General features: G+C 72.8%; 44 protein-coding genes. 20 read left to right on the plus strand and 24 right to left on the minus strand.

The features are described from left to right. Positions 1 to 252 precede the first annotated feature (252 nt). The 7 genes from IG62_RS0129105 (at position 253) to IG62_RS0129135 (ending at position 8754) form a co-directional block, all read left to right on the plus strand. Positions 253 to 1077: an SGNH/GDSL hydrolase family protein gene (locus IG62_RS0129105; RefSeq protein ID WP_030809699.1), complete on the plus strand. Its 825-nt coding sequence runs from the start codon at positions 253 to 255 to the stop codon at positions 1075 to 1077. Between the two features lie 94 nt (positions 1078 to 1171). Next, on the plus strand, positions 1172 to 3154 hold the full coding sequence (locus IG62_RS43460) for a bifunctional serine/threonine-protein kinase/transporter substrate-binding domain-containing protein (RefSeq protein WP_158795139.1): 1983 nt from the start codon (positions 1172 to 1174) through the stop codon (positions 3152 to 3154). Positions 3155 to 3244: 90 nt separating this feature from the next. Continuing rightward, the gene (gene purB / locus IG62_RS0129115) at positions 3245 to 4678 is read left to right on the plus strand and encodes an adenylosuccinate lyase (protein WP_030809705.1); all 1434 of its coding nucleotides are present in this window, start codon (positions 3245 to 3247) and stop codon (positions 4676 to 4678) included. A 15-nt stretch (positions 4679 to 4693) separates the two neighbouring features. After that, a complete protein-coding gene (mug, locus tag IG62_RS0129120; protein ID WP_030809708.1) occupies positions 4694 to 5251 on the plus strand; it encodes a G/U mismatch-specific DNA glycosylase in 558 nt (185 codons plus the stop codon). Positions 5252 to 5394: 143 nt separating this feature from the next. After that, positions 5395 to 6339 (plus strand): alkaline phosphatase family protein, encoded by a 945-nt coding sequence (locus IG62_RS0129125; RefSeq protein ID WP_030809711.1) that lies wholly within the window; start codon positions 5395 to 5397, stop codon positions 6337 to 6339. 1 nt (position 6340) lies between these two features. Further along, on the plus strand, positions 6341 to 7741 hold the full coding sequence (locus IG62_RS0129130) for an MFS transporter (protein ID WP_030809714.1): 1401 nt from the start codon (positions 6341 to 6343) through the stop codon (positions 7739 to 7741). Then, positions 7738 to 8754 carry a TolB family protein gene (locus IG62_RS0129135; protein WP_030809716.1) on the plus strand — a complete coding sequence of 339 codons (1017 nt, stop codon included), beginning with the start codon at positions 7738 to 7740 and terminating at the stop codon, positions 8752 to 8754. Before IG62_RS0129130 ends, IG62_RS0129135 begins: the two co-directional genes overlap by 4 nt. Here the strand turns inward: IG62_RS0129135 and IG62_RS0129140 are convergent. Further along, complete coding sequence (locus IG62_RS0129140; protein WP_030809718.1) at positions 8748 to 9203, minus strand: hypothetical protein; 456 nt, start codon at positions 9201 to 9203, stop codon at positions 8748 to 8750. The genes IG62_RS0129135 and IG62_RS0129140 overlap by 7 nt on opposite strands. A 379-nt stretch (positions 9204 to 9582) precedes the next feature. On the opposite strand from IG62_RS0129140, the gene IG62_RS0129145 reads away from it, so the two are divergent. Then, the gene (locus tag IG62_RS0129145; protein WP_030809720.1) at positions 9583 to 10740 is read left to right on the plus strand and encodes an ROK family protein; all 1158 of its coding nucleotides are present in this window, start codon (positions 9583 to 9585) and stop codon (positions 10738 to 10740) included. A gap of 25 nt (positions 10741 to 10765) precedes the next feature. On the opposite strand, the gene IG62_RS0129150 is transcribed toward IG62_RS0129145, so the two are convergent. Both IG62_RS0129150 and IG62_RS0129155 read right to left on the minus strand, forming a co-directional pair. Further along, positions 10766 to 11512 carry a GntR family transcriptional regulator gene (locus IG62_RS0129150; RefSeq protein ID WP_030809722.1) on the minus strand — a complete coding sequence of 249 codons (747 nt, stop codon included), beginning with the start codon at positions 11510 to 11512 and terminating at the stop codon, positions 10766 to 10768. Positions 11513 to 11761: 249 nt separating this feature from the next. Then, entirely contained in the window at positions 11762 to 12646 is an 885-nt protein-coding gene (locus IG62_RS0129155) for an RNA polymerase sigma-70 factor (protein WP_030809724.1), read from the minus strand. A 264-nt stretch (positions 12647 to 12910) separates the two neighbouring features. Between IG62_RS0129155 and IG62_RS0129160 the strand changes: the two genes are divergently transcribed. From IG62_RS0129160 to IG62_RS0129170, 3 genes are all read left to right on the plus strand, one after another. Next, positions 12911 to 14521: an alkaline phosphatase D family protein gene (locus tag IG62_RS0129160; protein WP_030809726.1), complete on the plus strand. Its 1611-nt coding sequence runs from the start codon at positions 12911 to 12913 to the stop codon at positions 14519 to 14521. A gap of 84 nt (positions 14522 to 14605) precedes the next feature. After that, complete coding sequence (locus IG62_RS0129165; protein ID WP_030809727.1) at positions 14606 to 16003, plus strand: GNAT family N-acetyltransferase; 1398 nt, start codon at positions 14606 to 14608, stop codon at positions 16001 to 16003. 154 nt (positions 16004 to 16157) lie between these two features. After that, positions 16158 to 17852: a DUF885 domain-containing protein gene (locus IG62_RS0129170; RefSeq protein WP_030809728.1), complete on the plus strand. Its 1695-nt coding sequence runs from the start codon at positions 16158 to 16160 to the stop codon at positions 17850 to 17852. A gap of 117 nt (positions 17853 to 17969) precedes the next feature. On the opposite strand, the gene IG62_RS0129175 is transcribed toward IG62_RS0129170, so the two are convergent. Then, positions 17970 to 18476, minus strand: a complete 507-nt coding sequence (locus tag IG62_RS0129175) for a rhodanese-like domain-containing protein (RefSeq protein ID WP_030809730.1) — start codon at positions 18474 to 18476, stop codon at positions 17970 to 17972. A 94-nt stretch (positions 18477 to 18570) separates the two neighbouring features. Between IG62_RS0129175 and IG62_RS0129180 the strand changes: the two genes are divergently transcribed. Further along, entirely contained in the window at positions 18571 to 19017 is a 447-nt protein-coding gene (locus tag IG62_RS0129180; RefSeq protein ID WP_030809732.1) for an Lrp/AsnC family transcriptional regulator, read from the plus strand. A 27-nt stretch (positions 19018 to 19044) separates the two neighbouring features. Here the strand turns inward: IG62_RS0129180 and IG62_RS0129185 are convergent, their stop codons facing one another. The 5 genes from IG62_RS0129185 to IG62_RS0129205 all read right to left on the minus strand — a co-directional run bounded on the left by IG62_RS0129185 (position 19045) and on the right by IG62_RS0129205 (position 27449). Further along, positions 19045 to 22224: an AAA family ATPase gene (locus tag IG62_RS0129185; protein WP_030809739.1), complete on the minus strand. Its 3180-nt coding sequence runs from the start codon at positions 22222 to 22224 to the stop codon at positions 19045 to 19047. Further along, positions 22221 to 23387: an exonuclease SbcCD subunit D gene (locus IG62_RS0129190; protein ID WP_030809742.1), complete on the minus strand. Its 1167-nt coding sequence runs from the start codon at positions 23385 to 23387 to the stop codon at positions 22221 to 22223. The genes IG62_RS0129185 and IG62_RS0129190 overlap by 4 nt, the downstream gene beginning before the upstream one ends. 105 nt (positions 23388 to 23492) lie before the next feature. Further along, on the minus strand, positions 23493 to 25025 hold the full coding sequence (locus tag IG62_RS0129195) for an alpha/beta hydrolase (protein WP_030809745.1): 1533 nt from the start codon (positions 25023 to 25025) through the stop codon (positions 23493 to 23495). A gap of 63 nt (positions 25026 to 25088) precedes the next feature. After that, complete coding sequence (locus tag IG62_RS0129200) at positions 25089 to 26624, minus strand: APC family permease (RefSeq protein ID WP_030809748.1); 1536 nt, start codon at positions 26622 to 26624, stop codon at positions 25089 to 25091. 198 nt (positions 26625 to 26822) lie between these two features. Next, positions 26823 to 27449 carry a YigZ family protein gene (locus IG62_RS0129205; RefSeq protein ID WP_030809751.1) on the minus strand — a complete coding sequence of 209 codons (627 nt, stop codon included), beginning with the start codon at positions 27447 to 27449 and terminating at the stop codon, positions 26823 to 26825. Positions 27450 to 27712: 263 nt separating this feature from the next. Here IG62_RS0129205 and IG62_RS0129210 point away from each other — a divergent pair, with 263 nt between their 5' ends. The 3 genes from IG62_RS0129210 to IG62_RS0129220 all read left to right on the plus strand — a co-directional run bounded on the left by IG62_RS0129210 (position 27713) and on the right by IG62_RS0129220 (position 29599). Continuing rightward, positions 27713 to 28504 (plus strand): type VII secretion system-associated protein, encoded by a 792-nt coding sequence (locus IG62_RS0129210; protein ID WP_051798755.1) that lies wholly within the window; start codon positions 27713 to 27715, stop codon positions 28502 to 28504. Between the two features lie 161 nt (positions 28505 to 28665). Next, positions 28666 to 29073 carry a CoA-binding protein gene (locus IG62_RS0129215; protein WP_030809756.1) on the plus strand — a complete coding sequence of 136 codons (408 nt, stop codon included), beginning with the start codon at positions 28666 to 28668 and terminating at the stop codon, positions 29071 to 29073. Between the two features lie 25 nt (positions 29074 to 29098). Beyond that, positions 29099 to 29599 carry a GNAT family N-acetyltransferase gene (locus IG62_RS0129220; protein ID WP_030809759.1) on the plus strand — a complete coding sequence of 167 codons (501 nt, stop codon included), beginning with the start codon at positions 29099 to 29101 and terminating at the stop codon, positions 29597 to 29599. 55 nt (positions 29600 to 29654) lie between these two features. On the opposite strand, the gene IG62_RS0129225 is transcribed toward IG62_RS0129220, so the two are convergent. From IG62_RS0129225 to IG62_RS0129235, 3 genes are all read right to left on the minus strand, one after another. Beyond that, entirely contained in the window at positions 29655 to 30377 is a 723-nt protein-coding gene (locus tag IG62_RS0129225) for a hypothetical protein (RefSeq protein WP_030809762.1), read from the minus strand. An 82-nt stretch (positions 30378 to 30459) separates the two neighbouring features. Beyond that, complete coding sequence (locus IG62_RS0129230; protein WP_030809765.1) at positions 30460 to 31017, minus strand: YbaK/EbsC family protein; 558 nt, start codon at positions 31015 to 31017, stop codon at positions 30460 to 30462. A 42-nt stretch (positions 31018 to 31059) separates the two neighbouring features. Continuing rightward, positions 31060 to 31632, minus strand: coding sequence for a helix-turn-helix domain-containing protein (locus IG62_RS0129235; protein WP_030809768.1), 573 nt, complete (start codon positions 31630 to 31632; stop codon positions 31060 to 31062). Between the two features lie 105 nt (positions 31633 to 31737). Here IG62_RS0129235 and IG62_RS0129240 point away from each other — a divergent pair, with 105 nt between their 5' ends. Next, complete coding sequence (locus IG62_RS0129240; protein ID WP_030809771.1) at positions 31738 to 32607, plus strand: DMT family transporter; 870 nt, start codon at positions 31738 to 31740, stop codon at positions 32605 to 32607. Between the two features lie 21 nt (positions 32608 to 32628). Here IG62_RS0129240 and IG62_RS0129245 read toward each other — a convergent pair whose 3' ends face one another. Further along, entirely contained in the window at positions 32629 to 33393 is a 765-nt protein-coding gene (locus tag IG62_RS0129245; protein WP_030809774.1) for an acyltransferase, read from the minus strand. 142 nt (positions 33394 to 33535) lie between these two features. On the opposite strand from IG62_RS0129245, the gene IG62_RS0129250 reads away from it, so the two are divergent. Continuing rightward, positions 33536 to 34069 carry a gamma carbonic anhydrase family protein gene (locus IG62_RS0129250; protein ID WP_030809776.1) on the plus strand — a complete coding sequence of 178 codons (534 nt, stop codon included), beginning with the start codon at positions 33536 to 33538 and terminating at the stop codon, positions 34067 to 34069. A gap of 104 nt (positions 34070 to 34173) precedes the next feature. On the opposite strand, the gene IG62_RS0129255 is transcribed toward IG62_RS0129250, so the two are convergent. Both IG62_RS0129255 and IG62_RS0129260 read right to left on the minus strand, forming a co-directional pair. After that, positions 34174 to 34938, minus strand: coding sequence for an enoyl-CoA hydratase/isomerase family protein (locus tag IG62_RS0129255; protein ID WP_030809779.1), 765 nt, complete (start codon positions 34936 to 34938; stop codon positions 34174 to 34176). A gap of 55 nt (positions 34939 to 34993) precedes the next feature. Further along, positions 34994 to 35875, minus strand: coding sequence for a cytochrome P450 (locus IG62_RS0129260; RefSeq protein ID WP_324604655.1), 882 nt, complete (start codon positions 35873 to 35875; stop codon positions 34994 to 34996). Between IG62_RS0129260 and IG62_RS49945 the strand changes: the two genes are divergently transcribed. Next, positions 35862 to 36080, plus strand: a complete 219-nt coding sequence (locus tag IG62_RS49945; RefSeq protein WP_324604656.1) for a hypothetical protein — start codon at positions 35862 to 35864, stop codon at positions 36078 to 36080. The two genes, IG62_RS0129260 and IG62_RS49945, sit on opposite strands and share 14 nt — an antisense overlap. Before the next feature lie 269 nt (positions 36081 to 36349). Here IG62_RS49945 and IG62_RS0129265 read toward each other — a convergent pair whose 3' ends face one another. The 7 genes from IG62_RS0129265 to IG62_RS0129295 all read right to left on the minus strand — a co-directional run bounded on the left by IG62_RS0129265 (position 36350) and on the right by IG62_RS0129295 (position 42464). Continuing rightward, positions 36350 to 37717 carry a cytochrome P450 gene (locus IG62_RS0129265; protein WP_030809786.1) on the minus strand — a complete coding sequence of 456 codons (1368 nt, stop codon included), beginning with the start codon at positions 37715 to 37717 and terminating at the stop codon, positions 36350 to 36352. Positions 37718 to 37727: 10 nt separating this feature from the next. Then, positions 37728 to 38318 carry a GTP-binding protein gene (locus IG62_RS0129270; protein ID WP_030413585.1) on the minus strand — a complete coding sequence of 197 codons (591 nt, stop codon included), beginning with the start codon at positions 38316 to 38318 and terminating at the stop codon, positions 37728 to 37730. Beyond that, the gene (locus IG62_RS0129275) at positions 38293 to 38673 is read right to left on the minus strand and encodes a DUF742 domain-containing protein (protein WP_030413584.1); all 381 of its coding nucleotides are present in this window, start codon (positions 38671 to 38673) and stop codon (positions 38293 to 38295) included. The genes IG62_RS0129270 and IG62_RS0129275 overlap by 26 nt, the downstream gene beginning before the upstream one ends. Then, entirely contained in the window at positions 38670 to 39083 is a 414-nt protein-coding gene (locus tag IG62_RS0129280; protein WP_030809789.1) for a roadblock/LC7 domain-containing protein, read from the minus strand. Before IG62_RS0129280 ends, IG62_RS0129275 begins: the two co-directional genes overlap by 4 nt. Beyond that, positions 39080 to 40294: an ATP-binding protein gene (locus tag IG62_RS0129285; RefSeq protein WP_030809793.1), complete on the minus strand. Its 1215-nt coding sequence runs from the start codon at positions 40292 to 40294 to the stop codon at positions 39080 to 39082. Before IG62_RS0129285 ends, IG62_RS0129280 begins: the two co-directional genes overlap by 4 nt. Positions 40295 to 40874: 580 nt before the next feature. After that, the gene (locus IG62_RS0129290) at positions 40875 to 41231 is read right to left on the minus strand and encodes a DUF4333 domain-containing protein (protein WP_030809795.1); all 357 of its coding nucleotides are present in this window, start codon (positions 41229 to 41231) and stop codon (positions 40875 to 40877) included. Positions 41232 to 41468: 237 nt separating this feature from the next. After that, entirely contained in the window at positions 41469 to 42464 is a 996-nt protein-coding gene (locus IG62_RS0129295) for an alpha/beta hydrolase (RefSeq protein WP_030809797.1), read from the minus strand. Positions 42465 to 42795: 331 nt separating this feature from the next. Here IG62_RS0129295 and IG62_RS0129300 point away from each other — a divergent pair, with 331 nt between their 5' ends. Together IG62_RS0129300 and IG62_RS0129305 are read left to right on the plus strand one after the other, a co-directional pair. After that, a complete protein-coding gene (locus tag IG62_RS0129300) occupies positions 42796 to 44952 on the plus strand; it encodes an ATP-binding protein (protein WP_078872313.1) in 2157 nt (718 codons plus the stop codon). A gap of 100 nt (positions 44953 to 45052) precedes the next feature. Further along, the gene (locus IG62_RS0129305; protein WP_030809802.1) at positions 45053 to 45262 is read left to right on the plus strand and encodes a hypothetical protein; all 210 of its coding nucleotides are present in this window, start codon (positions 45053 to 45055) and stop codon (positions 45260 to 45262) included. 109 nt (positions 45263 to 45371) lie between these two features. On the opposite strand, the gene IG62_RS0129310 is transcribed toward IG62_RS0129305, so the two are convergent. Then, positions 45372 to 46022 carry a DedA family protein gene (locus IG62_RS0129310; RefSeq protein WP_030809805.1) on the minus strand — a complete coding sequence of 217 codons (651 nt, stop codon included), beginning with the start codon at positions 46020 to 46022 and terminating at the stop codon, positions 45372 to 45374. Between the two features lie 332 nt (positions 46023 to 46354). Then, positions 46355 to 46810 carry a DUF4442 domain-containing protein gene (locus IG62_RS0129315; RefSeq protein ID WP_030809807.1) on the minus strand — a complete coding sequence of 152 codons (456 nt, stop codon included), beginning with the start codon at positions 46808 to 46810 and terminating at the stop codon, positions 46355 to 46357. Positions 46811 to 46943 lie beyond the last annotated feature (133 nt).

The following is a 46943-nucleotide window of genomic DNA, read 5'->3' on the forward strand; positions in this document are numbered from 1 at the left end:
ACCCGCACACTCCCCCAACCGGGAGGGGACGGGCCGGAGGGGCCTTGTTCGTGGACGTAAAGCGACAGCAGTCCACGAACAAGGCCCCGGAGGACCGTCCCCGCACCCACAACAAAACCCAGCCCGCCGCAGGCGCAACGGCGACCAAGCCCCGCGGCGCCGCAGACAGCTACGTACGCGGCGCCGCAAAGTGCACAACGGCGAGCCCCGCGGCGGGACAGACAGGTACGTGGGGCCATATAGCATCCGCATGTGTCGTACACGAGTTTCGTAGCCATAGGTGACAGCTTCACCGAGGGAATGTCCGACGGGCTTCCCGACGGCTCCTACCGGGGGTGGGCCGACCTGCTCGCCGCGCGGCTCGCGGCGCGGACGCCGGGCTTCCGGTATGCCAACCTCGCGGTGCGCGGCAAGCTGATCGGGCAGATCCTGGACGACCAGTGCGGACCGGCCGCGTCGATGGGCGCGGACCTCGTGACGCTGGTGGGCGGGCTCAACGACGTGCTGCGCCCGAAGTGCGACGTCGCGCGGGTGTGCGCGCAGCTGGAGACCGCGGCCGAGCTGCTGGTGAAGGGCGGCGGCCGGCTCGTGCTGATGCGCAGCCCGGGGCGCCAGGGGCCCGTACTGGAGCGCTTCCGGCCGCGGATGGAGCAGCTCTTCGCGCGGATCGACGAGATCGCCGCGCGGCACGGCGCGCTGGTCGTGGACCTGTACGCGTCGAAGGCGCTGACCGACCCGCGGATGTGGGCGGACGACCGGCTGCATCTGAACGCCGAGGGGCACCGCCGGGTGGCCGAGGCGGTCTGGCAGGCGCTCGGGCTGCCCGCCGAGTCGGACTGGGACGCCCCGCTGCCGGCGGCCGCACCGCCGGGCTGGCGGGCCCGGCGGGCCGCGGACCTGCGGTTCGCGCGCGAGCACCTCGTGCCATGGATGGGCCGGCGGCTGACCGGCCGCTCCTCGGGGGACGGCCGGCTGGGCGCCCATGTGAGTCCTGAGCTGGGCACGGCCTTCTGGGTCGGCCCGGCGGACCACACGGACCCCGGGCCGGTGACCGCCTGGGGTCAGGTCGGGGCGTAACGGAGGCGCAGTCACCGGCCACCGCACGGGCCGGCGGCGGGCCGGCGTGCGGAATACTGCCGGCACAAGTGCGGGCACGGGGTGGGGGTAGTGGGTGCGACCGTTGACGAAGGGCGATCCGCAGCAGATCGGGCCGTTCCGGATCGTCGGGCTGCTCGGGGGCGGGGGTATGGGCCGGGTGTATCTCGGCCGTGCGGCGGACGGGCGGACGGTGGCGGTGAAGACCGCGCGGTCCGAACTCGCCGACGACCGGGGTTTCCGGACCCGTTTCGCCCGTGAGGTGGCCGCCGCCCGGCGGGTGGGCGGGCCGTTCGTGGCGCCGGTGGTCGACGCCGCGCCGCATGACGACGTGCCGTGGATGGCGACCGACTACGTGCCGGGTGTCTCGCTGACCGATGCCGTGCACGACGGCGGGCCGCTGCCGGAGCCGGCGGTGCGGCTGCTGACGGCGGGTCTGCTGCAGGCCCTGGCGGCGGTGCACGCGCACGGCCTGGTGCACCGCGACCTCAAACCGTCGAACATCCTGCTCACGGCCGAGGGGCCGCGGGTGATCGACTTCGGCATCGCGTACTCGGCCGCGGACACCGCTCTGACGATGACCGGCACCGCCCTCGGCACACCGGGGTTCATGGCGCCCGAGCAGCTCGTCATGACGGGCCCGACCGTCACGGGCGCGGCGGACCTGTTCGCGCTCGGCGGGGTGATCGTGTTCGCGGCGACCGGCTGCGGCCCGTACGGGAGCGCCGAGCCGCAGATCCTGATGTACCGCACGGTGCACGAGGAACCGCGGCTGGACAGTCTCCCGGGCGGGCTGAGGGAGGTGGCGGCGGCCTGCCTGGCCAAGGAGCCGGAGCAGCGGCCCGCGCTGCCCGCCCTGGTGGCACGGGTGGGCCCGCCCGGCCCGTACGGCGACTGGCTGCCCGCCCCCGTCGCCGTCCAGCTCCGCCGTCTGTCCGCGCAGCTCACCGACCCCAGGTCCCCGGCCGCCCCCGTCCCGCGGCCTGGGGCCCAGGCGCCGGCCGGCGTCCCGTTCGAGCAACTGCCGACCCGTACGGGTCCGGACGGCCCGCCGCTCCCGCCGTCGCCCGGCGCGACGCCGGCCTGGCCCGCGCACAGCGCCACGCCCCCGCTGCCCGCCTCCCCGGGGCCGAGCCGGCGCCGGGTGCTCGCCGCGCTGTCCGTGGTGGGGGGCCTGGCCGGCACCGGGGCGCTGGGCTGGGCACTGTGGCCGCAGGACGGGGAGCGCGCCAGGGGTGAGAACGCCGGGGACCGGCTCACCGCCTCCCCGGACCCCTCCGGCCGGTTGCCGCAGGAGATCCTTGACAAGGGCGGGGTCACCATCGGCTCGGACATCGCCTACGCGCCCATGGAGTTCGTCAGGGACGGCAGGCCCGCCGGGGTCGACGTCGAGATCGCGAACGCCCTCGGACGCGCACTGGGTGTGCGCGTCACCTTCGAGAACGCCGTCTTCGACACCCTGCTCGCCGGCCTGTCCGCGGGCCGTTTCGACCTGGTCATGTCGGCGCTGGCCGACACCAAGGACCGGCAGCAGGGGATCGCGGACGGAACGAAGACCGGCAGCGGCGTCGACCTGGTCGACTACTTCAGGGCCGGGCTCGTGCTCGTCGTGCGCAAGGGCGACCCGGAGGGCATCCGGAAGCCCGCGGACCTGGCCGGCAGGACGGTCGCCGTCCAGCGTGGTTCCCTCGCCCGGGACTACGTGGACGAGCTCGGCCGGAAGGTCGCCAAGGGCCCGAGGATCCGGGAGTTCGACTCACAGGCGGAGGTCTACGACGACGTCGCCAAGGGCCGTTCCTCGGCCTGTCTGGACGACTTCCCGGTGGCGGCGCACACCGCCGCCACCCTCTCGGGCGGCGGCGTCCTCGAACTCGTCGGCGGGCAGATCGACCCCCTGCCCTACGGCATCGCGGTGGCCAAGAACCGCCCGGCGCTGCGGGACGCGGTGCGCGGGGCTCTCGACCGCCTGATCAGGAGCGGCGAGTACGCGAAGATCCTCAAGAAGTGGTACGTCGAGGACGGCGCGGTGCGGCGGGCGGCCGTCAACGGGGGCGGATAGTGGGGCCCGTCCGCGCCTGTAGGAACGCACAGCCGGGACCGGGGCGCTGGCCTGCGCGAATCGCCAGTAGACTCTGACCACGTGACTGCTGTGTCTGCGAAGCCTCGCATCCCCAATGTTCTGGCCGGCCGCTACGCCTCCGCGGAGCTGGCCGTGCTCTGGTCCCCCGAGTACAAGGTCAAGCTGGAGCGGAAGCTGTGGCTCGCCGTGCTGCGTGCGCAGAAGGACCTGGGGGTGGCGGTCCCCGAGGAGGCGCTGGCCGACTACGAGCGGGTCCTGGAGGACGTCGACCTGGCGTCGATCGCCGAGCGCGAGAAGGTCACCCGGCACGACGTGAAGGCGCGGATCGAGGAGTTCAACGCGCTGGCCGGGCACGAGCAGGTCCACAAGGGCATGACCTCCCGCGACCTGACCGAGAACGTCGAGCAGCTCCAGGTGCGGCTGTCGCTGGAGCTGGTGCGGGACCGCACGGTCGCCGTGCTGGCGCGCCTGGGTTCGCTGGCCGCCCAGCACGCCGAGCTGGTGATGGCGGGCCGCTCGCACAATGTCGCCGCGCAGAGCACGACGCTGGGCAAGCGGTTCGCGACCGCGGCGGACGAGCTGCTGGTGGCGTACGCGCGGCTGGAAGACCTGCTCTCCCGTTACCCGCTGCGCGGCATCAAGGGCCCCGTGGGGACCGCGCAGGACATGCTGGACCTGTTGGGCGGGGACGCGGCGAAGCTGGCCGAGCTGGAGCAGCGGATCGCCGCGCACCTCGGCTTCGGGCAGGCCTTCACGTCCGTCGGCCAGGTCTACCCGCGCTCGCTGGACTACGACGTGGTCACCTCGCTGGTGCAGCTGGCCGCCGCGCCCTCGTCGCTGGCGAAGACGATCCGGCTGATGGCCGGGCACGAGCTGGTCACCGAGGGCTTCAAGCCCGGTCAGGTCGGCTCGTCGGCGATGCCCCACAAGATGAACACCCGCTCCTGCGAGCGCGTCAACGGCCTGATGGTGATCCTGCGGGGCTACGCCTCGATGGCCGGTGAGCTCTCCGGTGACCAGTGGAACGAGGGCGACGTGTCCTGCTCCGTGGTGCGCCGGGTTGCCCTGCCGGACTCGTTCTTCGCGCTGGACGGCCTGCTGGAGACGTTCCTGACGGTGCTCGACGAGTTCGGTGCGTTCCCCGCCGTCGTCGCCCGTGAGCTGGACCGTTACCTGCCGTTCCTCGCCACGACGAAGGTGCTGATGGGGGCGGTCCGCGCCGGGGTGGGCCGCGAGGAGGCCCACGAGGCGATCAAGGAGAACGCGGTGGCGTCGGCGCTGGCCATGCGCGAGCAGGGCGCCGAGCGCAACGAGCTGCTGGACAAGCTGGCGGCGGACGCCCGGATCCCGCTGGACCGGGCGCAGCTGGACGCGCTGATGGCGGACAAGCTGTCGTTCACGGGTGCGGCCGCCGACCAGGTCGCGTCGGTCGTCGCCCGGATCGAGGAGATCGCCAAGCAGCACCCGGAGGCCGCCGGCTACACCCCGGGCGCGATCCTCTGACCCGGGAGTCCTGAGGTGCGCTTCACCCCGGAGGAACTGCAGGCCGCTCGTGACCGCCTCGTCCCGGACGTGGCGGCGAGCGGTCTGCGGGTCCTCTTCTGCGGGATCAACCCCGGGCTGATGTCGGCGGCGACCGGCCACCACTTCGCCCGGCCCGGCAACCGCTTCTGGCCGGTGCTGCACGCCGCCGGCTTCACACCGCGGCGTCTGCACCCCCATGAGCAGGAGGAGCTGCTGACGCACGGTGTCGGGATCACCAATGTCGTCGCGCGGGCGACCGCCCGGGCGGACGAGCTGACCGCGGAGGAGTTCCGCGAGGGCGGCCGGCTGCTGGCGGAGAAGGTGGCCCGGCTGCGGCCGCGCTGGCTCGCCGTCGCCGGGGTCACGGCCTACCGCGTCGCCTTCGACGACAAGCGCGCGACAGTCGGACCGCAGGCTCGTACGCTGGGGGAGACGCGGATCTGGGCGCTGCCCAACCCCAGTGGGCTGAACGCCCATTGGACGCCGGCGACGATGGCGGAGGAGTACGGGCGGCTGCGCGCCGCGGCGTTCGCGGAGGACGGGGACGCGTAGCGGGTCCCGCCTTTCGGGACGGGGTGGCGGGCGGACTGCGGGCGTTCGGCCAACCGTCATCTTGAAGGCGTGTACATGTCACCTTGGTGGCTCTACTCTGTCGCCGCCCGTGCACGCCCCCACTCTTCCGTACGGAGGCAGTCGTGCCCACTCCGTCCCCCTCGCCTTCCCCCTCCCCCTCCGCCGCCGGGTCCCCGGCGGACCACCGCGGCCGCCGCTCGCGCCGCCACAAGCTCACCGCGCTCGCCGGGGCGTTCGGCCTCGCCGCCGCCGGACTCGGCATCTGGGCCGGCGATGGCTTCGGTGCCGAGGCCGCCGCGGCCGGTGTGCCCAGCCCCGACCACGTGGTCGTGGTGGTCTTCGAGAACCACGCCTACAATCAGGTGCTCGGCAGCTCCAGCGCCCCGTACATCAACTCGCTGGCCTCCGGCGGCGCCAGCCTCACCGCCTCGTACGCCGAGACCCACCCCAGCCAGCCCAACTACTACGCGATGTTCTCCGGCGACACCCAGGGCGTCACCGACGACAGCTGCGTCACCCCCGGTTTCAGCTCCGCCGCCAACCTCGCCTCCGAGGTGACCGCGGCCGGCAAGTCCTGGGCGAGCTACAACGAGTCGCTGCCGTCCGAGGGCTCCACCACCTGCCGGAGCGGCAAGTACGCGCAGAAGCACAACCCCTGGTTCGGCTTCAGCAACGTGCCCACCAACACGGCGCACACCTTCGACGCGTTCCCCACCGACTTCAGCACCCTGCCGACCGTGTCGTTCGTCGTGCCCAACCTGTGCGGCGACATGCACGACTGCTCGGTCTCCACCGGTGACACCTGGCTGAAGAACCACCTCAAGAGCTACGCGGACTGGGCCAAGACCCACAACAGCCTGCTGCTGCTCACCTTCGACGAGGACAACCGCCTCAGCGGCAACCGCATCCCGACCGTCCTGTACGGCCAGCCGGTGCAGCCCGGCTCCACCTCGGGCACCACCTACAACCACTACGACGTGCTGCGCACCCTTGAGGACATGTACGGCACCTCGCACGCCGGGAAGGCCGCCGACGCCAAGGACATCACCGGCGTCTGGGCGAGCTGAGGTGTACCTCGCGGACAGCCGCGCCACCCCCACGACGGCCGGCCCGGGCACCCGCCCGGGCCGGCCGGTCCGGGCCGCGGTCCCCGGCACCGTGCTCGTCCTGGGCACCGTCAGCCTGATCACCGATGTCTCCTCGGAGATGGTCACCGCCGTCCTGCCGCTGTACCTCGTCGCCGAACTCGGCCTGTCCCCGCTCGGGTTCGGGCTGCTGGACGGGGTGTACAACGGTGTCAGCGCGCTCGTCCGGCTGATCGGCGGGCGGATCTCGGACCGCGGCGGGGGCCGCGGCCACAAGAGCGTCGCGGTGGTCGGATACGGCCTCTCGGCGCTGTGCAAACCGCTGTTGCTGCTCGTGCACACGCTGCCGCTGATCGGTGCCGTGCTGGCCGTCGACCGCACCGGCAAGGGGCTGCGCACCGCACCACGCGACGCGATGATCTCGCTCGCCGGTGAACCGGCGGTCCGCGGCCGGGCGTTCGGCGTGCACCGGGCGATGGACACCGCGGGCGCGCTGCTCGGCCCGCTGGTCGCCTTCCTCGTGCTGCGCGCCGCGGCCGGGGGGTACGACGCGGTGTTCACGGTCAGCGGCTGTGTGGCCGCGCTCGGCGTGGCCGTCCTGGTGCTCTTCGTCCCCGCCCGGATCCGGCCCCCCGCACCGGTCGCCGCCGAGGCCGCCGGCCGGCTCCGGTCGCCGGTGCGCGACCCGCTCCCGTCGCCGGTGCGCGGCCCGGCGTCGCCCACCCCGCCGCGCGACCCGGCGTCCGCCCCTCCGCTGCAGCCGTTGCTGCGGCTGCCCGCGCTGCGCCGGCTCACCTGCTGCGCCGTGCTGCTCGGCCTGACCACGGTCAGCGACTCGTTCCTCTACCTCACCCTCCAGCGCCGGCTCGGGCTGTCCGAGGCGTGGTTCCCGCTGCTGCCGCTGGGCACCGCCGCGGCCTTCCTGCTGCTGGCCGTGCCGCTGGGCGCGGTCGCGGACCGGTGGGGCCGCCGCCGGCTGTTCCTGCTCGGCCATCTCGCGCTGCTCGGCGCCTACGGGGTGCTGCTCGCGCCGTTCGCCGCCTCGCCGGTGCTGACGGGCCTGGTCCTCGTCCTGCACGGGGGCTTCTACGCGTCCACCGACGGTGTGCTCGCCGCGGCCACCGCCGACGCGGTGCCGGACGCCTGGCGCGGCAGCGGGCTGGCGGTGGTGCAGACCGGCCAGGCTGCGGCCCGCTTCGGCTGCTCGCTGGCCTTCGGCGCGGCCTGGACCGTCTGGGGCGACCGCGGGGCGCTCGGCCTCGCCGCGGCCGGTCTGGCGCTCGCCGCCGCGATCAGCGCCCGGCTGTTGCGCGCCACCCCCGGCACCGACACCGCCCCCACCCGGACCGACGCCGCCCCCACCCCTTCGGAGCCCGCCCCGTGACCCGCACCGCCCGCCTCCTGGTCCTGCTCGTCACCGTCCTCGTCCTCGGCGGGATCGCTGTCGGTGCCACCCTGCACGCCGCCGGCCGGGCCGCCGAGAAGGACCGCGCCCAGGCCGGTGGGCCCGCGGTCGCCTCCGGGCCGGTACGGCTGAGCGATCCGCACCGCGTGCTCTTCCGCAACATGGCCTGGGGCCCGCACCGCGACGAGATCACCGCCGTCCCGGCCGGCCGGCTCGCCGGCCCGCGCACCGCCTCCGGCGTCCGCTGCCTGCGCTTCCACGCGGCCGCCGGCACCGGCCTCTGCCTGCAGGCCGTGCACGGCGAACTCCGCGACACCTACCGGGCGGTGGTCCTCGACGACCGGCTGCGCGAGCGGCGCCACTACGACCTGGCCGGCACCCCAACCCGGGCCCGGGTCTCCCCCGGCGGCCACACCGTCGGCTGGACCGTCTTCGTCAGCGGCGACTCCTACGCGGGCACCGCCTTCTCCACCCGGACCTCGGTCCTCGACACCCGCACCGGACACCTGGACGCCAACCTGGAGACCTACGCACTGTCCGTCGGCGGACACCGGGTGCACGCGGCCGACGTCAACATCTGGGGCGTCACCTTCGCCGACGACGACCACTTCTACGCCACCGCCGCCACCGGCGGGCAGACCTACCTCGTCCGCGGTGACCGCACCACCCGTACCCTGCGCGCGCTGCACGGCAACGTCGAATGCCCCTCGCTGTCACCCGACGGCACCCGCGTCGCGTACAAGAAGCGGGTCGCCGGCGCCGATCCGGACGCCCCCTGGCGGCTGTACGTACTCGATCTGCGCACGCTGCACGAGACCGCGACCGGCGAGCACCGCAACATCGACGACCAGGCGGTCTGGCGGGACCGCCACACCTTGGTCTACGCGCTGCCGGGCGACTACGGCGCCGATCTGTGGACCGTCCCCGCCGGCGGCTCGGGCACCCCGCACCGGCTCGCCACCGCCGCGCTCGCCCCGGTCTTCCCTCACTGACCTTCGGCCACCCGCGCCACCTCCTCCTCCCCCACCGCCACCAGCAGCTGCAACGGCAGCTCCCGGTCGCCCTGTCCGACGCCCACGCCTATCCACCGGCCCGCCACCCGCCAGCCGTACATCTGCGGCACGAAGCCGCACAGGGTGTCCAGCGGCGGCCGCACCGGCAATCCCTGCGCCGTCCGCTCCAACGCGCCCTCCAGGTCGAGGACTTGGGGCTCGCCCCACCGTAAGGACAGCGCCTGCACCAGCGCGGTCAGCGCGGCCTCGAACTCCTCCTCGGCCTCCGCCAGCTCGGTGAGGTCCGCGTCCCAGAAGTCCTGACTGACCCGCAGGTCCGCCATGTGGAAGCCCGGCCCGCTCTCGGCCGTCGCGGAGCGGACCCGCTGCGCCGGGAACTCCCGCAGGCGCAGCCGGTCGATGGTCGTCAGCTGCTCGTCAAGCGTCATACCGTCAGTAAAGCGCGAGGGTCTGACAATTGGCCGTGCGCCCGGCGGCGGTCGGCCCCGACCGGCCCTTGACCTCCTCGTCCGGCCTTCCCCCGCCGCGTGACCGCCCCGCTCGCCTCCGTCGTCCGCCGGCTCGGCCGGCCCGTCACCTACACCCCGCTGGCTGCACCTGCTCATGGCCACGGTCGCCGGGGTGCCGGCCACGCTGGGTGCCCGGAACCGCACCCAGGCCGTGATCGCCGCCTACGGGTCCGGGTTCATGGCACCGGGGACGGTCGGCCAGCGGGGGCCGGCGCCCGCCGCGGCCCCGGGCGGGGCTCGCCGCACACCGTCTGACCGGCTACGATCCGCCACACACGGAAAGCTAGGGAGACGGACGTTGGGGCGGCTCACCGGCGGGGACCCCTCGCTGCTGCGACGGATCAACTCCGCGGTGGTGCTCGACGCGCTGCGCGCCGCGGACGCCGCCACGCTCACCCATCTCGTCCAGGTGACGGGCCTGTCGCGGCCCACGGTCGAGGGCGTGATCGAGGGGCTCATCGAGAGCGGCCTGGTCGTCGAGGTGCCCGCCGAGGAGGGTGAGGCACGCCGCCAGGGCCGCCCGGCCCGCCGTTTCCGGTTCCGTACCGAGGCCGGTCATCTGCTGGGCATCGAGATCGGGCCGCACCGCATCGTGGCGCTGCTGTCCGATCTGAGCGGCCGGGTGCTGGACACCGCGCAGCGCACCGTCGAGGAGGGCGCCCCGGCCGATGAGCGGCTGGACCGGGTGCGGGCCGTGGTGGCCGATCTGCTGCGGCGCACCGGCGTGCCGCGCCGGGGCCTGCGGGCCGTCGGCGTGGCCAGCCCGGGCATCGTGGAGGCGGACGGCACGGTACGGCTGGGCACCGCGCTGCCCGGGTGGACGGGTCTGCCGCTGGGTGACCGGCTGCGGCGGTCGTTCCGCTGTCCGGTGCTGGTCGAGAACGACGCCAACGCGGCGGCGGTGGCCGAGCACTGGCAGGGCGCGGCGGCCGGCTCGGACGACCTCGTCTTCGTGCTGGCGGGGCTCAGTCCGGGCGCCGGTTCGCTGATCGGCGGGCGGCTGCACCGCGGGTTCGGCGGCGCGGCCGGGGAGATCGGCGCGCTGCATCTGCTCGGGCGGGAGGCGACCCCGGAGGCGCTGCTGTCGACGACCGGGAAGCCGCTGCATCCGCTGGACGAGGCGCAGGTCGCGGCGGTGTTCGCGGCGGCCGGGCGGGGGGATGCGCGGGCCCGGGACGCGGTGGACCGGTTCATCCGGCGGCTGGTGCACGACGTCGCCGCGCTGGTGCTGGCGCTCGATCCCGAGCTGGTGGTGATCGGTGGCTGGGCGACCGGGCTGGCCGGCGTACTGGGGCCACTGCGCGACGAGTTGGCGCGTTACTGCCTGCGGCCGCCGCGGGTCGTCCTGTCCCAGCTGGGCGAGGCGGCCGTGGCGACCGGCGCGCTGCGGCTGGCGCTCGACCACGTCGAGGGGGAACTCTTCGCCGTGGAGGGGACCGTGACGGCCCGTCGGTGAGCCGTCACCCTCCCCCGGCGTACGGTCAGCCCGCGAGCAGAGCCATCGCGTCGCGCTCGCCGAACGTCAGCCGGCAGGTGTCCGCGCGGTACGTGGACACCGCGACCGCGGTCGGGCGTCCCCCGGAGACATAGCGGGTGGTGACGACCAGAACGGGCGCGCCCGGGAGCCGGTCGAGCTGCTTGGCGTCCTCGGCCCGGGCCGAGCCCAGCTCCACGGTGCGGTCCTGGCCCTCCAGCTCGCGCTCCTGGAGGGCGCGCAGCACGGCACGGGCACGGCCGGGGGCGCTGAGCGCGGCCTCCGCGTCGTATCCGGGGACCGCGGCGGCGGGGACGTACAGCAGCTCGGCGGCGACCGGGCGGCCGTCGGTGACCCGGCTGCGGCGCACGACGTGGACCTGCTCGCCGGGGGCGGTCTCCAGCAGTCGCGCCACGTCGGCCGGGACGGTGTCGCTCTCGGCGGCGTCGACCGGCTGCCAGTCGTCGCCGGGGGCGCCGGGCCAGGTGTGCCGGACGGAGTCGACGGCGACGTCGGCGCGCGGCGGGGCGACGGTGGTGCCGACGCCGCGGCGGCGCTGGAGCCGGCCCTCCAGCTCCAGCTGTTCGAGCGCCTGCCGGAGCGTGGCCCGGGCGACCCCGAACCGGGCCGCCAGATCACGCTCGTTCGGCAGCACCTCACCGACCGCGAACTCCGAGTCCAGCGCCTGACTGAGCACGGTCTTGAGGTGCCAGTACTTCGGCTCCGGCACCGTGTCGAGCTGCGTGGTCCCCACCCTGTCCTCCGCACTGGCGGCTGCCCGCGGGGCAGCGCCCCCTGGGATCCGGGCCCGCACACGGGGCCCTGCACGACGGCCCGTCCGCGCACCCTTTATGAGCGCTTCTTTATTAAAGGTTGTTGCAGTATCCCGACGATATGGCCGCCCCCACCCTTGGTCAAGACCAATCCCGCCACCGATTGGCGCGGCGCCGCACGAGGAGAAGGCCCCCGAGATGCCCGGTCCACGGGCCACGGGGGCCCCGGCTCAATTGGTGGCCAGTGCCCCGAGCTTGTCCGGGTTGCGCACGATGTACACGGTCCGGATCCGGCCGTCCTGGATACCGAGCTGGACGACGGTGTCCGGTACGCCGTCCAGGTGCAGCAGCACCGCGAGCCCGCCGTTGAGGTCGCACAGGCGGAAATCCAGGCCGGCCGGCTGCGACTTGGCGACGCCGAGGAGGAAGCGGGCGACCTTGTCGGCGGACTCGATGATCCGCAGCGGCGCCTTGGCCTTGCCGCCGCTGTCGCCGACCAGCCGGGCGTCCGCCGTGAGCAGGCTCAGCAGCCCGGCCAGGTCGTCACCGGCCGCCGCGGCCAGGAACCGCTCGGTCAGATCGCGCTGCTGCTCCGGGTCGACCTCGTAGCGGGGCCTGCCCTCCTCGACGTGGCGCCGGGCCCGGCCCGCCAGTTGGCGCACCGCGGCCTCGCTGCGGTCGAGGACCGCGCCGATCTCCGCGTAGGGGTAGCCGAACGCCTCGCGCAGGACGAACACCGCGCGTTCCAGGGGGGAGAGCGCTTCCATGACGACGAGCACCGCGAGGGTGACGGTCTCGGCGAACACCGCCCGCTCCGCGCCGTCCGGCGGGCTCCCGGTGGCGTCCGTCGCCAGCGGCTCGGGCAGCCAGGGCCCCACGTAGGACTCGCGCCGGGACTGGACCTGGCGCAGCCGGTCGATGGCCAGCCGGGTGGTGATCCGTACGAGGAAGGCGCGCGGCTCGCGGACCTCCGCGTGGTCCGCGCCGGCCCAGCGCAGCCAGGCGTCCTGCACCACGTCCTCGGCGTCGGCCACCCGGCCGAGCATCCGGTAGGCCACCCCGAACAGAACGGGCCGGTGTTCCTCGAAGACCTCGGTCGCGGTATCGCTTCGCACCCGCCCATCCCACCCGGCGATCCGGCCGTTGTCCAGCGGAAACGGCCCGGTGCGAGGCACACCACTGCCCCGGCGCGGGCCGGCGGAGTCCTGGCCATCGCCCCGCCGGCTTGCGACCATGACCCGGTCCGGCCGCTCCCGTGGGCCGGGATGCCCGCGCACCACCCGTGAAACGCCGTGCGTTCACCGGGAGTTCGCCTGCGGGGCATCGAACAGCGATACGAACGGGTCGTCAGTGGATCGGTCGAGGCGTGGAGGTTGGAGATGGCGCAGGGATCCGGCGGGGGCTGGGGGCGGCGCGCGGTGCTGCGGGGTGCGGCGGCGGGTTCCGCGGCGCTGGCGCTGCCCGCGCTCACCGGGGCCGCGCCCGCGCTGGCCCGCGGCGGCCGGCCGAGTGCCGACTGGGGCGTACAGGTCGGCGATGTGACCACCTCCTCGGGCCTGGTGTGGGTGCGGTCCGACCGGCCGGCCCGGATGGTGGTGCAGACCGCGGCGACCGAGTCGTTCCGCAACGCCCGTACCTGGCGCGGCCCGGTCCTCGGTGCGGGTACGGACTTCACCGGCGTCACCGGGCTGCACGGCCTGCCGCCCGGCGAGCAGATCCACTACCGGGTGCTGCTGGCCGACCCGGACGACCCGCGGCGCACCGGCGAGCCGGTGACCGGCACCTTCCGTACCGCCCCCGAGGGACGCCGCTCCGACGTGCGGTTCCTCTGGTCGGGCGATCTGGCCGGCCAGGGCTGGGGCATCAATCCGGACCGCGGCGGCTACCGCATCTACGAGGACATGCGGCGCCGGAACCCGGACTTCTTCCTGTGCAGCGGCGACAACATCTACGCCGACAACCCGATCACCGAGCGGGTGACGCTGCCGGACGGCCGGATCTGGCGGAACATCACGACCGAGGAGAAGTCGAAGGTCGCCGAGACGCTCCAGGAGTTCCGCGGCGCGTTCCGCTACAACCTGCTGGACGAGAACCTGCGCCGCTTCAACGCCCAGGTCCCGACGATCACGCAGTGGGACGACCACGAGGTGCACAACAACTGGTACCCGGGGCAACTGCTCGACGACGACCGGTACACCGAGAAGCGCACCGACGTGCTCTCCGCGCGGTCGCTGCGGGCCTTCGCCGAGTACTTCCCGATCCGTACGCTGCGGCCGGACGAGGGGGGTACCTCCCGCTCGAACGGGGCCGGGAGTGGGGGAGGGCGGGTCTACCGGGTGGTGCACCACGGCCCGCTGCTGGACGTCTTCGTGCTGGACATGCGGCGCTACCGCAACGCCAATTCGGCGGACCGGCAGACCGACGACCCGCAAGGCATCCTCGGGGCGGAGCAGCTGCGCTGGCTCAAGCGTGAGCTGTCCCGCTCGCGTGCGGTGTGGAAGGTGATCGCCTCGGACATGCCGCTGGGGCTGGTCGTCCCGGACGGCAAGACGAACTTCGAGGCGGTGGCGCAGGGCGATCCGGGCGCTCCGCTGGGGCGGGAGCTGCAGCTGGCGGAGCTGCTGCGGCACATCAAGCACGCCCGGGTGACCGGCACGGTGTGGATCACCACGGACGTGCATTACACCTCGGCGCAGCACTACGCGCCGGAGCGGGCGGCGTTCCAGGATTTCGCGCCGTTCTGGGAGTTCGTGTCGGGGCCGTTGAACGCGGGCGGTTTCCAGGCCGTGAAGCTTGATGGAACGTTCGGGCCGGAGCAGGCGTTCATCAAGGCACCGGACCGGGCGAACGTCTCCCCGGCGGAGAGTCCGCAGTACTTCGGCGAGATCGACATCGACGGGGGAAGCGGGGAGCTGACGGTGCGGCTGCGCCAGGAGGGCGGGGACGTGTTGTTCAGCAAGGTGCTCCAACCCGGACAGGTAGGACAGTAGGGACCAATGCCCCGATTGCGTCTTTTACTCGTCGGACACAAGGTGTTGGCGACGAGGCAACACCTGTCGGCAAGGCTTGTGTGCATGACTGAAGCAACCTCTGCCAAATCGTCCCGCCGTCACCATTGGCGGCGGGAGCTCGTCGAGCTGGCGGCCCTGTTCACGGCCGTCGCGGTGGCCGACGCGGTCGCCAACACCGTCGCGCACCGCCCGTCCGGCCCGGGGCTGCTGTGCGCCTTCGCGGTGGCCCTGCTCGCCACGACGGGCTTCCACGTCTGGTGGTCACGGCGCCACGACCACGCCCCGCCGCCGACCGATACCGGCGCCACCGCGCCGTCCCCGGCCGGCGGCGCCCCCCGGGCCGCCGGCCGGGACACGACGCTGTGGCGGATGCGGACCACGGTCCGCGACGAACCGGGCAGCCTGGCCGCGCTGTGCACGGCACTGGCCGCCCGGCAGGTGGACATCCTCAGCCTGCAGACCCACCCGCTGTCCGAGGGCACCGTCGACGAGTTCCTGCTGCGCGCCCCGGCCCCGCTGACGCCCGAGGAGCTCACCCGTACGGTGACCGGCGCCGGCGGCGCCCACAGCTGGCTGGAGCGGGCCGACGCGCACGACCTCGTCGACGCACCGACCCGGATGCTCGGGCTGGCGACCCGTACGGCCCTGGATTCCGCCGAACTCCCCTTGGCGCTGCGGCAGTTGCTGGGGCGCTGCACGATCCACTCGGTGCCCGCCCGGTCGCTGACCGGGCAGCCGCTCGCCGAGCAGGTGCCCGCGGAGGGCGTGCTGGAGGACCATGTGATGAAGTTCCGTGACCCCTGGGGGGGTTCACTCACGATCGAAAGGCCGCAGTTGGCGTTCACCCCCACCGAGTTCGCCCGGGTGCGGGCCCTGGTCGAGCTGGACGCCCGGCTGGGCCAGCGGGTGCCGCCGCGGCGGGACGTGCTGACCCTGCCCGAGGGCAACGAGATCACCGTCCGCCGTGCCGGCACCGCCGATCTGGTCGCGGCCCGGGAGATGCACGACCGCTGCTCGACGCGGACCCTCGCGCTGCGCTACCACGGCCCGGTCGGGGACGCGGACCGCTACCTCGCCCATCTGCTCAGCCCGCGGTTCGGCCGCACCCTGGCGGTGGAGACCGCGTCCGGCCGGCTGGTGGCGCTCGGCCATCTGCTCTGGGACGGCGACGAGACCGAGGTGGCCCTGCTGGTCGAGGACGCCTGGCAGCAGCGCGGCATCGGCGCCGAGCTGCTGCGCCGGCTGGTGGCGATGGCGGCCGAGACCGGTTGCGAGAGCGTGTACGCGATCACCCAGGCGTCCAACACCGGCATGGTGGCCGCGATGCGCGGCCTCGGCCTGCCGCTGGACTATCAGATCGAGGAGGGCACCCTGGTGATCACGGCCCGCCCGGCCGGGCCGCCCGCCCGGCGCGAGCCCCGCGAGACCGTGCACATCCAGGACGCGACCGGCCGCCGCTGAGGCAGGGACCACGGCCCGCGGTTCGGCCGGGTGGCGCGCACCACCCGGCCGACCGCCGACCGGGACCGGCGAAGGCAATGACGCCGTAAAGTGACAGGAACGTATGGGCTGTTGATGGTGACGCGGCGGGCCGATCCGTACGAGGATGGTCCGCATGCCCCACACCACTACTCCCGCGAGCGGTCCACTGCCCCGCCAGGTCGCCGACGCCTATGTCGACGCGCTCGTCGAGCTGGACCCCATCATCGGCACCTACCTCGGCGTTCCCGAGAGTTCCTCGAAGCTCCCCGACTTCTCCCCGACGGGCCAGGAAGCGGTCGCCCAGCTCGCCCGTACGACGCTGGAGAAGCTCAGCGAGGCGGAGGCCCGGCCGGGCGCGGAGCACCCCACCGAGAAGGTCTGCGCGCGGCTGCTGCGCGAGCGGCTGACCGCCGAGCTGGCGGTGCACGAGGCGGGCGAGGGCCTGCGGGCGGTCAGCAACCTCAGCTCGCCGCTGCACCACGTCCGCGAGGCGTTCACGCTCACGCCCGCCGAGACCGAGGAGGACTGGGCGGCGATCGCCCAGCGGCTGCGGGCGGTACCGGCCGCCCTGGAGGGCTACCGCGCCGCCCTGGACGCCGGCCGCAAGCGCGATCTGCCCGCCGGCCCGCTGCAAGTCGCCACGGTCATCGGCCAGTTGGGCGAATGGATCGGCACCGACCGCAGCTGGTTCGCCGAGTTCACCGACCCGGGCCCGAAGACCCTGCGCGCCGAGCTGACCGAGGCCGCCGAGGTGGCCACCGGCGCGCTGGTGGAGCTGCGCGACTGGTTCCGTGACGTCTACGCCCCGGCCATCGCCGGCGCACCGGACGTGGTGGGCCGGGAACGCTACGCCCGTCTCGCCCGCTACTACAACGGCGCCGACGTCGACCCGGACGAGGCGTACGCGTACGGCTGGTCGGAGTTCCACCGGCTGCTGGCCGAGATGAACACCGAGGCGGAGCGGGTACTCCCCGGCGCGAAGACCCCGTGGGAGGCGCTGGCCTGGTGCGACGAGCACGGCGAGGCGATCGAGGGGGTCGAGGAGACCCGGCAGTGGCTGCAGTCGCTGATGGACGAGGCGATCGACGCCCTGGACGGCACGCACTTCGAGCTCGCCGAGCGGGTGCGCCGGGTGGAGTCCCGGATCGCCCCGCCCGGCAGCGCCGCCGCCCCGTACTACACCCAGCCGTCGCTGGACTTCTCCCGCCCCGGCCGCACCTGGCTCCCGACCATGGGCGAGACCCGCTTCCCGGCGTACGACCTGGTCTCGACGTGGTACCACGAGGGCGTGCCCGGCCATCACCTCCAGCTGGCGCAGTGGGCGCACGTCGCCGATTCGCTCTCCCGCTACCAGACGACGGTGGGCATCGTCAGCGCCAACGCCGAAGGCTGGGCGCTGTACGCCGAACGCCTCATGGACGAGCTGGGCTTCCTGACCACGCCGGAGCGCCGGCTGGGCTATCTGGACGCGCAGATGATGCGGGCCATCCGCGTCATCATCGACATCGGCATGCATCTGGAGCTGGCGATCCCGGCGGATTCGCCGTTCCACCCGGGCGAGCGGTGGACGCCGCAGCTGGCCCACGAGTTCCTGGCGAGCCACTGCAGCCGCCCGGCCGATTTCGTGGAGAGCGAGATCATCCGCTACCAGGGCATGGCCGGCCAGGCGATCGGCTACAAGCTCGGCGAACGCATCTGGCTCCAGGGCCGCGAGGCCGCCCGCGCCCGCCACGGTGCCGACTTCGACCTGAAGTCCTGGCACATGGCCGCCCTCTCCCAGGGCTCCCTGGGCCTGGACGACCTCCTGAGCGAACTCTCGGCACTCTGAGGGGAGTTCGTGCGGCGCCGGGGGCCGGGGGCCGGTGCGCGACCACCTGGTCCGGTACGGGAGTGCCGGGCCCGTACCGGACCGCCCGTCCCGGTGCCCGGCTCGCGCCCGGCCCGCTCAGCAGCCGCACTCCCCCGCGCCGACCGGGGCCGTCAGCGGGTCGGCGGGCCGGGTTTCCGTGCCCTGCCAGGTCTCGGTCGGGTAGCCCTCGCGGATCCAGTACTCGATGCCGCCGAGCATCTCCTTGACGCGGTGGCCGAGCCGGGCCAGGGCGAGGGCGGCGCGGGTGGCGCCGTCGCAGCCCGGGCCCCAGCAGTACACGACGACCGGCACCTCCGGGTCGAGCAGCTGCGGGGCATCCGCGGGGATCCGGGCGGTGGGCAGGTGGACGGCACCGGGGACGTGGCCCTGGTCCCAGGCGGCGGTGCTGCGGGAGTCGACCACGACGAAGTCCGGGGCGCCGGCCGTGAGGGCGGCGTGCACATCGGCGACGTCGGTGTGGAAGGCGAGCCGCGCGGCGAAGTAGGCGGCGGCGTCCGCCGGGGCGGCCGGCGGGGTGGCGAGGACGGGGCTGGTGGCGGCGGCCGGGGACTGCCCGGCGGGGCGGGGCTGCTGAGTGATCATGGCGGTAAATTTATGGTCCGCCGCGGCGGCCGAGAAGCGACGATCCCCGGCGGAAACCTTGCCGAGCCGGGGATTCCACTGCTAGACAGCGCAGATGACCGGATATTCACCCGACGCCACCGACTGGCGCATCCTCGACGTCCTGCAGCGCAACGGCCGCGCGGGCTACGCCGAGCTGGCCCGCGCCGTGAACATGTCCGCCAGTGCCGTCACCGAGCGGGTCCGGCGGCTGGAGGAGGCCGGGGTGATCTCCGGGTACGCGGCGGTGGTCGACCCGGAGCGGATCGGGCTGCCGGTGCTGGCCTTCGTTCGGCTCCGCTACCCGAACGGCAATTACAAGCCGTTCCATGATCTGCTGGAGACGACGCCGGAAATCCTGGAGGCGCACCACGTCACGGGCGACGACTGCTTCGTGATCAAGGTCGCGGCCCGTTCCATGAAGCATCTGGAAGAGGTGTCCGGGCGGATCGGCGCGCTCGGCTCGGTGACCACCAGCGTGGTGTATTCGTCGCCGCTGCTGCGCCGGCCGGTCGGCCACTGACCGAGCCGCCCCGCCCTCCCTCGGGGCTCAGTGCCGCACGTGGTGCCGCACCACCGAGCCGGTGCGGGCCTTGACGACCTCCAGCTGGGCGGGGATGCGGGCCTTGAGATCCGCGACATGGCTGACGATGCCGACGCTGCGGTCGCGTTCGCGCAGCGAGTCCAGGACGTCCAGCACCTCGTCGAGGGTCTGCTCGTCGAGGCTGCCGAAGCCCTCGTCGATGAAGAGGGTGTCCAGCCGGGTGCCGCCGGCTTCGTCGGTGACGACGTCGGCGAGCCCGAGGGCCAGCGCGAGCGAGGCGAAGAAGGTCTCGCCGCCGGAGAGACTGGCGGTGTCCCGCTCACGGCCGGTCCAGCCGTCGATGACGTGCAGCCCGAGCCCGGAGCGGCGGGTGCCGCCGGCCCGCTCGTCGGAGTGGACGAGGGTGTAGCGGCCGGCCGACATCCTGTGCAGCCGGGCGCTGGCCGCGGCCGCGACCTGTTCGAGCCGGGCGGCGAGGACGTACGACTCCAGCCGCATCCGCCGCTCGTTCTCGCCGGATGTGCCGGCGGCCAGGGCGGCGAGCCGGGCGATGCGGTCGTGCGCGGCGCGCAGCGGGGCCAGCGCCCGGGCGTCGGCCCCGGCGCGCGCGGAGAGCCGGTCGAGTGCGGCGGCGCGGTCCTCGGCGGTGGCGTGGGCCGTGGCGGCGGTCCGCAGCCGCGCCGCCGCCTGCTGGTGGGCGGCCTGGGCGGCGTCCGGGTCCGCGGGCGGCAGGGCGGCCGCGGCGGACACCTCCGGGTCGGCCAGTTCCGCCTCGGTCGCGGCGGATTCCCGCTGCCAGTCGTCGAGCCGCTGTTGCAGGGCCCGCCACTCCTCGTCCCGCAGCAGTGCCCCGGCGACCTCTCGCGGGGTGTCGAACCCGGCCCGGTAGGCGGCGTCGGAGAGCGCGGCGTCGGCTTCCTTGAGCCGCTCGGCGCAGGAGTGCGCCGTACGGGACGCCTCGGCCGCGGCGGCCAGCCCGGCCACCTGCCGCTCCAGGTGCCCGGCCCGCTCGGCCACGCTCGTGCAGTCCGCGCGGGCCCGGCTCAACTCCTCCTCCAGGGCGGCCCGTTCGGCGTCCAGTGCCTCGCGGCGGGAGGTGCGGGCGGCGGCCCTGCGCTCGGCCTGCTGCTGCTCGGTGCGGCGCCGTTCGTGCTCCCGCTCGGCGCGTCCGAGGGCCTCGCGGGCGGCGTGCAGATCGGCGCCGCGGGCGTGCTCGCGGGCCAGCTCGGCCCGCAACTCCTCGACCTGCGCGGTGAGTTCGGCCACCGGGGAGTCCCCGGCGGTGGCGGCGGCGCCGGCCAGCTCCTCCTTGGCCGACTGGCAGCGCTGCTCCGCCTGCCGGCGGGCGTCCTCGGCGCGGCGGTAGGCGGCCAGTGCCGCTTCCTCGGTGGCGCGGTCGACGTGGCCGGCGCCGGCCCGGGCAGGCGCCGGGTGCTCGGTGGCACCGCACACCACGCAGGCCGTGCCGTCCGTCAGCCCCTCCGCGAGCTCGGCGGCGATCCCGCGCAGCCGCCGGTCCTTGAGGTCGAGCCAGTGCTCGTGGGCGGCCGCGGACCGCTCCCGTGCGGTCAGCAACTCCCGTTCCGCGGCGCGTACTTCTTCGGTGGAACGGTCGCGCCGGCGGGCCGCGGCGAGCCGTTCGGCGGCCGGTTCCACGCGGGCGGCGAGCTGCTCGGCGCGGGTCGCGGCCTCCTGGGCGGCCTCGATGCGCTGCTGGTGGGCGCGGCGGGCCCGGTCCCACTGCGCGAGCCACTCGTCGGCGTCCAGCAGGGTCTGCTCGTCGGCGCGGGCCTCGCGGTCCAGCGCGACCCGTTCCGCGCCGATCTCGGCGGCCCGCCGCTCGGCCCGCCGGGCCGCCCCGAGCGAGCCCAGCTCCTCCCGCAACTCCCGCTCCCGGCCGGCGAGTTGGTCGCCGGCGGCGGCGGCGAGTTCCGGCGGCAGCAGGCCGCGGCATTCCGCGTCGGCGCGCCGGGCGGCGTCCAGATCGCGTCCGGCGGCGTCGCGCAGGGCCAGCGCGGGCGCCACCTCCGCGGCGGCCCGGGCCCGGGCCAGCCTCGCGCGGGTCTCCTCCCGTTCCGCGGCCCGGGCGTCCAACGCATCGGCCCGGCGGCGGGCGTCCGCGTACCGCTGCTGGAGCCGGTGTCGTTCGCGGGCCTCCGCCAGCCGGCCGGCCGCGGTCCGTTCGGTCTCCTCGGCCCGGTGCAGCGCACAGCGGGCGATGTCCAGCCGCTCCCGTGCGGTCACCCGGGCAACGGCGGCGCCGGCCAGCACCGCGTCCGCGAATCCCGGCTCGCCCGGCCCGGGTACGTCCGACTCCGCGGGGGCGGCCCCGGTGCCGCGTCCGGCGCGCCCGGCCGTGCCCGCGGTACGACGCCCGGCGGCACCGCCCTGCGCCGGGACCGAGGCCGCCGTACGCCGGCCGGGGTCCGCGGCAGGCAGCAGCCCCGCGAAGACGGCGGCGTCGCCGGTTTCCGCGTCCGCGGTCCCGCCGGCCGCCTGTGCCATCCGGTGCGCCAGCGCCAGCAGCCGTTCGTCGCCCGCCGCGACCTCGTCGGCGGCGGCCCGGCGGCGCGCGGTCAGCTGCTCCTCCAGCGCGGCGAACCGGCGGGTGTCGAAGAGCCGCCCCAGCAGCCGGGCGCGGGCCTCGGCGTCGGCCCGCAGGAAACGCGCGAACTCCCCCTGCGGCAACAGCACGACCTGGCAGAACTGCTCCTTGCTCATGCCGAGGAGCTGCCCGATCTCCTCCCCGATCTCCTGGTGGGAGCGGCTCAGCGCCTTCCAGTGCCCGTCGCCGCCGGCCGCCCGCTCCCGCGGTCCGCCCGGTACGAACTCCCGCAGCCGGCTCTGCGCCTTCTCCCTCGTCGTGCCGCTGCCGCGCTTCTTGGGCCGCGGCTGCTCGGGCAGCCGGGTGATCTCCAACCGCCTTTCCCCGACGGTGAGTTCGAGGACGACCTCGGTGAGGGTCAGCGGGTCGGCCAGGTCGCTGCGCAGTGCCTGGCCGCTCTGCCGCGCCCCGGGGACCGACCCGTACAGCGCGAAGCAGACCGCGTCGAGGACGGAGGTCTTGCCGGCGCCGGTCGGCCCGTGCAGCAGGAACAGGCCGTCCCGGGTGAGCCGGTCGAAGTCGATGGTCTGGGTGTCGCCGAACGGCCCGAATGCGGTGACGGCCAGCCGGTGCAGCCTCATCGTGCCCCCTCGGCCGCCATCTCCTGGGCGCGCACCTCGTCGATCGCGCAGCGCAGTTCGGCCCGCTCGTGCGCGTCGGCCGCGCGACCGGACCGTACATGTGCCACGAAGTCCTCGGCGATCTCCTGGTCGCTACGGCCGCGCAGCCGCTGGGCGTACGAGGCCAGCGAGCGGGCCGGCCCCTCGTCGGGGTCGAAGACCAGGCTGACGAGGTGCGGGAAGCGGCGGGCCAGTCGGGCCATGGGTTCGTGCGGGCGGGCGCTGTCGGTGAGCGTCGCCTCGACCCAGGAGTCCTCGTGCCCGGCCAGTGCCGGGTCGTCGAGCAGGTGCTCCAGCGGCCCCCGGATCCGGGCCAGCGCCCGCGGGACCGGGCAGTCCACCCGCTCCGCGTGCACCGCCCCGTCCGCGTCGAGCTCGACCAGCCACATCGATTTGCGGTGGGTGGCCTCGGAGAACGAGTACGCCAGCGGGGATCCCGAGTAGCGGACCCGTTCGGTGAGGGTCTGGCAGCCGTGCAGATGGCCGAGCGCGGCGTAGTCCACGCCGTCGAACACGGCCGCGGGGACGGAGGCGACGCCACCGACGGTGATGTCGCGTTCGCTGTCGCTGACCGCGCCGCCGGTGACGAAGGCGTGCGCCAGCACCACCGAACGGGTCCCCGGCGGCCGGCCGGCGAGGTCGGCGCGCACCGCGTCCATCGCCGCGCCCAGCACCGCCGCGTGGTCGGCCCGGGGCGCGCCGAGGGTGTCGCGGACCATGGCGGGTTCGAGGTAGGGCAGGCCGTAGAGGGCTACCGGGCCGTGCGCGTCGTGCAGCAGCACGGGGGTGCCGCAGCCGGCCGGGTCGGTGCGCAGGTGCATGCCGGCCCGTGCCATGAGTCCCGAGCCGACGCCCAGCCGGCGGGCGGAGTCGTGGTTGCCGGAGATCATCACGGTCGGGACGCCCAGCTCCGCGAGCCGGTGCAGCGCCTCGTCGAAGAGCTCGACGGCGGCGAGCGGCGGCACGGCCCGGTCGTAGATGTCGCCCGCGACGAGTACGGCGTCGATCTCCCGGTCGCGCACCGTCGCGACGAGGTGATCGAGGAAGGCGCTCTGGGCGGTGAGCAGGCTGACCCGGTGGAAGGACCGGCCCAGGTGCCAGTCGGAGGTGTGCAGAAATCTCAACCGACCGCTCCGACCTGCACGTTTCCCCTCCCGGTCCGTCCCTGGCGCCGTCCGGGGTCCGCCGGCCGGCCGTGCCCAGGGTAGCCGCCGGCGGCCCGCCGTCGGCTACCGGGCTCCGGCCGCGGGCGGCGTGGCGCGGTCCGCGCAGCGGACGTCGTGGGCCGGGCGGCGGCCGGTGGTGAGGAAGGTGGTGACCGTGCGGTCGCCGCAGGCGGTGCCGTTGGCGAGGTAGGCGCCGTGGCCGCCGTGGTCGAGCGTGACCAGGCGGGCGCGGTCACCGAAGGCCTGCCGCATCTTCAGGGCACCGAAGTACGGGGTGGAGGGGTCCCGGAGGTTCTGGAGCATCAGGACGTTGGACGGGCCGTCGTCGGTGATCCGGGTGGGCCGGGTGTCCGGCGCGTCCTTCCAGAAGGAGCAGGGCGTGATGTTCACCGGCATGCCGGCGGTGAGCGGGTGGCGGGCCCGGTCGGCGGCGACCGCGCGCCGGTGGGCGGGGACCGACGCCGGCCAGCGCACGTCGTTGCAGAGGGTCGCCATGATGCCGGTGGCGCCGGTGTCGGGCAGCGGCCGGGCGAGGTCGGCGGGCAGGTCCGGGCGGGCGGCCGGGTCCTGGGCCTGCTGGACGAGCCGGGCCAGCGGCGCGAAGAAGGTGTCGCTGTAGAGGGCGTTCTGCAGTGCCTGCCGCAGCATGTTGCCGGTCAGCGGCACGGTGGGGGTGCTGGATTCCTTGGCCGCGCGGTCCAGCTTCGCGGCCAGTGCGAGGAAGCGCGGGCGGACGTCCTCGGGGCGGGCGGCCAGCCGCAGGCCGTCCTTGTCGCGGGCCGGGTCGGCGGCCCAGGCCGCGAAGTCGGGGAACCGGTCGTCCGCGGCGGCCGACATGTTCGCCAGCCAGCCCCGCTCGACCCGCGCCGGATCGGGGTCGCCGCTGCTGTCCAGCACCCAACGGTCGGTGTGCTGCGGGTCCTTCTGGGCGTAGACGGCGCCCACGTATGTGCCGTAGGAGACGCCCCAGGCCGAGAGTTTCCGCTCGCCGAGCGCCTGCCGGAAGCGGTCGATGTCGCGGACCTCGTTGGCGGTGGAGATGCTGCGCAGGACGGCGCCGCCGTTGCGGTGGCAGGCGTCGGCGACGCGCCGGGCGCGGGCGACGTTGCCGGTGATGTCGCCGTCCGGGGAGGGCCAGGAGCGCAGGGTCACCAGATAGCGGTCGGCGGGCGCCAGGCCGCAGCTCGCCGTGGTGCTGCCGCCCACCCCGCGCGGGTCCAGACCGACCAGGTCGTACGCCCCCGCCGTGGCCTTGCGCAGCGCCTCCCCCTTCTGCGCGAGCCGCTGCACCCCCGAGCCGCCGGGGCCGCCCGGGATCAGCAGCAGGGTGCCGCGCCGGGCCGCGGGCCGGTCGCTGCGGAGCCGGGACACCGCGACGGTCAACTGCGGGCCGTCCGGATGCCGGTAGTCCACCGGGACGGCCAGGTCGGCGCACTCCTGCCCGGCGGGGCCGCCGGGCTGGGCACAGGGCCGCCAGGCGAGGGGTGTGGGCGCGCCGGTCGCGGCCGGGGCGGGCGGGGCGAAGCCGGTCAGGGTGGCCGCGACCGCCGTGGCGGAGAGGCTGAGGAGGAGGGCACGTCGTGCGTAACTGGTCATGGGACAAGGGTGGTTGGGACGCGCCCGGAGACCCATCCGGCAGCCATGAGACCCGACGTGGGGTTATCCCCCGGCACCGGCGGTGCCGGCCGCGCCCCCGGCCGGGCGGTCGGCCTCTTCTCCATGCCCGTCCCGGTGCCCGTCGCCGGGCCCGTCCGCTTCCGGGGAGCGCTCGTCCCCTTCCAGGTACCGTTCGTCGATCCGCTTCGGGCCGAACGGCCACTCCTTCTCGCGGCGGGCCCAGCAGAGGAACGCCACGACGCCCGCCGCGACCCAGGCCAGCGACCATTCGATGGGGTGCCGGCCGGGCGCGTTGCGGTCCGCGTAGCCGTAGATCACCAGCCAGCCGACGAGCGCGACGAGCCCGGGGAGCGGGTAGAGCCACATCCGGTAGGGGCGGCGCAGGGCCGGCTGGCGGCGGCGCAGCACGGTGACCGCGGCGACCTGGGCCAGCGACTGCACGATCACCATGACGGTGGTGAGCAGTTGGATGATGGTGGCGAGGTCGGTGTGCCGGCCCAGGAGGAAGCCGGCCGCCATCACCGTCCCCATGGTGAGCAGGCCGAGCACCGGGAACCGGTGGCGCGGGTGGAGGGTGCCGTACGGGCGGAAGAAGACCCGGTCGCGGGCGGCGTCGTAGGGGACCCGGGAGCCGCCGAGGAGCCCGGTGAGCACGGAGGCGACGGCGGTGACGAGGATGAGCACGGTGACGGTGCCGGCCGCGCCCCTGCCCCAGGCCCGCTCCAGCACGGCGGAGGCGACGGAGGAGGACGCCGTGGAGTGCGGGTCGAGCATCTCCCGCCAGTCGACGACGCCGAGCGTGCCGATCTGCAGCAGCAGGTAGATGGCCATGATGCCGAGGATGGCGGCGATGATCGCGCGCGGGACGGTGCGCCCGGGCTCGCGGATCTCGGCGCCCATGTAGGTGATGGTGTTGTAGCCGAGGTAGTCGTAGATGCCGATGGTCAGCCCGGCCGCGAAGCCCACCCAGAAGTGACCGGCCGTCAGCTCGAAGGCGTGCGCGGGGTAGGTGAAGGCGCGCTGGGGGCTGAAGTGGGTGAACGCGGCGACGATGACGAGGACGACGGCGGCGATCATCACCACCCAGAGGACGACGGTGAGCCGGGCGATACGCTCCACCCGCCGCCACAGCAGCACCACGATGCCCACGGTGACCACGAGTCCGACGGCATCGCCCTGGCCCTGGCTCATCCCCGGCCACAGGTAGCCGAGGTACTGCACGAAGCCGATCACGCCGGTGGACATCCCCAGCGGGATGAAGAGCATGGCCGTCCAGACGAACAGGAACGGCATCAGCTTGCCGGTGCGGTACTGGAACGCCTGCCGAAGGTAGACGTAGCTGCCGCCGGCGCCGGGCAGCGAGGCGCCCAATTCGGCCCAGACCAGCCCGTCCGCGAGCGCCAGGACGGCGCCGGCGAGGAATCCGATGACCGCCTGCGGTCCGCCGAAGGCCGCCACCATCAGCGGGATGGTGACGAACGGGCCGATGCCGCACATCTGGCTCATGTTGATGGCGGTGGCCTGGAACAGGCCGATCCGGCGGACGAATCCCGCCCGCTCGTCGAGGAGTTCAGGCATCGGCGGCCCCCTTCTCGTGCCGGCACGGCGGAGCTCCGGCCCCCGCCGCTCGCCGGTGCGGCACCCGTCGCCGCGCCACAGGCTGACACGCCCGGCACCGCCGCGCACCGGTACGAACCGGACTTTCCGCCCTGACCGCGGACCGGACGGCACCGCGGCCGCCGCGGCCGGCCGCCGCCCCTCAGGCCGCGCCGCCGATCAGAGCTCCCCGTACGCCTCGCCGCCGAGCTCCAGCCGGGCCGTACCGGCCGTCGCGTCCGCGAGCCAGGCACGGAACGCGTCCACCTCGGCCTCCGGCAGCCCGACCTCGATGCGCACCTCCGCCCCGTACGTCACCTCCCGCACCGCGCGGCCGGTGGTCCGCAGGTCGTTCTCGACCCGGCCGGCCCGCTGGTGGTCGACGGTGACCGTGGCCAGCCGGAAGCGCTGCCGGGTGACCGTGCCCAGCGCGTCCAGGGCCTCGCCGACGACGCCGCCGTAGGCGCGTATCAGCCCGCCTGCGCCGAGCTTGATGCCGCCGAAATAGCGGGTGACGACCGCGACGACGTAGCGCACCTCGCGCCGGAGCAACATCTGCAGCATCGGGACGCCCGCGGTGCCGCCCGGCTCGCCGTCGTCGCTGGCCTTCTGCACGCCGCCGTCGGCGCCGAGGACGTACGCCCAGCAGTTGTGGCGTGCGGTGGGGTGCTCCTTGCGGATGCGCGCGATGAAGTCCTGCGCCTCGGTCTCGTCCGCGACGGGCGCGAGCGCGCAGAGGAAGCGGGACTTGTTGATCTCGATCTCGTGGACACCCTCGCGCGCGAGCGTGCGGTACTGCTCCTGCATCGCTCCAGCCTATGCGGCCCCTGTGACAACGGGCTCCGGGTCCCGCGACCCGCGCCGCGCTGGGCCGTCCGCCAAAAGGGCGCGGGGGTCCGCCGGACGGGCGCAGTCCGCACGGCCAGGCGGCGTACCCGCCCCGTCCGCACGGTGCGTCGCGGAGACGTCGGGCCCGGCCGTGGGCAGGGTGAGGCCCGTGCGAGAGCCTCGTGTTTCCGGGGCCCCGCGCGTACGCGCAGGTACGGAACAGCGGGTTGGCGGAGGGCTGCATGGAAGAGAGCACACAGTCGGCGATGACGGCGGGCGAGCCGCTGACGGGCGAGGACATGCCCGAGCCCCCGCCGGAGGTCGTCGAGGCGGCACGCGAGGCGCCCGACCACTGGCTTGCCCTGGTGGACCTGACGTGGCAGGGCGAGGGGCCGCCGCCCCTCTGGGCGCTGATCGGGCAGTGGCGGTCCGGGCCGACCGGCGAGATCGAGGAGTGGCGGGACAACCCGGAGTACCGGCCGTCGCCGCAGATGCTGGAGTGGTCGGAGCCGGCCGACCCGGTGGACCGCGCGGTGCAGCTGGCCGCGACCGGCTACGGGCCCGGCCAGGACGTCACCGAGGAGCTGGCGCGGGCCGAGGTGTCCGTCCTGGTCACCGCGACCGGCACCCCGCTGGCCGCCGCCTCGCCCGAGGGCACCCCGGTGATCCCGGTCTACACCTCGGAGGGCTACCTGGAGTCGGTGGGCCGGCTGCTGTACGACCGGCGTCCGGTGGCCGACCTCGTCGACCAGCTTCCTCCGGGGCATGCGCTGTACCTGAACCCGACCGGGCCGGTGAGCATGCTGGTCGACACCGAGGAACTGCGTGCCGCGCTGGCCGGGACGTCCGCGGAGACGCCGGAGGAGGCCCGGAGGGCGGCTGCGAACGGGGCACTGCGGCCCGGCACCGGGGCCGGCGGCGCCGAACCGGTGGGCGGTGGCCGGGCGATCGGCAAGCCGGCCCGGGCCGCCACCGGCAGCACCGTCGTCGGCGCCGGACTGGCCGGCGGCACAGTCGTCCGGGCCCGCCGCTGACCGCCTTCGCCCCGCCCCACCAAAGAACCCGCCCCGCCCGCCTTCCCCTTCGGGCGGGGCGCCTGCGTCCACGGGCGCTCCCGCCGTGGCCCGGACGGGAATCTTCCGGCGGTGCCGGCCGTTGATCCGCACGAGAACCTTCCCTGAGCAGGAGGCAGTGCGTGTACGGCGATCCCAGTACGATCCGCAGGATCCTCACCGAGCTCGGCGACACCTGGGCCGTCGTGGGCCTGTCGAACAACGACCGGCGGGCCGCGTACGGCGTGGCCGAGGTGCTGCAGCGCTACGGCAAGCGCATCGTTCCGGTGCACCCGAAGGCCGAGACGGTGCACGGCGAGCCGGGCTACCCCTCGCTCGACGCGATCCCGTTCCCGGTCGACGTGGTCGATGTGTTCGTCAACAGCGAGCTGGCGGGGCCGGTCGCCGACGAGGCCGTGGCGGCCGGCGCGAAGGCCGTCTGGTTCCAGCTCGGCGTGGTCGACGAGGGGGCCTGGAACCGCGTGCGCGATGCCGGTCTCGACATGGTCATGGACCGTTGTCCGGCCATTGAGATACCGCGTTTGGGCTGAGCCGGGCGTCCGCTAGCGTCCGTACATGAGCGAAATACGGGCCGCCGTCCCCGGGGACGCCGCCGAACTGGTCCGGCTGCGCCGTCTGATGTTCCAGGCGATGAACGGCGAGGACCGGCCCGGCAGTTGGGAGCAGGAGGCGGAGGCGGTGGCGCGCCGGCTGCTGTCCGGGCCGGAGGCGCGACTGGGTGCGTTCGTGGTGGCGGGCGACGAGGCGGCCGGTGCGCCGCATCTGGCGGCGTGTGCGGTCGGGACGGTGGAGCAGCGACTGCCCGCGCCGGGCCACCCCTCGGGCCGCTTCGGCTTCGTCTTCAACGTCTGTACGGACCCGCGCTATCGGGGCCGCGGCTATGCCCGTGCCACCACCGAGGCCCTGCTCGGCTGGTTCGCGGAGCAGGGCGTCAGCCGCGTCGACCTGCACGCCACGGACGGCGCCGAACCGCTGTACCGCAGCCTGGGCTTCCACGAGCACTCCACACCGCTGTCGCTGGACCTGCGCCCGGGCGTGCGGCGGAAGGCCGGCTGAGCGGGCGCACGGCCCGCCCCGGCCGAGGGCCCCGGCCCGCCCGGAGGCATCTGCCCTAATCCACCCGCGCCGCGAAGCCGTAATGCAGGCCGCTGCCCGGCACCGGAAGCCCGGCGGGCAACTCCTCGCCGGGCAGCGGCGGAAAGGGGACGGTGTCCCAGTCGACGGTCCGGTCGAAGTGTTCGGCGAGGTGGATGACGCTCGTCTGCTCGCCGTGCGCGTACGCGGTGAGGGTCGGCGCCCCGCTCAGCCCGCAGCCGCCGACGACCGAGAACCACTGGTCGCACGCCCAGCGCAGCTCCTCGGGACGGGACGCGACGAGCGTCGCGCAGTGCGCGGTCGAGCCGCTCCAGCCGGTGTCGTCCAGCACGTAGAAGCTGTACGGGCCGGTGCTGCGGTGTGGGGGCCCGGCGGCGCCTGCCCGGGCGAGGAGTTCGTCCGCCTCGGTACGCCGCCGCGCGAGGGTGGTCTCGTCCTCTCCGTACGCCTCGGCGGCCTCGGGGTTGAGCTCGCGCATGTGCTGCCAGAAGTCGATCTGCTGGACCAGCCGTCCGGCCAGCAGGGTCATGGCGGGGACGTGGCCGGGATGCCTGCCGAGAGCCGCCCGAAGCCAGGGTTCCTCCGGCCGGCTCTGTCCGGGGCCCTCGATGTCCTCCGGCGCGTCCGCCGGGCCGGTGGCCGTCAGGCACAGCAGCCGCCCCAGCGCGAAGGCGGCCTCCGCCTCACCGGCCGTCGCGGCGGTCCGCAGCCGCGTCAGCCTCTCGTCGTCGATCGTCATGTGCCGCAGGGTAGGCGCCGGCACCGACACCCGGGGCCGCCATGGTCCGGCCGGGGGGCCGGAGGGGGCCGGAAGGGCGCGACTAGGCGATGCCCAGGCCGTCCAGGACCGTGGCGCCGGGGAGTTCGGCCAGGGCCTTGCCGGGGACGATGAGCTTGCCGCGGCGGCTGCCGCTGCCGATCAGGGCGTACGGGGTGTCGGCGACGGCGGCGTCGACGAGCAGCGGCCAGCCGGCGGGCAGGCCGACGGGGGTGATGCCGCCGTATTCCATGCCGCTCTCGCCGACCGCCCGGTCCATCGGCGCGAACGACGCCTTGCGCGCGCCGAGTTGGCGGCGCACCACGCCGTTGACGTCGACGCGGGTGTGGGAGAGGACGACGCAGGCGGCCAGGGTGGTCTCGCCGCCGCGTTTGCCGGCGACCACCACGCAGTTCGCCGACTGCTCCAGCAGCCAGGGGCCGTAGTGCTCGACGAGCACGGCGGTGTCCGCGATGGCCGGGTCGGTGTCGACGAAGCGGAGTTCCTCGACCGGTACGGAGCCGCTCCAGGCGCGGATCGCCGCGGCGACGGGCTCGGTCAGCAGGTCCAGGCACTCGACGGCGGGCCGGACCTCGTCAAAGGCATCCATCGGGACGGGCATGGCGCCAAGTTAACAGCCGTGGCCGGCCGCCGTACGACCGTCTCAGCGGGCGAGCTGGATGATCACGGACATGGTCATCTCGACCGGTTCGGTGCCGTCGTTGCGATAGCCGTGCGCGACTTTGGCCTCGAACGTCGCCGAGGCGCCGGCCGGGACCGTGTGGTCGACCCCGTCGACGACGAGGGTGAGGGTGCCGGCGCGGACGTGGAGCAGTTCGACCGTGCCGGGCGGATGGGGGTCGGAGGTGCTGCCGTCGCCGGGCATCAGCCGCCAGTCCCACAGCTCGAAGGGGCCGGGTGCCTCGGCGCCCACGAGGAGCTTGGTGAAGCTGCCCGCCTCGGTGGACCACAGGCGGACCGCCTCGCCCGGCCCGACGACGCGGACCTGGGGGCCCTGTTCGTAGTCGAGGAGCGTGGTGATGCTGACGCCGAGCGCGTCGGCGATCTTGACGGTGGTTCCCACGCTCGGGTTGGTACGGGCCTGCTCGATCTGGATGATCATGCCGCGGCTGACGCCGGCGCGGGCCGCCAGGGCGTCCAGGGTGAAGCCGCGCTCGGCGCGCCAGTGCTTGAGGTTGCGGGCGAGCGACTGCGTGAGCTGGTCGAGGTCCGTCACGGTCCGTCCAAGTCGAGGCTAATAAATTAGATGCTGCAGTTCATTTTGTTGGACTACGGTGTGGTGTACTTCAGCGTCCGGTTCACTGTACTGCGAGGTTTCACCATGACAGCGGTCTTCGCCCTGGCCACCAGCCTCCTCTGGGGGCTCGCCGACTTCGGGGGCGGACTGCTCACCCGACGATTCCAGGCGCTGACCGTGGTGGTCGTCTCGCAAACCCTCGCCGCCGTGGTCCTGGGCGCCATCGTGGTGGCGACCGGCGGCTGGCGGGAGGCCGGTCCGCAGCTGTGGTTCGCCGTCGGGGCGGGCGTCGTGGGCCCGGCCGCGATGCTCTGCTTCTACCGCGCCCTGGCGCTCGGGCCGATGGGCGTGGTCTCCCCGCTCGCCGCGCTCGGCACCGTGCTCGTACCGCTCGGCGTGGGCATCGTGGCGGGCGAACGGCCCGGGCTGCTGCAGGGCGCCGGCATGGTCGTGGCGGTCGTCGGGGTGCTGCTGGCCGGCGGCCCGAAGATCGGCGGCGCGTCCATCGCCCGCCAGACGATCGTGCTGACGCTGGTCTCGGCGCTCGGCTTCGGCGCGGTGATGGCGCTGATCTCGGAGGCGTCCACGACCCTGACCGGCCTGTTCCTCGCGCTCTTCGTCCAGCGGGTGTGCAATGTCGCGGTCGGCGGGGCCGCCCTGTACGCGGCGGTGCGGCGCGGCACCCCGGCGCTGCCCGAGGGCGGGTTCGCGGCCCTGAAGGGTTCGCTGCCGATGCTCGCCTTCGTGGGCATCGCGGACGTCGCCGCGAACGGCACGTACTCCCTCGCCGCCCAGCACGGCCCGGTCACCATGGCCGCGGTGCTGGCCTCCCTCTACCCCGTCGTCACCACGCTCGCCGCGCTCGGCGTCCTCAAGGAGCGGATGCGGGCCATACAGACGGCCGGCGCCTCCCTGGCGCTGGTCGGCACGGTCCTGCTCGCCTCCGGCGGCTGACGACCCGTCGGGCCGCGGCCGCTACGCCTCCCCGGCGGGCGTCGCGGCCTCCTCCGCCGCCCACTCCCCCAGCGCAAGCAGCTGCTCCGGTGTGACGCCCTCCGGGATCGGCACCGGCGTCGGGGTGCGCAGCGGCGGCTGCCAGCCCGTCGCCGGGTCCCAGCGGCGGACGACCTTGGCGGGCGCGCCGGCGACCACCGCGTGGTCGGGAACCTCCCCGCGCACCACGGCACCGGCCGCGACCACCACGTTCCGGCCCAGCCGGGCGCCGGGCAGGATGACGGCACCGGTGCCGATCCAGCTGCCGGGGCCGATGCTGACCGGGTCGGTGCGCGGCCACTGCTTGCCGACCGGCACCTCGGGGTCGTCGTAACTGTGGTTGGTGGTGGTGACGTACACACCGGGGCCGAAGAAGCAGTCGTCGCCGATCGTCAGGCGGACATCGGCGATCACATGGCTGCCGCGGCCGAGGACCACGCCGTTCCCCAGTGTGAGGATCGGCTCCGGGCCGAGGTCGAGGTCCGGCATCATGCCCGCCGTGAGCGTCACGTCCTGGGCGATGATGCAGTGGTCGCCGATCTCGATCCAGGGGTCGCCGAAGACGGTGCCCTGCGGGAACGCGAGCCGGGTGCCGGTGCCGATCCGGCGGAAGCGGTACGGTCCCGGCCGCCCGGCCGTGACGGCCGCGGCCTCCCGCACCCAGCGCGCGCCGCGGTGGACGGCGCGCGACACGGCCCGGCGCCGCCAGGCCGCCAAGGACGAGAACACGTTCTGGTTTATCGGCACCCGCACACCGTACTCAGCCTGCGGGCGCCGGACCGCGCGCCGGGCTGTGATCTTCGCCCCACCGGCCGACGGCCCGGCCCGCCGGCCCGTGGGTCGTCTACGGTGCTGGAGGCGCGGCGCACAATCGGCGAGGAGATCCAAGATGGCGGAACGGGCGTTGATTTCACCGGTGGGCGGCAAGGAGCCGAAGGTAGATCCGACGGCGTTCACCGCCCCGACGTCCGTGGTGCTCGGCGAGGTCACCCTGGCCGCGGGCGCGAGCGTCTGGTACCACGCGGTGCTGCGGGCCGACTGCGGCCCGATCGTGCTGGGGACCGACAGCAACATCCAGGACAACTGCACGGTCCACGTCGACCCGGGCTTCCCGGTGACCGTCGGCGACCGGGTCTCGGTCGGCCACAACGCGGTGCTGCACGGCTGCACCGTCGAGGACGACGTCCTCATCGGCATGGGCGCCACGGTCCTGAACGGCGCCCACATCGGCGCCGGCTCCCTGGTCGCCGCCCAGGCCTTGGTCCCGCAGGGCATGCAGGTGCCCCCCGGCTCCCTCGTCGCCGGCGTACCGGCGAAGGTCAAGCGGGAACTGACCGCCGAGGAGCGCGAGATGATCCGGGTCAATGCGGCCATGTACCTGGAACTGGCGGCCGGGCACCGGGAAGCGATGACGGCGGACTGAGGCGCGCCGGGGCGGGAGCCGCGGGGCGGGCGTGGGGACCGCGCCGCGGCCGGGGGCGTCGCGGAGGGGCTCGTGGAGGGCCCCGTCGACGCCGCGGAGGAACCTCAGCGACGTCCGACGGAGGCGGCGACGGTGAGCGCAGACGACAGCAGCTCGGCGTCGAAGAGGGAGGCGTCCGCGAGGCGGTGGGCGCCCGCGTACCCGTTCATCATGAGCTTGGCGGTCCGCAGGGCCGCGGGGGACCGGCGGATCAGCGGCTTGGTCCAGCGCGTGACGGTGCTGTCGAGCTGATCCTCGGGGACGACCTTGTGGAGGAGGGAGAGCTCCTGCGCGGTGACGGCGTCGAAATTGTCGGCCGTCAGTATCAGCTCGCGCACCCTGGCGGCGCCTCCCTCGCTCAGCAGCCGCGGCATGATGCCACCCCAGGCGGGCGGCACGCCCAGACCCAGCTCCGGCAGCCGGAAGCGGCAGTTGTCCGCGCCGACCCGCAAGTCGCAGAAGACGGCGAGGCCCACACCGGCCCCGACCACGCCGCCGTGCAGCCGCGCGATGGTCACGACATCGGTGGTCGCGAGGGCGTCACACACCCGGCGGGCCTTGTTGGCGAGCGCCCGCAGCTCCACACCACTGGGGTCGGCCGCGAGCAGGGCGGGGAATTCCGCGCGGTCGCCGCCCAGGCAGAAGTCGTCGCCCGCGCCGGAGAGGACCAGCACCCTGATGCCGGTCTCGTCGTCCAGGGCCCCCAGGACCGCGAGCAGCTCGTCGAGGATCGGTCCGGAAATGGCGTTGCCGGTCTCCGGGCAGTTCAACTGCACCCGGAGGACGGGCCCTTCCTGGGACACGAGGAGGGACTTGAAGTCGTGCATCATGGCGGTTCCTTGTTCGTTGTTCCACGCTTCGTGGGAGCCCGGTCCACCGGGCGACTCAGGCACGGGCGACCGGAAGTGTGATCAGGCGGCGGAAGGCCACCCGGGACGCCCAGACGGGCGCACCCGCGAGCCGCAGCCCGGGGAGGCGCTGGAGCAACGCGGTGAGCAGGCACTCCGCCTCCATACGGGCGAGGGCGTTGCCGAGGCAGAAGTGGATGCCGCCGCCGAAGCTGAGGTGGGGGGACCGCCGGCGGATGTCGAAGAGTTCGGGGTCCGCGTACTGACGCGGATCGTGGTGGGCGGCGCCGACCATGAGCTGCACCATCTCGTTCTCGCGGATGGTGACCCCGGCGAGCACGGTGTCCTCCGGGGCGACCCGGCTGATCATGTGTATCGGGGCGTCGTAGCGGAGGACCTCGTCGATGGCGCCCGGTATGTGCTCGGGACGGGTGCGCAGCCAGTCCCGTTGGCGCGGGTGCTCCAGGAGCAGGCGGACCGCCCCGGAGAGTACGTGGGCGGTGGTCTCCAGTGCCGCCAGCACCATGAACAGCACCAGGTGGAAAACGGCCTCGTCGGCGGCCGCCCGGTCGCATTCGAGGTCGTCCCAGACGGCGAGCCAGGACGAGACCGGGTCCGTCCCGGGGTTCCTCCTGCGTTCCCGGACCAGCGTGGTGAAATACTCCCGCAATTGACCGGTGGCCCGGTCGGAAAGCGCGAGCTGACTCCGGGTCGGGAACAACTCCTGGGTGAATACCTGGTCGTGGGTGAGAGACCTCAGCAACGGGTAATCGGCCGACGGGAGTTGCAGCCATTCACCGATCGTTATCACCGGCAATTCGTCGCTGACCAGGGCGCAGAAATCGGCTGTGCCGACGGCGAGTTCTTCGTCCAGTCGGTCGAGCAGCCGATTCACCGTACGCTCGATGGAACTCTTCATCGCCGCAAGGGAATGGCGGTCGAAAACGTTTCCCACCGACCGCCGCATCCGGGTGTGGTCCGGCGGGTTGAGCATGGGCAGGGTGCCGCCCATCTGGCGTGATGCGGGTGCCTTCCAGCGCGCCGCATCGACCTGGCGAGCCCGCCAGCCGCTGTCCGGCACCCGCCACGATCTGCTGCGCAAGACCTGGTGGCACAGAGCGTAAGAAGTCGCCAGGTGCCCGCCCCAAGGCGCCGGGACGATATCTCCCATTTCCCTGAGCTTCACATACCAGGGCAAGGGATTTGCCTGACCATCGCCCGTACGCAGACGGGAGAAGAGCGAAACCACGCTGCGCCGGTCAACAGGGGCAGTGGCCAGAGCGGGCTCCACAGCGACACCTTCTTCCAGAAGATCACACAGTAAACGCCAACGCTGCATACCCCCGAGATTGAACATTCATGCGGTCAACGAACGTTCACACTGTCATCAACGTCACACACGCCACCAGTTGAGAAACCCGCTCCACCAGCTTCCCTTCTGCGACCTGCCCTTGGGCTGCTGGGCCGGCTGGTCGCCCGGACGGGGGCCGCTGCCGCCGCCCGGCGTCGCCTCACCGCGTGCGTGGCGCACCGGCGTGAAGCGGGCGGGCAGCGCGATGAGAGCGCGGTGGAACGGGCCGGGACGCCATGTCAGGGTGTCCGCCGGTACGCCCAACTCGACGTCGGGCAGCGTGTTCAGCAGCTTCTCGATGGCCCTGATGGAGATGAGCAGTGCCGGGTCCTTGGCAGGACAGGCATGCGTTCCGGCACCCCAGGCCAGGTGGGCCCGCTTGCTGAACGTCTGCCGCGAGGCGGACAGGCTCGGGTCCGCGTTGGCCGCCGCGAAGCTGATCAGTACCGGCGTGCCGGCCGCCAGCTTGATGCCGGAGACCTCCACGTCGTGGACCGGGTAGTGGGTGGCGTAGTTGGCGATCGGCGGGCTGTTCCACAGCACCTCGTTGATGGCGTCCTCGACCAGGACGCCGGCGCCCTGCTGGCCGTCGGCGAACTGCTCGTCGGACAGCAGCAGGCGCAGCGCGTTGCCGATGATGTTCTGCACCGGCTCGGTGCCCGCCCCGATGAGGAGGGCCAGCTGGTGGACCATCTCCTCGTCCGACAGCTGCGACGGGTGCTGCATCAGCCACGAGGTGATGTCCTCACCGGGGCTGGTGCGCTTCAGCGTGACCAGCTCGAAGAGCGCCCCTGCCATGGCCTCGTTGGCCCGCTCCACATCGACGCCGTCGAAGAGGTTGGAGATGGCGCTGATCAGCCGGTCGCCGAGCTCCGCGGGGCAGCCGAACAGGTCGTTGAAGACCAGCAGGGGCAGCACCTGGGCGTAGTCGCTGATCAGGTCGGCCTTGCCGCGGAAGCCGAACTGGTCGATCAGGTAGGCGGCGACCCGGTCGACGTGCCGGCTCACCCGGTGCATGTCCAGGCGCGCGAAGCTGTCCGTCACGGCCTGGCGCAGCTTCAGATGGTCGGCACCGTCGGAGAACATGCAGTTCGGCCGGAACATCATCATCGGGAGCACCGGGCTGTCCAGCGGTACCCGGCCCTCGTTCAGGGCGCGCCAGCGGCGGGAGTCGCGGGCGAAGATGTCCGGGTTCTGGAGCACGTGGAGCGCGGTGGCGTAGTCGGTGACGAGTTCCGCCTCCACCCCGGGAGCCAGCTCGACGGGGGCGACGGGACCGTGCTCCCGGAGACGCTCGTAGAAACCGTGCGGGTCCGCGGCGAATTCCGGGCCGTACAGGGAGGTTCTCATGCCGTCGGCACGGGCCGGGCAACCCGGCGGCGGAGTCTCGAATTCCGAATGAGAATGCATGCCTGAACTCCTAGTTGAGGCGGGACTGGAGATAGCGGACAAGCGCGATCAGGGAATCTGCCGAGGAACGCTGGTCCCGCGCGTCACAGTGGACAACGGGCGTCTCAGGAAGCAGGTCCAGCGCCTCGCGGATCTCGTCGACCGAATGCGCGGGGGTCCCGTCGAAGCGGTTCACGGCGATGGCGTACGGGATTCCGTAGTGTTCCACCAGGTCCATGACAGGGAAGGACTCCTCAAGACGCTGGGGGTCCACCAGGACCAGCGCCCCGAGCGCCCCGCGCGTCATGTCTTCCCACACCTGAACGAAGCGCTGCTGCCCGGGCGTTCCGAACAGATACAGGACCAGCTGGTCGCTGAGGGTGAGCCGGCCGAAGTCCATGGCGACGGTCGTGGTGGTCTTGCCGGGCGCGCCCTTCGGATCGTCAATTCCCTGACCGGCCTGGGTCATTACCTCTTCGGTACGCAGCGGAGGAATCTCCGACATCGTCCCGATGAACGTCGTTTTCCCCACGGCGAAGTGCCCTACCACCAGGATCTTCGCCGCGGTCTGCACCGAATTGCGCAAGTACACGCCGTCATCCAAAGCGGGCCTGGAGCCCATGCAGCACCTCCTCAAGAATTTTCCGGTCGACAAGCTGGGCACTGGGTACGGGCGCCCGGGAACAGAGGTGGCCCTCGTGTACGAGGTCGGACACCAGAATCTTGACGACGCCCATCGGGAGCCGGGTGTGCCCGGCAATTTCGGCGATGGACAGGAAACCGCCCGAACAGAGGTCGAGTACGCTGAGCCGCTCCGGGTCGAGCGGCCTGGTGCGGGGCGGTTCCGGGTGCACGGTGACCAGAGTGATCAGCGAGAACTCCTGATCATCAAGGAGATCACGGCCGTTGGTGATGACGTACGGCCGTACTAATTCAGCTGCTTCCTGTTCCAGCTCCGGCTCGTCATCGGTCGTCATGACTGGATATCGGCCCTCTCACGCGGCGGACTGGTCAGTGCCTTGCCGAGCTGGCCGACCAGCTGCTGCATGCGGAAGGTGATCTCCGCCATGTCGACGTCGGGTGATGCCGAAACCGCAAGATAGGCGCCTTCGCCGGCCGAGATCAGGAAAACCCAGCCGTGGTCGAATTCCACCAGCGTCTGACGCCATTGCGGACGGGCCGTGGGCGCGCCACCGTTGCAGAAGTCAGCGACCGTACGGCTCAGTGACTGCATTCCGCTCATGGCGGCGGCGACGGTGTCGGCGTGATCCCGGCCGACGTCCTTCGAACGGGCCATGAGAAGGCCGTCGGCGGAGACGAGAATGGCATGCTGCGCTTCGGGCAATTCCAGAGCACTGTCAAGCATCCACGACAGATCGTAGTTCACTGAACCTCATGCCCTTCATTGCTTGCATTGGTGGATCGACGGCCGGATTGGGTGCCGCGCTGGAATGCACCCATCACGGATGCGGCCTTTGCGCTGTCCCGGGCCGGAGTCCGGTCACTCTCGGCTTCGGCCGGCACGATGGATATCGCACCGCGGCGGCGGCGCTTGGGCAGCCCGCCCGCGGTGGTCTCCGGCTCCGCCGGTGCGGCGGCCGGAGCAGGCGGCGCGGCAGGGGCCGAGGGGGCCGGTCCGCGGTAGCCACGTGCGGCGATATCAGCGGCCTGACCAGGAGGATTCTCGGGCGGCAACGGGGTCGACGCGGCCACGGCAGGGCTCTCCTCGGGCTCGTGCAGGGACGTGAGCAGATCGTCGGGGAGCAGGACGACCGCGCGCACGCCGCCGTACGGAGAAGTGGAGTCGACCGAGACACTGAAGCCGTACCGGGCGGCGAGCACACCCATGACGGTGAAACCGAACTGCGGCGGATTGCCGAGGCTGGAGACGCTCGCGGAATTCTCGCTGGACAGCAGCCGAGCGGCCCGCGCCTTCTCCTCCTCATTCATGCCGACACCGGCGTCGTCGACGACGATGCAGACACCCTTGGGCACCGGACGGATATTGATCTCGATGACCGTCTCGGGTGCCGAATAGCTGGTCGCATTGTCCAGCAGTTCGGCGAGCACCAGCGCCACCGGTTCCACGGCACGGCTCACGATGCCGAAATGGCTCTGCGACCGGATTTCGACGCGCGTGAAGTGACGAATACGTCCCTTCGCGCTGCGGACCACGTCGTAGAGCGAGGCGTCCTGACGGCGCCGGCCGAGCCAGCCGTCGCAGAGCACGGCGATGGACTGGGCCCGCCGCGCGAACTGCGAATTCATGTGGTCGATGTCGAGCAGATCCTGCAGGATCTTGTGCTCGCCATACGTCTCCTGCAGCTTGGAAATCGCCAGCTGCTGCTCGCTCGCCAGACCTTGCAGGGTCCGCATAGCGGCTTTCAGAGTGGTTTTGGTAGCCTCTTCGGCCCGGTCCTTCGCCTCCTCCACGGCCTCCGCGTAGTGGTCCTCAAGATTCGCGTAGTGCTGCTTGAGTTCAGCCTTCTCTTTCCTTAGCTCCGCGATCTTCATTCGTCCGCGAACAATCGCGGTTGCGGCGACAGGAGTACCAGCGACCAATGCCCACAGCGCTGGATCCTGGAAGTATGGGGTCATAGGACTCTCTTCGGACGACGGAGCCACCGGATGTCGTATGCCGGACTGCGGTGCACAGCATCACTCACCATCCCTGACATACGTGAACGGCCGCGCGCAGTCGCCTGCCAGAGAGCCATCAAAGGGCCGGCTAATGGCATCGTTCTCCCCGGGGGTGGCGATTTCATAGGCCAATGCGCGGATTTCTTTCTTGCCATAGCAGGTGACTACCCCGTTGGCAAGTGCGATGATCTTAGCATCACGTCAACGTCCGCCGTACAACGGTGATGTGAACTGTTATCCACGTGATGGCGATTCAACAATGGACCACTTTGGGTCTATTGGGCGCCGTTGCCGGTCGCCCCGGCAACCGGCTCGGCCACTTCCTGACGAACCGCTAGCAGGTCACCGACTCCCGGGGCCGTAGCGATCGCAACGAGCGCCAGCGAAGTCGGAAGGCGGCAGGTGAGAAGCGGCAGGCTGCAGCGGGCGTAGGCAGCAGCGAACGCAAGGGCATCAGCGGAACGGGACATACCGGCTGCCGACGCAGCCCAACTCCGGTCCCTGCGTGCCATGGTGGCGTGGACGGGAGGGACGGCACTCAGCGGTGCGGGGCGTCATGCACGTACGTGATCTCGCCACCGCGCACCCGGACGACGCGTACGGTCATGCCACGGTCCGTCCCGCGCAGGTAATGGGCGGTGCAGTGGGTCCGGGCGCCCTCGACGGCCCGCAGGTCCTGCACGCAGTCGACCGAGCGCGGCCCCTTGAGGATCAACGGAAGCGACAGATGGCCCGAGATGGAGCGGGCCACCTCGGCGCGCGGTACGGCATCGGTCACGCCGTTCACCTCGCTGGTCGCGTCCCGTTCTCCCAGCCACCGTTCACCGGCCGCGAAGCTGCCCACCAGCAGAGCCGAACCGGCCAGCAGCAGGCCGGCCGCTCGCAGATACCGCACGACTCTCCTTCCAACGGGCACGCGGACACCCGGCCGCACGCACGGCCGGGACACGCACCATTCTCACGGCCCGGCCGATCGCGGCAACACCGGGGCCCCACCAGTGCGGCCACCCAGGCGACGGGGCGCCGGGCAGGGGCGCCCGGGCGGGCGCCGACCCGATACGCACGGAAGTCAGTCCGGCGGCACTTCTGGCCGACGGTACGTCAGACCGAAGCCACGTCAGACGAAGGCAGGTCAGACCGACGGTACGGGCCCCTGCATCTGCTCGCTGATCCAGTGCAGCGATTCGGGCATCCGCTGGATGTAGGTGTGCGCGCTGTGCACACCGTCCGGTATTTCGAACAACGTCGAGTGGATCGACCCACCCGTATAGTCCCTGATGAAGCGCTTCACATCGGGAACCGCGGCCTCCCTGCTGCCGAGTTCGAAGGCCAGATAGACCTCCGGCTCCCGACGCGCCACCAGAACGCGCGCCAGATGGCGGGGGTCGTTGGCGCGCATCTCCGCCGGATGCCCCCGCCACATCGGCGAATCGGGGGCGGTGTCCGGCCCGTTGACGATCGCCGCCTTGAACGTCCGCGGCTGCTTCAGCACGGCCTTGAGCGCCGCGAACCCGCCGGACGACGACCCCATGAAGGCCCAGCCTTCCCGGCTTCCGTACGTACGGAAGTTGGCCCGCGCGAAGTCCGGCACGTCCTCGGTCAACCAGGTGCCCATCTTCGGCTGCCCAGGGATGTCGCTGCCGTCGTAGTACTTCCGCTCCGGGTTGAGCACCGGCATCACGACAATGAACGGGAGCGTCTTGCCCTCCCGCGACCACTCCGCGATCCGTTCCTCCAGCGCGAACGGCGCCCCCGCCCAGTAGTTGAAGGGATAGCCGTACGCACCCGGGAGAGCGATCAGCACCGGAAAGCCGCTCTTGGCGTACCGGGGCTGCTGGTACTGCGGTGGCACCCACGCCCAGATGTCGCCGGTGAAACCGGACTTCCGGCCGTGCCACGTCGTCTTGACGACCTGGGTGCCGTCGTCCCCCGTCGTACGGAAGGGCGTGAAGAGCGAGCGTGGCCCCCGCGGCGGCACCACCCGAGGCGCCCCGTTGATCGCGTCTGCGGCACGGGCCGGTAGCCGTGGGACCCCCGACGCATCGACGGTGTCCACCCCACCGCCACAACCGGCCAGGATCGCCATGGCCACCACACTTGTCGCAGCGCTGAGTAACACGCGCTTCATCGGGACGATCTCCTCGGTCCTGGGCGCCGGCCGGGGACGGTCACATCGCCACCACGGCACACCACGGCACCCGTCGAAAGACACCACTTTACGTTCGCGCCGCGAGCCCCCGGCGCCTGCCCCGCCTCATATGACCTGCAGGTTCCCTCTCCCGCCTCCGGGGGACGGCCCGCCACGTCAAAGCCGCCACCCTGGTTTCCCCCGTTCGGTGAGGCCGCTCCGTGTTTACCGGACGGTCGGTTCTGGCATCGTGGAGAGCTGGATCGCACGGGCGCGACCGCCGTTCCGTGCCGAGCAAGGGCGCGACGCCGCGCCGTAGTTGGGATGACCGATGACCGCGTGGCCCGATCGCCCGCCCCTTCCCGGCGTAGTGGGACGGGCCGTTGAACACCAGCAGCTGTCCGGACTGCTGGACACCGCACCGCTGGTGACCCTCACCGGCCCCGCCGGGGTGGGCAAGAGCGTGCTGGCCCGCGCCGTCCTGGAGGAGCACACCGCCCGGCACGACGGCACGGTGGTCCGGGTGGGCTGCTGGGACGGACTGGCCGACGGGGGCGTCACTGACGCCCTGTTGCGCGCGGCGGGCCTCCCCGACGCCGCCACCGCCCGCGAGGCCGCCCGCGCCCTCGCCCTCCGCACCGCACACCCCTGCGTCAGTGGCAGGGGGCGCGGGGAGCAGCCGGGGCGAACGGAGCGGGGGGAGCGTGCGGACTCGGCGGACCGTGCGAACCCAAGACCCCGGGCAGAACAGCCAGAGCAGCCAGAGCAGCCAGAGGCCCCAACTTCCGTGCCACAGCCGGGAATTGCCGTCCTCAAGGCGCTCACCGCGCACTGTCGGCGGCACCGCCTGACCCTTCTGCTGGACGACTGCGACCCGGTGCTCGACGAGTGCGCACACCTGGTCCGCCGGCTGCTGAGGGCCGACCCCGGGTTGCGGATCGTGGCGACCGCGCGCCGTCCGCTGGGGCTCCCCGAGGAGCGGGTCGAGACGATCGCCCCGCTGCCGGTGACGCTCGGCGAGGGCATCGCCGGGCCGGCCGTCGAGCTGCTGGCCACCCGTACCGGCCCTGCGGCGCCGGAGCTGCTGGTGACGGTGTGCCAGGCGCTGGAGGGCTCACCTCTGGCGATCGCCCTGGCCGCGCACCAACTCGACCGGATGTCGCTGCCACAACTCGCCGTCCAAGTGGGCGCCGACGGTGCGCTGTTCTACTCGGGGCCGGCGGCGACCGTACGGCACACCTCGCTCTACGCCGCGCACGCCGCCGGTTACGCCCTCTGCTCGCCCACCGAGCGCCGGATCTGGGCCCGGCTCTCGGTCCTCCCCGGTGATTTCGACCCGTGGCTCGCCGGCTGCGTCTGCACCAGCAGTGACGTTCCTGCAGCGGCCGTCGACGTCGCGCTGGAGCGGCTGCACAGGGCCTCGGTGGTCGAATGCGTACGGGACGCGGGCGGTGCACATCCGGACACCGGGGTCGCGCTGCCACCCCGTTACCGACTCCCGCGCGCCGCCCGCGACTTCGGACGGGCAAAGCTGCGCGAGGCGGGTGAGGAGCCCTCGGCCCGGCGCCGGTTCCGGCAGGCGTGCGCGGCCCTGGCAGCCGAGGCCCAGATCACCTGGCAGGGACCGAACCAGCAGGTCGCGGTACGTCTCGTCGAGGACGAGCAACACAACCTCGACGCGGCACTGACCCACCCCCCTCAGGACGCCGAGGACGCACTCGGCGCCTTGGAGATCGCGGTCTCCCTGTGGTTCCACTGGGCGGCCTGCGGCTACCGGCAAGAGGGGCGGGCCCATCTGGACCGGCTGTTGCTGCTCTCCCGCGACGACACCGCGCTACGGGCCCGGGCGCTGTGGCTGGCCGGCTATCTGGCGGCGCAGGAACATGCCACCGCCACTGCGGAGAGCCTGCTCGACCAGGCGTGGCGGGCGGCCGTGATGCACGCCGACTCCGATGGACTGGCCCGGATCGCCCATGCCCACGGGGTACTGGCCCTGTACCGCCAGGACGCCGCGACCGCCGTGGCATGTCTGGAGGAGGCCGCCCGGCACCACTCCCGGGACCCGTGGTTCGGCCCGGGTCCGGCGCACAGCTGGGCGCTGCTCGCGATCGCCCTGGCACCGCACGACGCGGCGCGCGCCAAGACGGCGGCGCACCGCGCCTGGGAGGCCCGGCACTCCGACGGCGACTTCTGGCTCTACTCGACGATCCTCTACGCCCAGGCCCTGGCCGAACGGGCGCACGGCGATCCAGCGGCGGCACTACGGGCCTGCCGCAAGGCCCTGGTGGCGAAGAAACTCGTCGGCGACCCCCTGTTCATCACCGGCGCCCGTCACATGCTCACCGGTCTGCGCCGCGCGGTACGCAGCGGCAGTGCACCACCCGACCCCTCGGCGGGCGAAGCCTGGTGGCAGCACCGCCACCCCACGGGGCGGGACAGAAACCCGGAGGGGAACCGGGGCCGGCGGGCCGGGGAGCACGCGGGGTGAACCAGGTCACGAAGGTCACGAACGTCACGAAGGTCACGTTGAGTAAAAGCACGATCGCTTTCGGGATGCGACAGCCTGGGTCCGGTCGCATCCTGGGGACATGAAGCGCGCCCCCGTGATCGTCCATCCGCCGTCCTCCGGCGGCCGCCGTGTGACGCTCTACGGTCAGGACCTGGGACGGGCGCTGCGCCCCGGTGACGTGGCCGCGATACTGCGCCGCGCCGGTTTCTGCACCAGCAAGTTCGTCTGGGACGACACCGGAGTATTTGAATGGCGTGACGGCGGCCCTGACATCTGGCTGATGCCGTGAGGTCATGACGGGCCTGGCTATCGAGCTGCCATCAACATCAGCCACTCGACCACCATGAGCACAAGCCGCTCGGTTGCTCGGTTGCTCGGTTGCTCGGTCGCTCAGTCGCTCAGTCGACCGTAGCGGCAACCCGCGTCTCCTCGGCCTCGCGGGCCGCAGCCGCCTTCTTCGCCCGCACCTTCATGAGCAGGAACGAGCCGATGCCGAACAGCGCGGCGGCCACCAGCCCCCACGTCGAGAACCGCTTGAGCCACGGCTCGGCAACCATGCCCACGGTGTAGATCAGCGCGGTCGTACCACCGGCCCAGATGATGCCGCCGAGCACGTTGGCGATCAGGAACTTCCAGTACGGCATCTTCAGTACGCCGGCGAGCGGACCCGCGAAGATGCGCAGCAGGGCGATGAAGCGACCGAAGAAGACCGCCCACATTCCCCACTTGTCGAACTTCGACTCCGCCATCGCGACATGGTCCGGGCCGAAGTGCTTGGGGAACTTACGGCCGGCCCACTGCAACAGGGGCTGGCCCCCCTTGCGACCGATCAGATAGCCGATGGAGTCGCCGACGATCGCGCCGACGGAGGCGCAGGCACCCAGGACGAACGGATTGATGTGGTCCTGGGTCGCGGCGAGGATCGCGGCGCTGACCAGGACGATCTCGCCGGGCAGCGGAATTCCCAGGCTCTCCAGCCCGATGACCACCCCCACCAGGAGATAGACGCTCACGGCCGGTACCGTCTCGAGCCACTCCTGGATGTGCACCGCCGAAATCCTCCGCTGTTGAGGGGCCCCGTGGGCCGTGGCTCCGTGTCCATGACACCGGTGCCGCTCGATCCCCTGACGCGCCGCAGGGCGCCCGGGCAGCGTACTCGATCGCCCCGTCCGAGGGCCGAATCCGCGTGCGGTCAGCAACATCCGGCTCGCGACGCACCGAGCCCCCACGAAGGCGAGCCGAAGGAGGGCGAGCCCCGTGACGAAAGAAACGGAAGAAGTGACGGAAGAAACGGAAGAAGCAGAAGAAACAGGTACCCGCTAAGGACGGAAGGGACGCAGCGGGTACCCGTGAAGCGCGAAGCGGAATCAGCTGTGCCGACTCAGCTGTTCGGCCGCAAGGTCCACACGATGCTCATCTCACCCGTGACCGCGCCGTCCTCGCGCGCTATGGCCACGTTGACGGGGAACTCCGGGCGGCCCCCGGCGTCGAGCTCGGCGATCACCTCGGCCACCGGGCGACCCAGTTCTGCGGTCGCGGTCACCGGCCCCATGGCGAGCTTCTTGTAGCCGATCTCGGCACGTACGGCCAGCGGCACCGCCCTGCCGAGCTGACTGCCGAACGCGGCCATCACGATGGCCCCGCTTGCGGACTCGGCGAGGGTGAACATCGCTCCGGCGTGCGGCCCGCCCACGTGATTGTGGAAGTCGGACTGGTCGGGCATGCGGACCACGGCGCGCTCGGCGCTGGTCTCGGTGAACTCGAGGTTCAGCGTACGGACCATCGGCACGGAGGCCGCCATCATTTCGCCGATCGACGGCAGGGTCTCAGAGGACATACAGCGATGTTACCTAGCGGTAGCTTAGTTGTGAAGGCCCCGATCAAGCCCGCACCCCTCACACCAGCAAGACCCCCGCATCAAACAACCCCGCAAACCCGCCCCGCCCCCTCCCCGTGGCACCCTCTACGCC

The organism is Streptomyces sp. NRRL S-337 (genome assembly GCF_000720175.1).
In the GTDB taxonomy this organism is placed as follows: domain Bacteria; phylum Actinomycetota; class Actinomycetes; order Streptomycetales; family Streptomycetaceae; genus Streptomyces; species Streptomyces siderophoricus.

Excerpts from the sequence above, each read along its gene's own strand:
- IG62_RS0129140 (WP_030809718.1), bottom strand. The coding sequence starts at position 9,203 with ATGACGCTTGACGAGCAGCTGACGACCATCGACCGGCTGCGCCTGCGG.
- IG62_RS0129160 (WP_030809726.1), top strand. The coding sequence starts at position 12,911 with ATGGCGCAGGGATCCGGCGGGGGCTGGGGGCGGCGCGCGGTGCTGCGG.
- IG62_RS0129165 (WP_030809727.1), top strand. The coding sequence starts at position 14,606 with ATGACTGAAGCAACCTCTGCCAAATCGTCCCGCCGTCACCATTGGCGG.
- IG62_RS0129170 (WP_030809728.1), top strand. The coding sequence starts at position 16,158 with ATGCCCCACACCACTACTCCCGCGAGCGGTCCACTGCCCCGCCAGGTC.
- IG62_RS0129175 (WP_030809730.1), bottom strand. The coding sequence starts at position 18,476 with ATGATCACTCAGCAGCCCCGCCCCGCCGGGCAGTCCCCGGCCGCCGCC.
- IG62_RS0129180 (WP_030809732.1), top strand. The coding sequence starts at position 18,571 with ATGACCGGATATTCACCCGACGCCACCGACTGGCGCATCCTCGACGTC.
- IG62_RS0129185 (WP_030809739.1), bottom strand. The coding sequence starts at position 22,224 with ATGAGGCTGCACCGGCTGGCCGTCACCGCATTCGGGCCGTTCGGCGAC.
- IG62_RS0129195 (WP_030809745.1), bottom strand. The coding sequence starts at position 25,025 with ATGACCAGTTACGCACGACGTGCCCTCCTCCTCAGCCTCTCCGCCACG.
- IG62_RS0129200 (WP_030809748.1), bottom strand. The coding sequence starts at position 26,624 with ATGCCTGAACTCCTCGACGAGCGGGCGGGATTCGTCCGCCGGATCGGC.
- IG62_RS0129205 (WP_030809751.1), bottom strand. The coding sequence starts at position 27,449 with ATGCAGGAGCAGTACCGCACGCTCGCGCGCGAGGGTGTCCACGAGATC.
- IG62_RS0129210 (WP_051798755.1), top strand. The coding sequence starts at position 27,713 with ATGGAAGAGAGCACACAGTCGGCGATGACGGCGGGCGAGCCGCTGACG.
- IG62_RS0129220 (WP_030809759.1), top strand. The coding sequence starts at position 29,099 with ATGAGCGAAATACGGGCCGCCGTCCCCGGGGACGCCGCCGAACTGGTC.
- IG62_RS0129225 (WP_030809762.1), bottom strand. The coding sequence starts at position 30,377 with ATGACGATCGACGACGAGAGGCTGACGCGGCTGCGGACCGCCGCGACG.
- IG62_RS0129230 (WP_030809765.1), bottom strand. The coding sequence starts at position 31,017 with ATGCCCGTCCCGATGGATGCCTTTGACGAGGTCCGGCCCGCCGTCGAG.
- IG62_RS0129240 (WP_030809771.1), top strand. The coding sequence starts at position 31,738 with ATGACAGCGGTCTTCGCCCTGGCCACCAGCCTCCTCTGGGGGCTCGCC.
- IG62_RS0129250 (WP_030809776.1), top strand. The coding sequence starts at position 33,536 with ATGGCGGAACGGGCGTTGATTTCACCGGTGGGCGGCAAGGAGCCGAAG.
- IG62_RS0129255 (WP_030809779.1), bottom strand. The coding sequence starts at position 34,938 with ATGATGCACGACTTCAAGTCCCTCCTCGTGTCCCAGGAAGGGCCCGTC.
- IG62_RS49945 (WP_324604656.1), top strand. The coding sequence starts at position 35,862 with ATGGAACTCTTCATCGCCGCAAGGGAATGGCGGTCGAAAACGTTTCCC.
- IG62_RS0129260 (WP_324604655.1), bottom strand. The coding sequence starts at position 35,875 with ATGAAGAGTTCCATCGAGCGTACGGTGAATCGGCTGCTCGACCGACTG.
- IG62_RS0129265 (WP_030809786.1), bottom strand. The coding sequence starts at position 37,717 with ATGCATTCTCATTCGGAATTCGAGACTCCGCCGCCGGGTTGCCCGGCC.
- IG62_RS0129270 (WP_030413585.1), bottom strand. The coding sequence starts at position 38,318 with ATGGGCTCCAGGCCCGCTTTGGATGACGGCGTGTACTTGCGCAATTCG.
- IG62_RS0129275 (WP_030413584.1), bottom strand. The coding sequence starts at position 38,673 with ATGACGACCGATGACGAGCCGGAGCTGGAACAGGAAGCAGCTGAATTA.
- IG62_RS0129285 (WP_030809793.1), bottom strand. The coding sequence starts at position 40,294 with ATGACCCCATACTTCCAGGATCCAGCGCTGTGGGCATTGGTCGCTGGT.
- IG62_RS0129295 (WP_030809797.1), bottom strand. The coding sequence starts at position 42,464 with ATGAAGCGCGTGTTACTCAGCGCTGCGACAAGTGTGGTGGCCATGGCG.
- IG62_RS0129300 (WP_078872313.1), top strand. The coding sequence starts at position 42,796 with ATGACCGCGTGGCCCGATCGCCCGCCCCTTCCCGGCGTAGTGGGACGG.
- IG62_RS0129305 (WP_030809802.1), top strand. The coding sequence starts at position 45,053 with ATGAAGCGCGCCCCCGTGATCGTCCATCCGCCGTCCTCCGGCGGCCGC.
- IG62_RS0129315 (WP_030809807.1), bottom strand. The coding sequence starts at position 46,810 with ATGTCCTCTGAGACCCTGCCGTCGATCGGCGAAATGATGGCGGCCTCC.